At 75.0% G+C, this 55,508-nt stretch carries 55 protein-coding genes (1 of these 55 running past the window's edge); 19 read left to right on the top strand and 36 right to left on the bottom strand.

Annotated features, from left to right (window positions below; translation table 11 throughout):
* From IEY99_RS15900 to IEY99_RS15890, 3 genes are all read left to right on the top strand, one after another.
* Window positions 1-296, top strand: partial view of a hypothetical protein gene (locus IEY99_RS15900; protein ID WP_189203926.1) — the final stretch only. Its footprint begins 790 nt before the window's first position; the window shows 296 of its 1,086 coding nt (coding positions 791-1,086); the start codon falls outside the window, past its left edge; it ends in the stop codon at window positions 294-296.
* A 171-nt stretch (window positions 297-467) separates the two neighbouring features.
* Window positions 468-1,040, top strand: a complete 573-nt coding sequence (locus tag IEY99_RS15895) for a GAF domain-containing protein (protein ID WP_189203924.1) — start codon at window positions 468-470, stop codon at window positions 1,038-1,040.
* A 149-nt stretch (window positions 1,041-1,189) separates the two neighbouring features.
* Entirely contained in the window at window positions 1,190-2,002 is an 813-nt protein-coding gene (locus IEY99_RS15890) for a hypothetical protein (RefSeq protein WP_189203922.1), read from the top strand.
* 3 nt (window positions 2,003-2,005) lie between these two features.
* Here IEY99_RS15890 and IEY99_RS15885 read toward each other — a convergent pair whose 3' ends face one another.
* Complete coding sequence (locus IEY99_RS15885; RefSeq protein WP_189203919.1) at window positions 2,006-3,055, bottom strand: aldo/keto reductase; 1,050 nt, start codon at window positions 3,053-3,055, stop codon at window positions 2,006-2,008.
* Window positions 3,056-3,170: 115 nt separating this feature from the next.
* Window positions 3,171-3,608 (bottom strand): CBS domain-containing protein, encoded by a 438-nt coding sequence (locus tag IEY99_RS15880; protein ID WP_189203918.1) that lies wholly within the window; start codon window positions 3,606-3,608, stop codon window positions 3,171-3,173.
* 173 nt (window positions 3,609-3,781) lie between these two features.
* Here IEY99_RS15880 and IEY99_RS15875 point away from each other — a divergent pair, with 173 nt between their 5' ends.
* Window positions 3,782-4,978: a hypothetical protein gene (locus IEY99_RS15875; protein ID WP_189203916.1), complete on the top strand. Its 1,197-nt coding sequence runs from the start codon at window positions 3,782-3,784 to the stop codon at window positions 4,976-4,978.
* 89 nt (window positions 4,979-5,067) lie between these two features.
* Window positions 5,068-6,315 (top strand): saccharopine dehydrogenase family protein, encoded by a 1,248-nt coding sequence (locus tag IEY99_RS15870; RefSeq protein WP_189203914.1) that lies wholly within the window; start codon window positions 5,068-5,070, stop codon window positions 6,313-6,315.
* A gap of 29 nt (window positions 6,316-6,344) precedes the next feature.
* Here the strand turns inward: IEY99_RS15870 and IEY99_RS34910 are convergent, their stop codons facing one another.
* Both IEY99_RS34910 and IEY99_RS15860 read right to left on the bottom strand, forming a co-directional pair.
* Window positions 6,345-7,337 (bottom strand): tetratricopeptide repeat protein, encoded by a 993-nt coding sequence (locus tag IEY99_RS34910; RefSeq protein WP_189203912.1) that lies wholly within the window; start codon window positions 7,335-7,337, stop codon window positions 6,345-6,347.
* 598 nt (window positions 7,338-7,935) lie between these two features.
* Window positions 7,936-8,136, bottom strand: a complete 201-nt coding sequence (locus IEY99_RS15860) for a DUF397 domain-containing protein (protein WP_189203911.1) — start codon at window positions 8,134-8,136, stop codon at window positions 7,936-7,938.
* A 369-nt stretch (window positions 8,137-8,505) separates the two neighbouring features.
* On the opposite strand from IEY99_RS15860, the gene IEY99_RS15855 reads away from it, so the two are divergent.
* On the top strand, window positions 8,506-8,754 hold the full coding sequence (locus IEY99_RS15855) for a hypothetical protein (protein WP_189203909.1): 249 nt from the start codon (window positions 8,506-8,508) through the stop codon (window positions 8,752-8,754).
* Here the strand turns inward: IEY99_RS15855 and IEY99_RS15850 are convergent.
* From IEY99_RS15850 to IEY99_RS15815, 8 genes are all read right to left on the bottom strand, one after another.
* Entirely contained in the window at window positions 8,726-9,091 is a 366-nt protein-coding gene (locus IEY99_RS15850; protein ID WP_189203907.1) for a hypothetical protein, read from the bottom strand. The genes IEY99_RS15855 and IEY99_RS15850 overlap by 29 nt on opposite strands.
* Window positions 9,084-9,224: a hypothetical protein gene (locus IEY99_RS15845; protein ID WP_189203906.1), complete on the bottom strand. Its 141-nt coding sequence runs from the start codon at window positions 9,222-9,224 to the stop codon at window positions 9,084-9,086. Before IEY99_RS15845 ends, IEY99_RS15850 begins: the two co-directional genes overlap by 8 nt.
* A gap of 60 nt (window positions 9,225-9,284) precedes the next feature.
* Entirely contained in the window at window positions 9,285-10,190 is a 906-nt protein-coding gene (locus IEY99_RS15840) for a helix-turn-helix domain-containing protein (protein ID WP_189203904.1), read from the bottom strand.
* Window positions 10,191-10,700: 510 nt separating this feature from the next.
* Complete coding sequence (locus tag IEY99_RS15835) at window positions 10,701-11,324, bottom strand: HAD family acid phosphatase (RefSeq protein ID WP_189203902.1); 624 nt, start codon at window positions 11,322-11,324, stop codon at window positions 10,701-10,703.
* A 64-nt stretch (window positions 11,325-11,388) separates the two neighbouring features.
* Window positions 11,389-12,003: a TetR/AcrR family transcriptional regulator gene (locus tag IEY99_RS15830; protein ID WP_308427049.1), complete on the bottom strand. Its 615-nt coding sequence runs from the start codon at window positions 12,001-12,003 to the stop codon at window positions 11,389-11,391.
* A 45-nt stretch (window positions 12,004-12,048) separates the two neighbouring features.
* The gene (locus IEY99_RS15825) at window positions 12,049-13,629 is read right to left on the bottom strand and encodes an MFS transporter (RefSeq protein WP_189203900.1); all 1,581 of its coding nucleotides are present in this window, start codon (window positions 13,627-13,629) and stop codon (window positions 12,049-12,051) included.
* A gap of 110 nt (window positions 13,630-13,739) precedes the next feature.
* On the bottom strand, window positions 13,740-14,075 hold the full coding sequence (locus IEY99_RS15820; RefSeq protein ID WP_189203898.1) for an STAS domain-containing protein: 336 nt from the start codon (window positions 14,073-14,075) through the stop codon (window positions 13,740-13,742).
* 96 nt (window positions 14,076-14,171) lie between these two features.
* The gene (locus IEY99_RS15815) at window positions 14,172-15,311 is read right to left on the bottom strand and encodes a branched-chain amino acid ABC transporter substrate-binding protein (RefSeq protein WP_189203896.1); all 1,140 of its coding nucleotides are present in this window, start codon (window positions 15,309-15,311) and stop codon (window positions 14,172-14,174) included.
* Between the two features lie 115 nt (window positions 15,312-15,426).
* Here IEY99_RS15815 and IEY99_RS15810 point away from each other — a divergent pair, with 115 nt between their 5' ends.
* A complete protein-coding gene (locus IEY99_RS15810) occupies window positions 15,427-17,439 on the top strand; it encodes a putative bifunctional diguanylate cyclase/phosphodiesterase (RefSeq protein WP_189203894.1) in 2,013 nt (670 codons plus the stop codon).
* A 7-nt stretch (window positions 17,440-17,446) separates the two neighbouring features.
* Here IEY99_RS15810 and IEY99_RS15805 read toward each other — a convergent pair whose 3' ends face one another.
* A complete protein-coding gene (locus IEY99_RS15805) occupies window positions 17,447-19,102 on the bottom strand; it encodes an ArnT family glycosyltransferase (RefSeq protein WP_229798756.1) in 1,656 nt (551 codons plus the stop codon).
* Between the two features lie 35 nt (window positions 19,103-19,137).
* Here IEY99_RS15805 and IEY99_RS15800 point away from each other — a divergent pair, with 35 nt between their 5' ends.
* A complete protein-coding gene (locus IEY99_RS15800) occupies window positions 19,138-19,407 on the top strand; it encodes a DUF2277 domain-containing protein (RefSeq protein WP_189203892.1) in 270 nt (89 codons plus the stop codon).
* 3 nt (window positions 19,408-19,410) lie between these two features.
* On the opposite strand, the gene IEY99_RS15795 is transcribed toward IEY99_RS15800, so the two are convergent.
* Complete coding sequence (locus IEY99_RS15795; protein WP_189203890.1) at window positions 19,411-20,121, bottom strand: hypothetical protein; 711 nt, start codon at window positions 20,119-20,121, stop codon at window positions 19,411-19,413.
* Window positions 20,122-20,204: 83 nt separating this feature from the next.
* On the opposite strand from IEY99_RS15795, the gene IEY99_RS15790 reads away from it, so the two are divergent.
* Window positions 20,205-20,567: an ArsR/SmtB family transcription factor gene (locus IEY99_RS15790; RefSeq protein ID WP_189203888.1), complete on the top strand. Its 363-nt coding sequence runs from the start codon at window positions 20,205-20,207 to the stop codon at window positions 20,565-20,567.
* On the top strand, window positions 20,564-21,196 hold the full coding sequence (locus tag IEY99_RS15785; protein ID WP_189203886.1) for an SRPBCC family protein: 633 nt from the start codon (window positions 20,564-20,566) through the stop codon (window positions 21,194-21,196). The genes IEY99_RS15790 and IEY99_RS15785 overlap by 4 nt, the downstream gene beginning before the upstream one ends.
* Window positions 21,197-21,199: 3 nt before the next feature.
* On the opposite strand, the gene IEY99_RS15780 is transcribed toward IEY99_RS15785, so the two are convergent.
* From IEY99_RS15780 to IEY99_RS15755, 6 genes are all read right to left on the bottom strand, one after another.
* Entirely contained in the window at window positions 21,200-21,760 is a 561-nt protein-coding gene (locus IEY99_RS15780; protein ID WP_189203884.1) for a sigma-70 family RNA polymerase sigma factor, read from the bottom strand.
* Window positions 21,757-22,491 carry a YcnI family protein gene (locus tag IEY99_RS15775; RefSeq protein ID WP_189203882.1) on the bottom strand — a complete coding sequence of 245 codons (735 nt, stop codon included), beginning with the start codon at window positions 22,489-22,491 and terminating at the stop codon, window positions 21,757-21,759. Before IEY99_RS15775 ends, IEY99_RS15780 begins: the two co-directional genes overlap by 4 nt.
* A gap of 88 nt (window positions 22,492-22,579) precedes the next feature.
* A complete protein-coding gene (locus IEY99_RS15770) occupies window positions 22,580-23,941 on the bottom strand; it encodes a sensor histidine kinase (RefSeq protein ID WP_189204788.1) in 1,362 nt (453 codons plus the stop codon).
* 104 nt (window positions 23,942-24,045) lie between these two features.
* A complete protein-coding gene (locus tag IEY99_RS15765; RefSeq protein WP_189203880.1) occupies window positions 24,046-24,720 on the bottom strand; it encodes a response regulator transcription factor in 675 nt (224 codons plus the stop codon).
* Between the two features lie 71 nt (window positions 24,721-24,791).
* Complete coding sequence (locus IEY99_RS15760; RefSeq protein ID WP_189203879.1) at window positions 24,792-25,097, bottom strand: hypothetical protein; 306 nt, start codon at window positions 25,095-25,097, stop codon at window positions 24,792-24,794.
* A gap of 111 nt (window positions 25,098-25,208) precedes the next feature.
* A complete protein-coding gene (locus tag IEY99_RS15755) occupies window positions 25,209-26,807 on the bottom strand; it encodes a methyl-accepting chemotaxis protein (RefSeq protein WP_189203877.1) in 1,599 nt (532 codons plus the stop codon).
* A gap of 117 nt (window positions 26,808-26,924) precedes the next feature.
* Here IEY99_RS15755 and IEY99_RS15750 point away from each other — a divergent pair, with 117 nt between their 5' ends.
* Window positions 26,925-28,088 (top strand): LolA family protein, encoded by a 1,164-nt coding sequence (locus IEY99_RS15750; RefSeq protein ID WP_189203875.1) that lies wholly within the window; start codon window positions 26,925-26,927, stop codon window positions 28,086-28,088.
* 147 nt (window positions 28,089-28,235) lie between these two features.
* Window positions 28,236-28,628 (top strand): SCO5389 family protein, encoded by a 393-nt coding sequence (locus IEY99_RS15745; protein ID WP_189203873.1) that lies wholly within the window; start codon window positions 28,236-28,238, stop codon window positions 28,626-28,628.
* 69 nt (window positions 28,629-28,697) lie between these two features.
* Here IEY99_RS15745 and IEY99_RS15740 read toward each other — a convergent pair whose 3' ends face one another.
* A complete protein-coding gene (locus IEY99_RS15740; protein ID WP_189203871.1) occupies window positions 28,698-30,062 on the bottom strand; it encodes a YibE/F family protein in 1,365 nt (454 codons plus the stop codon).
* A gap of 179 nt (window positions 30,063-30,241) precedes the next feature.
* Between IEY99_RS15740 and IEY99_RS15735 the strand changes: the two genes are divergently transcribed.
* Window positions 30,242-31,687 carry a sensor domain-containing diguanylate cyclase gene (locus IEY99_RS15735; RefSeq protein WP_189203869.1) on the top strand — a complete coding sequence of 482 codons (1,446 nt, stop codon included), beginning with the start codon at window positions 30,242-30,244 and terminating at the stop codon, window positions 31,685-31,687.
* A 13-nt stretch (window positions 31,688-31,700) separates the two neighbouring features.
* On the opposite strand, the gene IEY99_RS15730 is transcribed toward IEY99_RS15735, so the two are convergent.
* Genes IEY99_RS15730 through IEY99_RS15720 form a run of 3 tightly spaced genes read right to left on the bottom strand, consistent with a single transcriptional unit; the run spans window position 31,701 to window position 33,934 of the window.
* Complete coding sequence (locus tag IEY99_RS15730; protein ID WP_189203867.1) at window positions 31,701-32,603, bottom strand: aminoglycoside phosphotransferase family protein; 903 nt, start codon at window positions 32,601-32,603, stop codon at window positions 31,701-31,703.
* A gap of 42 nt (window positions 32,604-32,645) precedes the next feature.
* Window positions 32,646-33,569, bottom strand: a complete 924-nt coding sequence (locus tag IEY99_RS15725; RefSeq protein WP_189203865.1) for a M56 family metallopeptidase — start codon at window positions 33,567-33,569, stop codon at window positions 32,646-32,648.
* Entirely contained in the window at window positions 33,566-33,934 is a 369-nt protein-coding gene (locus IEY99_RS15720; RefSeq protein ID WP_189203863.1) for a BlaI/MecI/CopY family transcriptional regulator, read from the bottom strand. Before IEY99_RS15720 ends, IEY99_RS15725 begins: the two co-directional genes overlap by 4 nt.
* 75 nt (window positions 33,935-34,009) lie before the next feature.
* Between IEY99_RS15720 and IEY99_RS15715 the strand changes: the two genes are divergently transcribed.
* The 4 genes from IEY99_RS15715 to IEY99_RS15700 all read left to right on the top strand — a co-directional run bounded on the left by IEY99_RS15715 (window position 34,010) and on the right by IEY99_RS15700 (window position 40,279).
* Window positions 34,010-35,389, top strand: a complete 1,380-nt coding sequence (locus tag IEY99_RS15715; RefSeq protein ID WP_189203861.1) for a cytochrome ubiquinol oxidase subunit I — start codon at window positions 34,010-34,012, stop codon at window positions 35,387-35,389.
* A gap of 14 nt (window positions 35,390-35,403) precedes the next feature.
* Window positions 35,404-36,384, top strand: coding sequence for a cytochrome d ubiquinol oxidase subunit II (cydB, locus tag IEY99_RS15710; protein WP_189203858.1), 981 nt, complete (start codon window positions 35,404-35,406; stop codon window positions 36,382-36,384).
* A complete protein-coding gene (cydC, locus tag IEY99_RS15705; RefSeq protein WP_189203856.1) occupies window positions 36,381-39,722 on the top strand; it encodes a thiol reductant ABC exporter subunit CydC in 3,342 nt (1,113 codons plus the stop codon). The genes cydB and cydC overlap by 4 nt, the downstream gene beginning before the upstream one ends.
* A gap of 170 nt (window positions 39,723-39,892) precedes the next feature.
* Window positions 39,893-40,279, top strand: coding sequence for a hypothetical protein (locus tag IEY99_RS15700; protein ID WP_189203854.1), 387 nt, complete (start codon window positions 39,893-39,895; stop codon window positions 40,277-40,279).
* A gap of 196 nt (window positions 40,280-40,475) precedes the next feature.
* Here the strand turns inward: IEY99_RS15700 and IEY99_RS15695 are convergent, their stop codons facing one another.
* On the bottom strand, window positions 40,476-41,363 hold the full coding sequence (locus IEY99_RS15695) for a LysR family transcriptional regulator (RefSeq protein ID WP_189203852.1): 888 nt from the start codon (window positions 41,361-41,363) through the stop codon (window positions 40,476-40,478).
* Between the two features lie 82 nt (window positions 41,364-41,445).
* Here IEY99_RS15695 and IEY99_RS15690 point away from each other — a divergent pair, with 82 nt between their 5' ends.
* Both IEY99_RS15690 and IEY99_RS15685 read left to right on the top strand, forming a co-directional pair.
* Window positions 41,446-42,369, top strand: a complete 924-nt coding sequence (locus tag IEY99_RS15690) for a DMT family transporter (protein WP_189203850.1) — start codon at window positions 41,446-41,448, stop codon at window positions 42,367-42,369.
* A 37-nt stretch (window positions 42,370-42,406) separates the two neighbouring features.
* Entirely contained in the window at window positions 42,407-43,846 is a 1,440-nt protein-coding gene (locus IEY99_RS15685; RefSeq protein WP_189203848.1) for a LamG domain-containing protein, read from the top strand.
* A gap of 61 nt (window positions 43,847-43,907) precedes the next feature.
* On the opposite strand, the gene IEY99_RS15680 is transcribed toward IEY99_RS15685, so the two are convergent.
* From IEY99_RS15680 to IEY99_RS15630, 11 genes are read right to left on the bottom strand one after another with little or no spacing between them, the layout of a single operon-like run.
* Window positions 43,908-44,465, bottom strand: a complete 558-nt coding sequence (locus IEY99_RS15680) for a hypothetical protein (protein ID WP_189203846.1) — start codon at window positions 44,463-44,465, stop codon at window positions 43,908-43,910.
* A gap of 40 nt (window positions 44,466-44,505) precedes the next feature.
* Window positions 44,506-45,474 carry a DNA topoisomerase IB gene (locus tag IEY99_RS15675; protein ID WP_189203844.1) on the bottom strand — a complete coding sequence of 323 codons (969 nt, stop codon included), beginning with the start codon at window positions 45,472-45,474 and terminating at the stop codon, window positions 44,506-44,508.
* Window positions 45,458-46,387: a glycosyltransferase family 9 protein gene (locus IEY99_RS15670; RefSeq protein ID WP_189203842.1), complete on the bottom strand. Its 930-nt coding sequence runs from the start codon at window positions 46,385-46,387 to the stop codon at window positions 45,458-45,460. The genes IEY99_RS15675 and IEY99_RS15670 overlap by 17 nt, the downstream gene beginning before the upstream one ends.
* Window positions 46,384-47,064, bottom strand: a complete 681-nt coding sequence (locus tag IEY99_RS15665) for an SDR family oxidoreductase (protein ID WP_189203840.1) — start codon at window positions 47,062-47,064, stop codon at window positions 46,384-46,386. The genes IEY99_RS15670 and IEY99_RS15665 overlap by 4 nt, the downstream gene beginning before the upstream one ends.
* A gap of 2 nt (window positions 47,065-47,066) precedes the next feature.
* Window positions 47,067-48,464 (bottom strand): PfkB family carbohydrate kinase, encoded by a 1,398-nt coding sequence (locus IEY99_RS15660; RefSeq protein WP_189203838.1) that lies wholly within the window; start codon window positions 48,462-48,464, stop codon window positions 47,067-47,069.
* Window positions 48,461-49,075, bottom strand: coding sequence for a D-sedoheptulose-7-phosphate isomerase (locus IEY99_RS15655; RefSeq protein ID WP_189203836.1), 615 nt, complete (start codon window positions 49,073-49,075; stop codon window positions 48,461-48,463). The genes IEY99_RS15660 and IEY99_RS15655 overlap by 4 nt, the downstream gene beginning before the upstream one ends.
* A complete protein-coding gene (locus IEY99_RS15650; RefSeq protein ID WP_189203834.1) occupies window positions 49,075-50,301 on the bottom strand; it encodes a glycosyltransferase in 1,227 nt (408 codons plus the stop codon). Before IEY99_RS15650 ends, IEY99_RS15655 begins: the two co-directional genes overlap by 1 nt.
* Window positions 50,286-51,221: a glycosyltransferase gene (locus IEY99_RS15645; RefSeq protein ID WP_189203832.1), complete on the bottom strand. Its 936-nt coding sequence runs from the start codon at window positions 51,219-51,221 to the stop codon at window positions 50,286-50,288. Before IEY99_RS15645 ends, IEY99_RS15650 begins: the two co-directional genes overlap by 16 nt.
* Complete coding sequence (locus tag IEY99_RS15640; protein ID WP_189203830.1) at window positions 51,218-52,795, bottom strand: HAD-IIIA family hydrolase; 1,578 nt, start codon at window positions 52,793-52,795, stop codon at window positions 51,218-51,220. Before IEY99_RS15640 ends, IEY99_RS15645 begins: the two co-directional genes overlap by 4 nt.
* A complete protein-coding gene (locus IEY99_RS15635; protein WP_229798753.1) occupies window positions 52,792-53,805 on the bottom strand; it encodes a glycosyltransferase family 2 protein in 1,014 nt (337 codons plus the stop codon). The genes IEY99_RS15640 and IEY99_RS15635 overlap by 4 nt, the downstream gene beginning before the upstream one ends.
* The gene (locus IEY99_RS15630; protein WP_189203828.1) at window positions 53,802-55,445 is read right to left on the bottom strand and encodes a carbamoyltransferase family protein; all 1,644 of its coding nucleotides are present in this window, start codon (window positions 55,443-55,445) and stop codon (window positions 53,802-53,804) included. Before IEY99_RS15630 ends, IEY99_RS15635 begins: the two co-directional genes overlap by 4 nt.
* Window positions 55,446-55,508: the final 63 nt, after the last annotated feature.

The raw sequence follows: 55,508 nt of genomic DNA, 5'->3' as shown, positions 1-55,508 counted from the left end.
GCATCGACGCCATGCGCCCGGACGGCGGCGACCGGCGGCGCATCGCCGACGGCACGGCGGCCGCGGCGATTCCCGACGTGGCCCTCCTGGACCGCTTCGAGATCCTGTCGGAGGCGAACCCGAACTCGGCCCTCACCGGCACCGAGGGGCTGACCGTGCACGACCTGCGCGACCGGCGCACGGTCGAGGTCGGGGCGGCCGTCAGTGCCGCGTACGCCCGCAACGGGGTGCTGTGGTGGTCCACCGGCGACCAGGACTCCCTGGTCTGGCACACCCTGGACCTGCGCACCGTCTGACCCTGGCCGATCGTCCATTCTCCGCACGCCGGTCGGCCGGCCGCGGCGAGCCGTCCCCGCAAATACTTGCCGTACGGCAATCATTCGGGTGAACGGCGTAGAACGATGCTCCGGCAGCCCGGCAGGATGCAGCGTAGGGCCGGATCACTGCTTCGTGAAGGGATGCGCCACATGAGCCCGGATGAGAAGAGCGGGTGCACCGACGCACTGTCCCGGGTGCACCTGCTGCTGGGCGCCGCGGCCGCGGCACCGTCCGATGCGGACGTGCTGGAGCTCGGACTGAGCCAGGCCATCGCGGCGACCGGCGCCGGCAGCGCGGTGCTCGGCACCCTGCGGGACCGGACCACGCTCGACATGGCGATGGTCGCCGAGGGCGGCGGGCGGATCAGCCGCTGCGGCGCCCTGCGGGTGGGCCCGCGCTATCCGCTGACCGACGCGATCGCCCGCGAGCAGCCGGTCTGGCTGTCGTCGGCGGCCGAGATCGCCGCCGGGTACCCGACCGCCGGCGGCCTGTGGGGACGCGCGTTCGCCGCCGTGCCGGTGCTGGTCCGCGGCGTGCCGGCGGGGGCGATCGGCGTCATCCACGACGCCGGCGAGCACGTCTTCACCGCCGGGGAACGCCTGTGCCTGCAGGCCGTCGCGGACATCTGCGCCCTGGTGATGGCGTATCGGCAGGCGATCGGGATCGTCCGCCCGATGCCGCCGCTGGGCCATCGCTACGCCGCCCAGGACGCCGGTCGCTGACGGCGTCGCGGGCCGGGCCGGGACCCCCGGCGACGGCTCCGGCGACGGCTCCGGCGACGGGCCGCGGCGGCGGGTCTGGCCCGGCGCGGCGGGGAGGCGGAGAATGCTGCTGTGGCCCGCCGCGGGACGGGCCGGCGGGAGGAGTGGCCATGAGCCACCACGCGGCGGCGACCGCCGCCCGGCGCACCGATCTGCTGCATCGCATGCTTCTCCTCCGGCGGCTGGAGCAGAGCCGTTCGATCCGGCCGGGCGACGAGGCCGTCGCGGTCGGCCTGGTGTGCACCCTCGGCCCGCAGGACGCCCTGGTCACGCTCGGCGACGGCGACCGTCCAGGCGGGGACACGCGACCGGGCGGGGACACGCAACCCGGCGGGGACACGTGGTCCGGCGGGGACACGCGACCGGGCGAAGGCACGTGGCCCGGCGCGGACGACGGCCTCTGGCGTGCCGTCGGTGCCGCGGCCCGGCTCTTCGGCGGCGACGTCATCGCGGCGCAGAGCCCCGCCGAGGCGGTCGAGGTCGCACGGGCCCGGGCCCGCGGCGGCCGGCGGCGCATCGTCGCGGTGTGCGTCCCCGGGACCGGCCGCGTCGCCGGGCGCCTCGCCGGGCTTCTCGCCGGGCTGTGCGCCGGCCCGCTCCCCGCGGCGGCGACCGGACTGCCGGTGCTGTTCTGCCGCGGCGACCGGCTCGGGGCACCCGGCGGCTCGCCGATCGTGCCGGTCCTGTCCGCCGACGCCGGCGACGTCGAGGCGGTCGCCGGCGCGGTGACGGCCGAGATCGCCGGGCTGCGGGCCGCCGCCGGTCCGGGGCTGCTCGGGCTGCGCCCACCCGGCCCGGACCACGATCCCGTGGCGCTGCTCGCCGCGCGGATGCGTACCGATCACCAGCTCGACGACAACGCCCTGCGGGCGATCGACCGCGACGCCGCGGCCCGGGTCGAGGCGCTGCTCGGCGCTCTCTGACCGTCAGAGGTGCGGGCCGAGCAGGGTGAGGTCGGCCGGAGAGAGCCGGTCGCGGGCCGTCTTCGCCTGATGCCAGTACGGGTACAGCAGCGGCGGCGCGCTCACCTCGTCCAGGCGGGACCGTTCCTCGGCCCCGAGCGTCAGGTCCGCGGCGGCCAGGTTGTCGGCGAGCTGCTCGCCGGTCCGCGCCCCGATGACCAGCGAGGTCACCGCGGGCCTGCCCAGCAGGTAGGCCAGTGCCACCTGCGCCGCCGAGACGCCGTGCTCGCGGCCGATGGAGACGAGCACCTCGACGGTGTCGTAGAGCCGCTCCCGGTCGTACACCGGGGGCTCGTCCCAGTCGGTGAGCTGCCGGAAACCGGGCGGCGGCCGCTCGCCCCGCCGGTACTTGCCGGACAGCAGGCCACCGGCGAGCGGACTCCAGACCAGCACGCCCAGGCCCTGGTCGACGGCGGCCGGGATGAGTTCGTACTCGGCGTCGCGGGCCTGCAGCGAGTAGTAGATCTGCTGGCTCACGAAGCGCGGGGCACCGGTGCGGTCCGCGGTGCCGAGCGCCTTCATCAGCTGCCAGCCGGCGTAGTTCGAGGCGCCGACGTAGCGCACCTTGCCCTGGCGCACCAGCAGGTCGAGCGCCTCGAGCGTCTCCTCGACCGGGGTCCGGCCGTCCCACTCGTGCACCTGGTAGAGGTCGATGTGATCGGTCCGCAGCCGGCGCAGGCTCGCCTCACACCCGGCGACCACGTGATGCCGCGACAGGCCGGCGTCGTTGGGACCCGGCCCCATCGGCATGCGCACCTTCGTGGCGACGAGCACGTCGTCGCGGCGGCCCTGCAGCACCTCGCCGACGATCTCCTCCGACAGCCCCGCGGAGTAGACGTCGGCGGTGTCGACCAGGTTGACCCCGGCGTCGAGACACCGGTCGACCTGCCGCCGCGCCTCGGCGACATCGGTGGACCCGACGGCGGCGAAACCGCCCCTGCCGCCGAAGGTCATGGTGCCCATGGTCAGGACGGAGACTCTGAGGCCGGACCGGCCGAGCTGGCGATATTCCATAGACCTCAACCTATGCACCGCGGCCGGCCGGCGCACGTTCTCGCGCGCGGCGACGATGCCGCCGCGCCGGCGGCGGGGTGCCCGGCTCGCCGGGAGGGGCGGCCGGGCCGGGCCGTCAGACGCGCTCGCCGGTGATGTAGCCGCTGAGGGCGGTGGTCTGGACCTCCAGCTCGGTGATGCGCTTCTTCACCACGTCGCCGATGCTGACGATGCCCGCCAGCCGCCCGCCGGCCACGACCGGCACGTGCCGGAACCGGTGCTCGGTCATGAGCCGCTCGACGTCGGCGACGTCCGCCTCGGGCTCCACCGTGCGGACCTGGGTCGTGTGGATGGCCGACACCGGCTCCGAGAGCACGACGGCACCGCGTCTGGCGAGGCTCCGGACGATGTCACGCTCACTGACGATGCCCTCGACGGCCACGCCGTCGGCGGACACGACCGCGGCGCCGATCCGGTGTTCGGCGAGGGTGGCGAGCAGGTCCTGGACGGTGAGGTCGGGCGTCACAGTGACGACTCGGTCGCCCTTGTCACGCAGAATGTCGCTGATGCGCATCTATCCTCCCGGGTCTGCGGAAGTTCCGTCCCTACCCACCCTAGAGCGCGGGACCGCTCCGGCCGAGGTCTTCGCTGGTGAAGATCGGAAAAGACCGATCCCGGACGACCGGTGACGGCACCGCGCTCCGGCGCTAAGTTGCTTGCGGTGAGTCGCACCCTCCAGGAGGCCGGATGAGCCGGGACAGCGGGTCGAGGACCGTCACGACGAGATTCGTCTGGCTGCCGCACGGGTCCGCCGCCGGCTGGCTGCTGCTGCACCGTACGGTGACCGACCCCGCCACCGGCCTCGGCACGGACGAGTTCTGGCGCTCCGAGCGGATCTCCCCCGAGGCGGTCGCTTCCGGCGCGTTCCAGGACTCCGCGCCCGAATGGCACCGGATCGTCACGGGCGGGCCCGTACCGTTCCTGCTCTGGCCGTTCTTCCTGGCCGCCGTCACCGACCGGGAGCTGCCCGCGGTGCGGGAGCAGCTCCTGCGCTCGCCGATCCGCCCGATCGCCGACATCGGCGCCGAGGTGGACGGATCGGCCGGCTCCCCCGCGGTGGCCGCACCCCGTGTCGTCCTGGCGGGTGACCCGTTCGGTCCGGCGCCCGGCGACCTCGACCTCGGCGACGGCTGGGACGTGGCACGCCTCGACCGCGAGGGACGGCGCGAGGCCCTGCTGACGGCGGTGCGGGGCCGCATCCGGCACGCCGGCGTCCCGGCGCCCCGCAAGGGTGACCGGCAGGTGTGGATCAACCGTTTCCTGGCCCGCCCCGGTCCGCCACCGCGATCCGCCCTCGCCGAGGTGCTCGCCCGCGAGCCGGTCCGGCGCGCCGTCGCCGGCCTTCTCGCCGCCCCGCAGGACGAGGCCGGCCGTCGCACCGTGGCGGCGGAGCTGCGCGAACACGGCTGGAGCATGGTCGCGCAGCCGCTGCGGCTACGCGGGGACGAACCCGCCCTGGGCTTCCTCGGCCGGCTCGTTCTCTTCTGCGGCGAGGAGGGCGCCGCGCATCATGTCGCCACGCTGCCGGCGTGCGCGGAGACGCTCCGCCGCCACGCCGGTCTGACGGCGGCCCTGGCCCGGCACCTCTGCCCGCTCGACCCGGCGCCCGGCGACGCCGGCCCGGCCCGCGACCGCCTCCGCGAGGCGCTGCGGGCCCTCCCGCCGGAATGGGCCGAGTCGTACCCGGGCGCACCGGGCCTGGCACCGCCGGCCTGGGACGAGGTCACCACGCTCACCCACGACGAGGCCGCGCCCGCCGGTGGCGGCCTGCCCCGCCGGCCGGTCGAGATCAGCCACGTCGAACTGGTCGACAGCAACGGCCGCCACAGCTGGCGCATCGACCTGTCGGTGCCCACCGGCCCGCGCACCGACGCCGACCGCTGACCGCTCTGCCAGGCGACCGACGCCGGCCTGGACGGCCGACCGGCGCTCGGCGGCGCGCATCCGGCCGCCATGACGGAGAATCGACGGCCATGAGGGAACATGACATCGTCGTCTACGGGGCCACCGGGTTCGTGGGCGTGCTCGTCGCCGAGTACCTGGCCGCCCACGCCCCCGCCGGCACCCGCATCGCCCTGGCGGGCCGGTCCGAGCCGCGGCTGGAGGCCGTGCGGCGCCGGCTGCGCGTCGAGTGGCCGCTCGTCGTCGCCGACGCCGCCGACAGCGAGGCGTTGGCCCGGCTCGCCGCGTCCACCCGCGTGGTGGTCACGACGGTCGGGCCCTACGCGAAGTACGGCCGCTCCCTCGCCCACGCCTGCGCCGCCGCCGGCACCGACTACACCGACCTGACCGGCGAGGTCCTCTTCGTCCGGCGCAGCATCGACGAGAACCACGACCTGGCCCGCTCCACCGGCGCCCGGATCGTCCACTCCTGCGGCTTCGACTCCATCCCGTCCGACCTGGGGGTGCACGTCCTGCACCAGCGGGTCACCGCCGACGGCGCCGGGGAGCTGACCGACACGACCCTCGTCGTCACCAGCATGCGCGGGGGCGTCAGCGGCGGCACCATCGACTCGTTGCGCCACCAGATCGACGTCGTGCGCAAGGACCGCGACCTGCGGCGGATCGCCACCAGCCCGTACTCGCTGAGCCCCGACCGGGCCGCCGAGCCCGACCTCGGCCGGCAGGGCGACCTCGTCTCGCTGCGCGGCGCGGACGTCGATCCCACGCTGCGGGGCAGTCTCGCGCCGTTCTTCATGGGGCCCTACAACACCCGCATCGTCCGGCGCAGCAACGCGTTGCGGCAGTTCGCGTACGGCCGGAGCTTCCGTTACCGCGAGACGATGAGCACCGGCACCTCGCCGCTGTCCCCGCTGCTCGCGGCCGGTGCGAAGGTCGGTATCGGCGCCCTGGTCGTCGGCCTGGCCCTGCCACCGACCCGGTTCGTGCTCGACCGGGTGCTGCCGAAGCCCGGCGAGGGGCCGGACGAGCGGTCCCGCCGCGCGGGCCACTTCACCATCGACATCTACACCCGGACCACGACCGGCGCCCGCTATGCGGCCCGCTTCCGCGCCCAGGGCGATCCCGGGTACGCCGCCACGGCGCTGATGCTCGGCGAGTCGGCGCTGGCCCTCGCCTGCGACCGGAACGCGCTGCCCGCGTCCGGTGGCGGCGTCCTGACCCCGGCGACCGGCATCGGCGACGCCCTCACCGCACGGTTGCGCGCCGCCGGTGTCGAGATCACCACCCGGATCCTGCCGGACCCCTCCGGCAAGAACTAGGCACCACCAGGCAGGGCGCCGGACGTCGGTCAGCCGGGCGGCTGGGGACGGCTGCCCGGGTGGCCCGGCGGGCCGGCGCCGTGACCGCCGGCGTCTTCGGCCGGGAAGTCGTCCATGGACACCAGGGACGCCTCGATGCGCTCGATCGCCCGGCGGTCGTCGAGCTGGTGCAGGACCACGAGCAGCTTGCCGGCCGTGGTGTCGTACCGCGCCAGTGCCTGGGTCCGTTCGCCGCTGGCGCTCTCGGTGAGGGCACGGCGGCGATGGTCGAGGCACGTGGTGAGCAGGCGGCGGGCGGCGTCGTGTTCGCCCAGTTCGCAGTGGGCGGTGGCGAGCGACTCCATGGACGACAGGGTGGACGGGTGACTCTCGCCCAGAGTGTCGCGGCGAGCCTGGTACGTCGCCTGCAGGACGCGGCGCGCCGTGGCGAAGTCCTCGAGCTCGGCGAGGACGACGCCCAGGTTGTGCGCGGCGTTGAGGGTCTCCGCGTTCCGCTCGCCGAGCAGGTCCCGGCGGGTGGCCAGGACGTGCTCGTACAGCGCCCGGGCGATCGGCAGGACGGCCTCCTCGGTCAGCTTGCCGGCGATGTCCGCCATGACGCGCAAGGTCTCGAGGTGATGTTCGCGCGCCGCTCGACCGCCGTCGGACCGGTCGTCATGGGCCGCCCGGGGCTCCGGCACGCGGTGGCGGTCGCCGGTGGCCCGCGCCGGCTCGGCCGCGTCGACGCGGTCCCAGGCCGCGCGGACCTGGCCCATGAGGTCGTCGGGGACGCCGCAGTACCGGGCGAGCGGCAGGAGCACGGCGGGGCCGGGGATCGGCTTGCGTCCCGCCAGGAGGTTGTTGACGCTGCTGCGTGACAGCCCCTTGGTACCCTGCGCCCGGTCGGCGACCTGCCGCTGGGTACGCCCGCGGCGTTGCCTGACCCAGTCGAGCACCTCCGCCAGGGCGACGACGGTGTCCGCGTCCCGCAGCCTGCCCGGCAGTTCGTCGCTCAGCCTGCGCAGAAGCTCATCGTCCCTCATGACCGGACAACGCTTCCGAGCCGTGTCCCGCAGCGACCACGGGTGCGTCTCGTCCCGTCCCGCGCCGACCCGTGGACGGGACGAGGACGACCCGTGGCCGTCCCGGGCCGGCTCTGCGCCGTCCGGGGACGCCCGGACGCCCGCCGTGGCCGTCTCGGGTGTCCAGCCCCGGGCCCACCGGCCGGGACGGCCGCACATTTCTTGTCATCCGCGGTACGAGCTGCGGCAACGGCAAGACGTGAAAAGAGGGATCCTCCGGTGGTCCAGCTGCTCATCCTCTCCCCCGCGCCTCTCGACACCCGCCATCCGCCATTCGTGGAAGATGCCCGTTCCCCGGCCGGGAAATGCCGGTCCGCCCGCGGGAGCCTCCGCGGATTCACCGGCGCCCAGGGCACACGGCGCCATGGCCGCCGCCAGCACCACGGCGGCCACACTGCCCAGCTCACGGCCACAGTGCACAGCTGGCGGCCGGCGAGGCCGCCGTCCGGCGGTGAGCCAGGCCACCGCGCAAGTCACCCGATCGGGGATGCGGTCTCTCGACCGATCCCGGGTATGCGTCCGTATCACCGGCCGGGTGGCCACCGACGACCTGCCCCGGTCACGGCCCGGAGGTGTCGGCCTTGATCGCCGAAAGGAACCGGAACCACTGGAGTGGATCGAACTCCAAGATCGGACCCGACGGATTCTTACCGTCTCGCATCAACACTGTGAATTCGGAGGTGGACACTTCTACACAGTTACCCGTACCGCAGCGGGAACTTTTCCGCCACCCGGCCTGCGTCGACGGCTTATCGCCCAACGTGCCTCCCTATTGGCGGCCGGCCGTTCCTGCGCACGCGCCGGTCGGTGATCTGTGTTCTCGGCGGAGATCGGCGGTCCGACGTACCAGAAAATCGGATCGGCCGACGGTCGAGTATCCGGCAGGCAAGAGTGTAGATTCCTTTCGATGGCACGGCTAGTCTGATGAGGACGGTCCAAGAACAAGAAATGAACGTCCCCGATCGGGGTACGCCGTAGGGGCGCAAAATGGCGTGGTGGCCTGATGTCTCTTATACGATCCAGGTCGTCAGGAGGACCGACCGCCGCGCGCGGTCGCGGTGCGATGAGGTGGCTGGTGCGTACTAGCTCTACCCACGGGTGGACGCCCGTCCCACGGAAGGAGCCAGGTATGCAGCAGAGGCCGAAGGACGACCCGGCGTCACCCGTGCGGCTCGCCGTCTACGGCACCTGCGCCGGGACCGCCGCCCTGGGCCTGGGCCAGGGTCTGGGATCGGCGCTGTTCAGCGCGGCCACGGCCAGGATGATCGCGCTCGCCGTCATCGCCGCGCTGGTGAGCGTCGCCGCGGGAATGGTGTGTGATCCCATCCTGTCGCGGTGGCAACGGATCGCTAACTCCCGTCAGCGTCGCGACGATTGACGTCCTCGCGGCGTACGCGCCGCAGCGCCCAGACGAAGAGCGTCACCATCGAGGTCGCCATGACGGCGAGGATCTGCGGTGAGCCGGTCAGCGCCGCCACCAGCAGAATGAACGGATAGATCAACGCCAGGGCGTGCACCAGCATGCGGGCGTTGGTCAGCACCCCGTGCAGCAGGCCGACGAACCCGCCGGACGGCCGGACGGGCGCCGGCCCGCCGGCGAACCCGCCGGACCCGGCCGGTCCGGTCGGCCCACCGGACGGCCGGCCGGGGGCGCTCTGGCCGCCGAGCCGCGGGGCGGGCTTGCGGAAGCCGAGCTCCCGGTCCGTCTCAGCCACCGTCGGCCACCGGTTCGCGGTTGCGCACCGGCGGACGCGAGCCGGAGCCGGCGTGCACCGAGCCGACGGGGGACGGCGGGGGCGCGGCGGGGCGCCGCAGGCAGGAACCCGTGCCGATGCTCGTCCAGGTCATCCGCGTTTCCTCCCGTCGTTCCACCTTCGCCGCCCGCGCCCAGGGGCGCCGGCCGGCCGGTCAGCCGATGGCGGCCGCCACGTCGTCGAGCAGGGCGTCCAGCTCCTCGCCCTGCAGCGCGCACTCCTGCAGGCTCTCGAAGTTCGCGGCGAAGCGCCGTACCTGCCGCTGGTCGTGCTTGGTCAGGAACTCCCCTGCCGCGTTCTCCAGGTACAGCAGCGGGAAGTCGTCCGGGTCGGGGAAGTCCAGGATGACGAAGGGCCCGCTCATCCCCACGTGACTGCCCGCGCCGAACGGCACCACCCTGAGGTCCACGCGGGGGTGCCGGCTCATCTTCTTCAGGTGCTCGATCTGGCCGCGCATGATGCCGGCGTCGCCGCGCTCCGCGCCGACCACCCGGCGCACGGCCGCCTCGTCGAGCACGAAGGACGCCTTCGTGATGCCGCCGTCGTTGAAGGTCTGCTGCCGCAGGGCACGCAGCTCGACCATGCGGCGGACACGGTCCAGGGCCGCGTCGCGCTCGTCGTCGGCGAGCGAGGAGATCTGCAACAGGGTCTGCAGAACGGCGTCCGCGTACCCGGGGGTCTGCAGCAGACCGGGAATGTACGAATTCTCGAACTCCCGCAGGGTGTCCGCCGTGATTTCGGCCTCGAGGTAGTCCCGGAAATCCTTCGAGTGGATGTCGCTGATTTCCGGGAGACTGCGTTGCCGGGCCAGTTCGGCCATTTCCGTCAGTTCCTCCACCAACTCGTTCTCGCGAATGTCGTAGATCTTGAGTAAGGCGAGAAGATCCGTGTACGAGATACTGTTCTCGCCGCTTTCTATCCGGTGCACCTTCGACTGCGACCACCGCAGCTTTCCGGCGACCTGCGCCTGGGTGTAGCCGATTTTCTGCCGGATTCCGGACAGCTTGCGGACGAGGCGTTTGCGCTCCAGGGCGGATCTGCGCCGCTCTCCTATACCCATGTCATTATCCCGCTACTCTCTGTAAGGACGCTGGTCCGCGGGTCATCGCCGTGCATCCAGCCTAGCTCAGCGGCGCCCGGGTATCGCAGTCTGCATATCGCACACCGCATGTCGCAGAAAGTTCTGACCAGTGGGTTTAGCCCGGCGGCCGCGGGGTATCGACCCGCGCTCACGCCGGCGCAGTCACCGCGCCAGGCTGACCAGGCGTACGCGCCCCATAGGCGCACCGGGCAGCCGAACCGACGCCACCCGGGCGGCAAAGTGAGCTTTGTTCACGGCTATTCGGTCGCTGTCCGTGACAGCGCTGAGGAATGGGGGCTCCGGCGGCGCGAGCGACTCGGCGGAGAAACCGAGTCGATACTCTCAGGAAGCTCTCAGTTACTCAGCCCGTAAAGGGCAATGGCGTGGCCGGGGGGCGCGTATTCGCGGCGAGGCGACCAGCGCATGACAAAGGCGGCCGCATCGCCGTCGGTGAGGACGGTGCCGCGGCCGCCGGACGGACCGTACGCCCTAGATGAGCTGGCCGTCGTAGTCCGGGAGCTTGAAGACGCGGTCGGCGTGGCCGCCGGAGAGGTCGCTCGCGCTGTTGCCGATGTTGGCGACGATGCGGTAGCCCTGCGCCTCGATCGCCTTGCGGGCGCCGGTCTTCAGCTCGGCGTCCGGCTGGGTGTCGAACCACGGCCGCAGGTAGACGCGCTCCACCGGATAGCCCACCAGGTCCAGGTTGATCTCGGTCTGCCAGCCGAGGATCTCCGGGCGCGCGGTGACGAAGAAGACGGCCGCGCCGTCCGCCGCGGCCCGGCGGGCGATCTCCAGGATGGGGCCGGTCGCCGGCGAGGTCAGCCCGGGACGGTAGGTGGTCTGCAGGGCGGTGTTGTCGATGTCGAGCACGATCGCGGGCCGGAACGAGCCGGTCGGCAGCACGTCGCCGAGATAGGCGGAGGCCTGGTCCGCGACGGCGGTGACGTCCGCGATCCAGGTCGAGTACGGCGGAAGCGCCCGGACCGAGGCACCGGGCAGGGCCGCGGCGGGGGCGGGGGCGGCGACCGCGGCGGAGGCGGGTGCGGCGAGGACGAGAGCGGCGGTCACGGCGGATGCGGCGGCGCCGAGGCCCGCACGGGCACGAAGGTTCATGGCGCTCAACATAGACGGACATCCATGCACGCCGCCGGAACGCCGGATGGCGCTCAGGTGACGGTCAGGCGGCGGCGCCGCGCAGGACCGCGTCGACGAGCGCCTCCGCGTAGCCCTCGACCGGGATCGCGGGGTTCCAGTGCAGCATGTTCTGCGCGATGGTCGGGCCGACGAGCATCAGCAGCGTGAGCTCCACGTCGAGGTCGGGGCGCAGCTCGCCGCTCTCGACACCGCGGCGCAGCACCTCGCGCATGACGGCGCGGCGGGGCTCGATGACGGCCTGGAAGACCGCGTGCATCTCCGGGCTCTTCACCATCTCGGGCACCAGGCAGGCGGTCACCCGGCCGTAGTGCTCCATGCGGGTGTTGCGGGCCGAGGCCACGAGCATGATCAGATCCTCGCGGACGGACGCGCCGGCCGGCGCCGGCAGCGGGCCCTTCATCCGGGCCACCGCGTCGATCAGCAGCGCCTCCTTGTTGGGCCAGCGGCGGTAGATCGTCGCCTTGCCCACGCCCGCCCGCGCCGCGACCGCCTCGATCGAGATCGCCGCGGAGCTCTGCCCCTCGGCCAGCAGCGCGGTCACCGCGTCGAGGATGGCCTCGGCGGCCCGGGCGTCGCGAGGCCGGCCGGGCGCCTTGCGGCCCCGGCCGGCCTCCTCGTCCGCGCTGAGCGTCGTCATACGCTCCATTGTCACCGAGCCCTCATCGCATGGACACGGCGCCCGTCACGCCTCGACCAGTTCCCGGCCCTGCTGCTCCACCAGCCCCTCGGCCGTCCCGGGGGCGGGCGCGCCGGCCGGCCGGCGGCCAGGCAGCCAGATCGCCGCCACGAGGGCGCCGAGCAGCGCGAACACCGTGGTGCCGACCGAGGCGTAGTGCATGGCGGTGAGGAAGGCGTCGTTGGCCTGCGCGACCAGCGCCGGGCCGGCGGGACCGGCCTGGGCCGCCACCCCGTACGCACCGGCGATGGACTCGTTCGCGGCGTCGCGGGCTCCGGCGGGCAGGGCGGCCGTGGCGTCGCGCATCCCGTCGCGGTACGCCGCGGACAGCACGGCGCCGAGCACGGCCACGCCCAGCGCGCCGCCGACCTGGCGGACGGTGTTGCTCACGGCCGATCCCACGCCGGCCTGCTCCCGCGGCAGCGCGGCCATGATCGCCTCGGTCGCCGGCGGCATCACGTTGGCCATGCCGACGCCCATGACGAAGAACAACGCGCCGACCACCCAGATCGGCGTGCCGGCGCCGACGAACAGCCAGCCGGCGAGCCCGAGCGCGACGAGCAGCAGGCCGGCCGTGCTGACCGCCTTGGGCCCGAAGCGGGCGACCATCGCGGCGCTGCGCGGCGCGAACGCCATCTGGCCGACGGCGAACGGCACGAACAGCACGCCGGAGGCCAGCGGGCCGAGGCCGCGGACCAGCTGGAGGTAGAAGGCGCTGAAGAACATCGAGCCCATCGCCGCGAAGAAGACCAGGCCGATCATGCCGGTCGAGGCGGAGAAGCGGCGGTTGGCGAAGAGCCGCACGTCCAGCGAGGGGTGCGGGATGCGGCGCTCGTACCCGACGAACAGGGCCAGGACCAGCACCCCGGCGGTCAGCGTGGCCCACGCGCGCGGCTCGCCGAAGCCGGCCTCGCCGCCCTCGATCACGCCGTAGGTCAGCAGGCTCAGGCCCAGGATCGACAGCAGCACGCCGAGCACGTCGATGCGGCCGGGCCGGGGGTCGCGGGACTCGGGGACGAGGACGCGGACCAGGACCACCCCGGCGACGACCACGGGAACGTTGATCAGGAAGACCGAGCCCCACCAGAAGTGCTCGAGCAGCAGGCCGCCGACGATCGGCCCGATCGCGACGCCGAGCCCGACCGCGCCGGCCCAGACGCCGATGGCCCGGCCCCGCTCCCGCGGGTCGAAGACGTTGGCGATGATCGACAGGGTGGCCGGCATGACCGCGGCGGCGCCCAGGCCCATCAGTGCCCGGGCCCAGATGAGCTGGTCGGGCGTGTCCGCGTACGCGGAGAGCAGCGACGCCAGACCGAAGAGCGCGAGCCCCACGATCAGCGTGATCCGCCGGCCGAGCCGGTCGGCCAGGATGCCGGCGGTGAAGAGCAGGCCCGCGAAGACCAGGGTGTACGAGTTGATCGCCCATTCCAGCTGACCCTGGCTGGCGCCGAGACCGGCGTGCGGGTCGGCGATGGTGCGCAGGGCGACGTTGAGGACGGTGTTGTCGAGTACGACGACGAGAAGGCTGATCACCAGCACGCCGAGAATGGCCCAGCGCCGCGGATGCCCGGTCTGCGGTTCGTCCATGGTGGGGGTCCCCCGAGCTACTTACGATACGGAACAGTTCCGTATCACAGCAGGAGCGTAGGCGCGCCGGCAGCAATACGGAACGGGCTCGTATCGTATTGTGGCGGCGATCACCGCCCCCGCGGCGCCCCGCGCAGCCAGTCACCGACCCCGGTGACCTCGAGGACCAGGCGCACGATGCCGCGCGCGCCCCGGGTCTTCAGCCGGACCCCGCCGTCGGCCGCGAGCAGCGCGGCCGTGACCAGCGCCGCGACGCCCGCGGCGTCGAGGAAGGTGACCGCCGCGAGATCCAGCACCACGTGCCGCACGCCGGGCTCCCGCCCGGCCCGCTCGACCGCACCCACCAGCTCGTCCGACGCGTCGTGGTCCACCTCGCCGTGCAGCGCCAGGCAGGCCACCCCGGCGTCGGCAGGGTGCGCCACGATCGCGAACGGCGGCACAGGCATCGAGGTGCACTGTAGAGGCTGGATCCTTGCCATAGAGCAACGGTTACGCATCGACGCGCCCGACTCGCCCGAAAGGGGTGACCGGGCCGGCCCGTGTCAGGTGCCCGACGGCTGGGGAACGAGCGTGAAGCCCTTTCCGTCGGCGCGCAACAGCAGGAAGCGCGGCTCGGCACGCGAACCGTCGGGGTTGAAGCTCACCTTGCCCGACATCCCCATCATGTCCGTCTCGGCGATCGCCTTGCGCACCGCGGCGCGGTCCGTGGTGCCGGCCCGCCGGATCGCGTCCAGCGCGACGTTGACGGCGTCGTACGCCGCGACCGACGACGGGTTCGGCTCCGCGCCGACGGCCGTGCGGTAGCGCTGCGCCCAGTCCTTCAGTTCCGGCAGGTCCGCCCAGAGCATCGCGGTGCCGTAGAGGTCGCGCGTCTGCGCCGCGTCGAGCCCGTCGAGCAGGGGGCCGTTGGTGGCGCCGTCGCCGACGAAGATCCTTCCCTCGAAGCCGCCGGCCCGCAGGTCCGCGACGAGCTGGTTCGCCTCGGCGTAGTACCCGGTGTAGTAGACGACGTCCGCGCCACCGCGGATCACCGCGTCGGCGATCCGGGCGTAGCTCGGGGCGCCCTGGCTGAGTTCCAGCTGGGCGCCGACGGCCAGGCCCTTGCGGCGGGCCGAGTCGGCCGTCGAGCCGGCGAGGGTGACCGGGAAGCTCGTGCCGTCGTGCACCACCGCCAGGCGGGTGCCGCCGAGGCGCTTCATCCAGTCCACCGCGAACTCGGCCTCGGCCGCGACGGTGCCGGAGATCAGGAAGACGCTGTCGTACTTCGGTGCCAGCAGATCGGTCGAGTTCGACTGGGCGACCACCATGGGCACGCCCGCGGACCGGAAGATCTTCAGCGTGGGCACGGTCGCGCTGGAGCAGTACCCGCCCACGGAGACCGTGACGTCCCGGGCGACCACCTCGCGGGCGGCGGTGACGGCGGTGCCCGGGTCGCAGGCGTCGTCGCCGACGACCAGCTCGATGCGCCGGCCGAGCACGCCGCCCTTCGCGTTCGCCTCGTCGACCGCCATCCGCGCGGCGTTCACCATGGCCTCGCCGGACGGGCTGCTGCGCCCGCTCACCGGCACCAGGGTGCCCAGGCGGATCACCTCCTGTGCCGGGGCGCTCGCGGTGCCCGACTCCCCGGAGCTCGCGCAACCGGAGGTCACCGCTATCAGAAGTGCCGCGACGGCACTGGTCACCAGACGCACAATCTTCTCTTCGGTCGGGGCCCCGGACAGCTGAGGGCGCATTTCGTCTTCACCACGGCGGTCGGATGCCGATCAGTCCGGCGTGGTCAGGCCTCTCCGTGGTGCGTTGCGCACCCGCGTAACCGGCTTTGTACGCCGTGGCGCGGCGACCATCGCTGCCCTGGCGGCGGTGCTGCTCGCGCTGGCGGCGTACGTGCTGCAGGGCACCCTGCACACCACGCGGGCGACCGAGGAGCAGCAGCACGCGCTGGTCGTCGCCGCGCTCTTCACCGAGGCCCGCATCGACGTCGCCATGCAGGAGGTGAACCTGCGGCACTACCAGGTGGAGCCGTCGGTCGCCGTCAAGCAGCGCTTCGACAGCGTGGCGCAGGCCGCGGACCGGACCCTGGCCGAGGTGGTCGCGATCGGCGGCGGGCAGGCCAGTGCGGACGCCCGGCGCCTGCGGGAGCAGCAGATCGCCTACCGCGAGCTCGCCGAGCGCCTGATGGTGCTGGTCGCCGACAGCGACCCCGGGCACGCCCGGTTCGACCGCCTCGAGGTCACACCCGCGTTCTACGCGTTGCAGGACGACGTCAACCACGTGGCACGCGCCTACCACGACGCGGCGCAGCAGCAGGTGAGCGCGCTGCGCCGGACGCAGGGACGGCTGCTGGCCGGCACCGCGGCCGGGTTCGCCGCCGGCCTGGCCCTGGTCGGCATGATCATGCGGCTGGTGCTGGGCTACCAGCGCCGGCTCGTCGAGCAGGCCGAGGAGAGCACCCACCGGGCGCTGCACGACCCGCTCACCGGCCTGCCCAACCGGACCCTGTTCGGCCGGCGCCTCGACGAGGCGCTGGGCGAGGCCGACCGCACCGGCGAGCACCAGGTGGCGCTGATGGTCGTCGACCTCGACGGCTTCAAGGCCGTCAACGACACCCTCGGCCACCACGCCGGCGACCAGGTGCTGCTCGAGGCCGGGCGGCGGCTGAGCGAGGCCGCCGGCGACGCGGCCGTGGTGGCGCGCCTGGGCGGCGACGAGTTCGCGGTGCTGCTGCCCCGGGTGGCGGACGCCGGCGCGGCGACCGCGCTGGCCGAGCGGATGGTCGCGGCGCTGCGGCGCAACTTCGTGCTCGAGGAGGGCCCGGCGGCGATCAGCGGCAGCCTCGGCATCGCGCTGAGCGGGGCGGAAGGCCTCGCCGAGGAGCTGTTCCGTCACGCCGACGCGGCCATGTACCGGGCGAAGGCCGGCGGCGGCGGCGTCGCGGTCTACGACGCCCGCTCGGACACCGGCACCCAGGACCGCATGCAGCTCCTGGCGGAGCTGCGCGGCCTGCTGGACGACGGGGACCCCCAGGGCCGGCTGCGGCTGTACTACCAGCCGCAGGTACGGCTCAGCGACGGCGCCGTCACGTCGGTCGAGGCGCTGGTGCGCTGGGACCACCCCGAGCGGGGCCTGCTGCCCCCGGCGGCGTTCCTGGGCATCGCCGAGACCAGCGGCCTGGAGGTGCGCCTGACGTGCCACCTGCTCGCCCTGGCGGTCCGCCAGGCCGCCGCGTGGCGGCTCGCCGGGAACCCGTACTGCGTGGCGGTCAACGTGTCGCCGGGCTGTCTCGTCGACGCGGGCTTCGTGCCGGCGGTGCTGGCCGCGGTGTCGGCGGCCGGGCTGCCGCCGGAGCTGCTGCGGCTGGAGCTCACCGAGACCAGCATCATGGCCGACCCGGCCAGCACGGCACGGGCCCTGTGCGAGATCCGCGACCACGGCGTCAGCGTGTCCGTCGACGACTTCGGCACGGGCTTCAGCTCGCTCGCCCAGCTGCGCCACGTGCCGGCCGACGAGCTGAAGATCGACCGGATGTTCATCAAGGAGCTGGGGCAGGACCCCGCCGTCGGCGCGCCGGACGCGGTGATGGTCCGCAGCGCCGTCGACCTCGGGCACAACCTGGGCCTGTCGGTGGTCGCCGAGGGCGTGGAGGACGTCGACGCCCTGATCCGCCTGCGCGACATGACCTGCGACTATGCGCAGGGGTTCGCGCTGAGCCGCCCGGTGCCGGCGGACGAGCTGCCGGCCGCGTGCCTGCGCGCCGAGCGCACGGCCCGCGCCGCGATCGCGACCGGCGCGCGGGCCGCCAGCCCCTCCTGAGCGGGGCTCAGGGGCGCCGGAAGATGCTGATCGAGTGCCCGACCTCGTCGATCGGCTCGCCGCTGGTGCGCAGCAGCGCCGCGAGCCGCCCGGTGGCCTTGGCGATGGAGCTGTCCGAGACCACGAGCAGGCCGTGCACGTCCCCGGGCGGCACCTGCAGCGGGTTGCGCGCGCTGATCCCGTAGGCCTCGGGCACACCGGCGCCCTTGTAGACCAGCCACACCGGTTCGCCCGGGTACCTCTCCCGCAGCCGGTCGGCGAGCCGGCCGAGGTCCTGCCCCCAGTCGACGTTCGAGTCGTGCAGCCGCAGATGCGTGCGCGCCGGACCGCCGAAGGCCTCGTTCGAGTACGGCAGATAGTAGGGAAACGTCCGCAGCGAGCTGACCGCCACGAGGACGGCGAGCACCGCGGCGGCGTGGCGCGCCCACCGCCACCGGACGGCCACGACGGCCGCGGCGGCGACGGCCAGGAAGAGCGGCATGAAGATCGCGTACCGGGTGCCGAAGTCGCGGGCCCCGGTCATCGCCACGGCCAGCAGCAGCGCCGGCGGGACGAGCAGGTACGGCACGGCCGGGCGCAGCCGCGGCACGGCGAGCATCGCCACCGTCCCGGCCGCCCAGAGCACCAGCATGCCGAGCGGCGTCTTCACCAGCAGCGCGGCCGGCAGGTAGTACCAGAGCGAGCCCTGATAGTGCCGGCCGAAGAGGAAGCCGCTGAAGGTCGAGTCCTCGAAGGCGAACTGGATGCGCATGCCGTCGCGGTACGCCTCCGGCAGCGGCAGCAGGCCGGTGAGCAGCCCGCGCAGCCCGTCGCCGGGCAGCCCGGCCGGCGTGCTCCAGCGCAGGCCGGGGTCGACGGCGAGGTAGGCCAGCCACACGACCGCGATCGCGGCGACGCCTGCCCCGGCGGCCAGGGCCAGACCCCGCAGCCGCTCCCGCGCCGCCACCCGCCGGCGCCAGGCGGGCGTCGCGAGCAGGGCGAGCAGCAGCACGACCGGCACGGCGGGCAGCGCGCTCATCCGGGTGGCGAGCGCCGCGCCCAGGGCCGCGCCCGCCAGGCCCAGCAGGAGCGGGGTGCGCGGGCTCGTGCGGGCGCGCCAGGTCAGCCAGACCGCCGTGAGCAGGAAGCCGGCCGCGGGCACGTCGAGGGTCGCCAGCGAGCCGTGGGTGATGACGTCGGGCGAGAAGGCGTACAGGGCCAGGGCCAGCACGCCCCCGGCGGTGCCGGTGAGGTCGCGGGCGAAGGCGAGCACGACCAGGCCGAACAGCAGGGTCAGCAGGATGATCGGGAGCCGGGCCAGGAACATGAGCCGGTACGGGTCGTTGCCGGCCTCGTACAGCACGTGACGGCCCAGGGCGGTCTGGTTCCCGCGGAACGCCGGGTCCAACCGGGGCGACGCGAACGCCAGGCCGGCCGCCATGAGCAGCTTGCCCAGCGGCGGGTGCTCGGGGTTGTAGCGCAGGCTGTGCTGCTCGAGGTAGGTGACGGCGGTGCCGACGTACACCGGCTCGTCGATGGTCGGCGTCTGCTGCACCGCGGTCGTGACCATGGCGACCGCCATCTGGGCGAGCAGCAGCACCGTCAGCAGCGGCACCAGCCATCGCCGGCGCCGCCGGACGGGGGCCGGCGATGGGCTGGTGCGCTCGTCGAGGTCCGCGGTCACCGCTGAAACCTACCCGGCGCGGATACGCTCGGCCCATGTGCCGAAACATCCGCCAGCTGCACAACTTCGAGCCGCCGGCCACCGCCGACGAGGTGCACGCGGCCGCCCTGCAGTACGTCCGCAAGGTCGCCGGGTCGACGAAGCCCTCGCAGCGCAACCAGGCCGCGTTCGACAAGGCGGTGGCCGCCGTGGCCGCCGCGACCGCCGCGCTGCTGGACGAGCTCGTCACCGCGGCGCCGCCGCGGGACCGGGAGGTGGAGGCCGCCAAGGCCCGGGAGCGCGCCCGGCAGCGGTACGCGTCCTGAGCCTCACCCGGTCCGCAGCGTCGCGTCGTGCAGGGTGAGGTACCACGGCGAGTCGGTGAAACCGGGCCCGGTCTGCTCGCCGATGTAGGCGTCGACGTGCTTGTCGCCGCCGAGTCCCGGGGTGAACTCGTCGGTCACCGTCCACCGGGCGGCGCGCAGGGCGGCGCAGACCTCGGCGGCGGCGCGGGAGCCGTCGTCCTGGCGGCCGCACCCGACGATCCGGAAGCGGGTGCCGCGGGCCAGCACCTGAGGGTCCGCGGCGGCGGAGACGAACGGCCGCAGCGCCCGGCCGGCGGCGTCGCGCGGCCGGCTGTCCAGCCAGTACCCGGTGTCGTGCGACCAGTTCAGATAGTCGCCCGAGGCGGTGCGCCCGGTGCCCTCCTGCTGCACGGCCGCGACGAAGTCGGACTTGTACTCCCCCAGGTCCTCGTCGCCGTGCGCGCAGTCGATCCGCGGGCAGCCGGTGACCGTCTCCGGCGCGCCGGAGTGGTAGTCCTCCACCGCGGTGTAGTAGACCGTCACCTCCCATCCCCCGGTGGCCGGCGGCTCGGTGGCCGGGGAGGTGGTGGCCGGCTGCGACGGGCTCGGGCCCCAGCCGGTGCCGGCCGAGGCGGTCGCCGGTGGCACCGGCGGCGGCACCGGCTCCGTGCGCGACGCGTCCCCGTCGCAGCCGGCCAGCAGCAGGACGGCCGCGAGAACCCGCGCGGATCGCATGGGCCGATCTTCCCAAGGGCGGCGGCACGGACCGGCCCGATTCAGCTGTGGCTTATATAAGCCTTCCCTGATAATCTCGCCGGGTGCATGCGTTCGACGTGCTCGGCGACCCGGTGCGCCGCCGCCTGCTGGAGCTGCTCGCCGACGGCGAGCGGTCCGCCGGGGCGCTCACCGAGGTCATCCGGGCGGAGTTCGGCGTCTCCCAGCCGGCGGTCTCCCAGCACCTGCGCGTGCTGCGCGACAACGGTTTCGCGCGGGTGCGCGCCGACGGCGCGCGGCGGCTCTACGCGGTGGACGACACCGCCCTGCGCGAGGCCGACGCGTGGCTGACGCAGTTCCGCCGGTTCTGGACGCCACACCTGGACGCGCTGGCCACCGAGGTGGCCCGCGGCAAACGACAGCGGCGGCTCGCCGCGCGCGACGACGACCCGGGAGCGACTTCATGATTCAGGTCACGCAGCAGATCAACGACGTGCGCCGCACCGTCGGCGACCGGCACCTCGAGGCCGGGGAGGCGAAGGTCGTCACGATCAGCCAGGCCTACGACACCGGCATCGAGGACCTGTGGGAGGCGGTGACCAGCGCCGAGCGCATCCCGCGCTGGTTCCTGCCGATCACCGGCGAGCTGCGCGAGGGCGGGCGCTACCAGCTCGAGGGCCACGCGGGCGGCACGATCAGCCGCTGCGAGCGCCCGACCGGATTCGCCGCCACCTGGGAGTACAACAACGAGGTCAGCTGGATCGAGGTGCGGCTGACGCCGGAGGGCGACGGGCGCACGCGCCTGCAGCTGGAGCACGTCGCGCACGTCACCGCCGAGCTCTGGGAGCGCTACGGGCCCGGCGCCACCGGCCTCGGCTGGGAGCTCTGCCTGTGGGGCCTGGCCAACCACCTCACCGACCCGACCACGGCCCTCGACCCCAAGGACGGACCGGCATGGATGGCCTCGCCGGAGGGCAGGGAGTTCATGCGGCTCAGCGCCGACGCCTGGGCCCGGGCCGCGGTGGCCGGCGGCGACGACCCGGAAGCTGCCCGGGCCGCCGCCGAGCGGACGTACGCCGCCTACACCGGCGCCTGAGCGTCAGCCCGCGCCCGCCGCCCGCCGCTCCGCGCCGGCCAGCCGGTCCGCCAGATCCTCGCGGGCGCGGGCGACCCGGGACCGGATCGTCCCGACCGGGCAGGCGCAGACCTCGGCCGCCTCGGCGTACGACAGGCCGAGGACCTGGGTCGCCACGAACGCCTCGCGCCGCTCCGGCGCCAGGCCGGACAGCAGGTCGCGCAGGGCCAGGTGCTCCTCGAAACGCGGCCGGTCGGCGGCCGTCGCCCCGTCGGCGGCGGCCTGCCAGTCCTCGACCGGGGCGAGCCGCGGGCGCACCACCGCCGCGCGGACCTGGTCCACCGCCACCCGCCGGGCGATCGTGTAGAGCCAGGTCCGGGCGCTGGAGCGGGCGGCGAAGCCGGGCAGGCTGCGCAGCGCCCGCAGGTAGGTCTCCTGGACCAGGTCGTCGAGCTCACCGGGGGCGGCGAGGTGGTGCAGGAAGCGCCGCACCTGACGCTGGGTGGCCCGGACGAACGCCGCCGCCGCGTCCGCGTCGCCGCGGCCGGCGGCCAGCGCCCACCGGGTCACCTCCTCGTCGGTCACTCCGCCGGGGTGCCGGACGGCTGGGCGCCGGAGGCCGCACCGGAGCGCCGGTACGCGAGCAGGCCCAGCACCAGCGCCGCGAGACCCAGCGCAATGCCGATGACGCCGGCCCAGGTGCCGTTGCCGTCGCCCTTGGTGTCGGCGGCGGCGCTCGTCACGGTGGGACCGGTGGCGGCGGCGGGCGCGTCGGTCGCGGCGGCCGGGGCCAGCTTCAGCACCGGCGCGGGCTTCTCCGGCTCCGTGCCGTCGGTGGTGGGCTCGTCGATCCAGCGCACGATGGTCTTGTCGGAGTAGGTCTGCAGCGCCTTGAAGACGATCTTGTCGACCTTGGGCAGCGGGCCGATCGACACGTCGAACTCCTGGAACTGGCCCGGCTTGATCGCCGCGTCGCCGGTGGCGGTCCAGGTGATCTTGGAAACGGCCTCGGTGATCGGCGAGCCGTGCGCCTCGATGGGCTGGGCCAGCTTGGCCTTCTCGGCCACCATCGTCCACCCGGCGACGGGCTTGAGCGACACCGACGCGAACGGCGTCGCGGTCGGCAGGTTGACCTCCACCTTGGTGGTCGAGGCCGTGTCCGACTCGTTCGGCACCCGGAAGGTGACCTTGGCGTACCCGCCCTGGACGGCGGAGTTCGCGTTCACGCTCACGTGCGCCGCGGCGGGGCTCGCCAGGGTGAGGGAGAACGCGGCGACGGCGGCGCCGATCGCGGCCGAACGCTTCAGCAGGGACATCTCAGGCCTTCCGACTCAGGGTGCTCCCGGCCGGGGTGCCGGGCACGGTCATTGGTCGGCCGGGATCCCGGGAAAGTTCCCGCGGTTTTCACCGTACGCCGGCAGCGGTGCCCGCCGGCGGCGAAACCGGCGCCTCCCGCGGCAGGCGCACCTCGGCGTGCAGCCCCGGCGGCGGCGTGGCGCCGCGCAGGGTGACCGTGCCGCCGTGGCGGCGCACCAGCTCGCGCACGATCGCCAGGCCCAGGCCGGAGCCGCCCGCGTCGCGGGCCCGGGCGTCGTCGAGCCGGGTGAACCGGTCGAAGACCCGCTCCCGGTCCGCCGCCGGGATGCCCGGGCCGTCGTCGACCACGGCGATCCGCCGGTACGCCCCGTCCGCGGCCGCCTCCAGGCGCACCGACGAGCGCGCGTGCCGTACGGCGTTGTCCAGCAGGTTGGCCACCACCCGGCCGAGCGCGTCCCGCTCGCCGGTCACCCACAGCGGCCCGGCCGGCGGCTCGTACGCCACCTCGGGATAGCGCGCGGCCACCCCGCCGAGCAGCTCGCCGAGCTCGACCTCCTCGGTGGGCGGCCGCACGGCCCGGGTCGTCGCGTCGTCCGCGCGGGCCAGCAGCAGCAGGTCGTCGACCAGGCGGCTGAGCCGGTGCACGTCGGTCAGCAGGTCGCCGGCGAGCTCCGGCCAGTCCGTGCTGTCCGGCAGGCGCTGGGCCACCTCGAGCTCGGTGCGCATGTTGGTCAGCGGGCTGCGCAGCTCGTGCGCGGCGTCCGCGACGAAGGTGCGCTGCCGGGCCCGCGCGGCGTCGAGGCGGTGCAGCATGTCGTTCAGGGTGACGGCCAGCCGGTGGATCTCGTCGCCCGAGTCCGGCACGGGCAGCCGGCCCGGCCGGGCCCCGCCGGTGATCTCCTCCGCGCCGGCCCGCAGCGCCTCCACCGGCCGCAGCGCCGCGCCCACGACCCGCCAGGCCACCAGCGCCAGCAGCGCGACCAGCGGCGGGAACGTCACCAGCAGCATGATTTGCAGCAGGCGCACGCTCTGCGTCAGCTCGTCGGTGGGCCGGGCGACGAGCACCGTGACCCGGCCGTCCGGCGGCCCCGCCGCCAGGGCGACCACGCGGACCCTGCCGTCCAGGCCGATCCGGGAGCCGGGGATGAACATGCCCTCGCCGTCCGCCAGCGTCCTCAGCTCGCGCGGATACAGGATGGGCACCAGCCGGTCGGCGCCCGCGGAGCCGAAGAGCACCTGGCCCGCGGGGTTGACGACCTGCACGCGTACGGCCGGCGCGGCCGGCAGCGGGTCGGCGAGCGCGCCGGTGTCCACCAGGACGGCCACCGACCGGGCGGTCTCGAGCGCCTCGGTGTGGGCGGTACGCATCAGCACGTAGCGCATGGTGGCGACGAGCACGACGCCGCCGGCGGCCAGCCCGGCGAAGAGCACCACGACCGAGACGAGCAGCAGCCGCGCCCGCAGACTGAGCCGCCGCGGGCTCAGCCGGCGCGGCAGGCGCAGACCGAACCGCCACGGGCTCGGCCGGCGCGGCGGGCGCGGCGGGGACACGGCTAGGCCTCGGCGGCGCCGGTCGCGGCGAGCCGGTAGCCGGCGCCGCGGACCGTCTCCAGCCGGTCCCGCCCGATCTTGCGGCGCAGGTAGCCGACGTAGACCTCGACGGCGTTGGCGGCCGTCTCCAGCGCCGCGTCCCACACGTGGTCCAGCAGCTCGGTCTTGGACACGACCTCGCCGGGACGGCGCAGGAGGTATTCCAGCAGGGCGAACTCCCGGGCGGTCAGCACCACCTCGGCCCCCGCGACGGTGACCTTGCGCAGCGCCGGGTCGAGCTCGACGTCGCCGTGGCGCAGCACCGTGGGCCGCTCCGGCGTGCCCCGGCGCAGCAGGGCGCGCAGCCGGGCGAGCAGCACGACGTACGAGAAGGGCTTGGTCAGGTAGTCGTCGGCGCCGCAGTCGAGCCCGTCGGCCTGGTCGTACTCGCCGTCCTTGGCGGAGAGCATGAGCACCGGCAGCCACCTGCTCTCGGCCCGCAGCTGCCGCACCACCCGGTATCCGGAGAGCCGGGGCAGCATGACGTCGAGGATCATCGCGTCGTACTCGCCGTGCCGGGCCATCTCCAGGCCCTCCGCGCCGTCGGCGGCGACGTCCACGGCGAAACCCTCGGCCTGCAACCCGCGCCGCAGCGCGCTCGCGAGCCGCGCCTCGTCCTCCACCACCAGCAACCGCACTCCCCTACCTTGGCATGCGCGCCCCAGGGGAAGAATCCGTTCTCAGCGGGGTCACAGCCGCCGCGGGGCGCTCAGGCCGTCACCGAGGCGGCGATGAGGTCCTCGACCGCGCCGAGGGCGGTGTAGGCGGTGATCCGGATCTGCAGGGCGTTGCCGCACATCCCGACGCCCCCGCCGCGAACCACCATCGCCTGCGCCATCGCCGACAGCGCCGCGGTGCCCGTCTCCTCGCCGGCCAGGCCGGTCTGCGCGAGCAGCTCCTGCCACACCGCGTCGGGATTGTCCACGCTGGCGCGCAGGCTCTCCCGGGCGTCGCTGAGGGTGGGGCGACGCAGGCCGTACACCAGACGGTCCTCGAGTTCGGCAGTGATCGGCACTGTGGTCTCCTTCGCGACGCTCCCCGTTGCTTGCAGGGGAGAGTTCGGCGCGGAGTCTCAGCACAGGCTCAAGGCCGGCTCTTGTCCCGGTACGGCCTGGGCTTGCCGGGCTCAGTGACGGAAGCCTTCGACCACCCTGGTGAGGTCGGACGCCAGCCGGGTCAGGTCGCCGGCGGCCTGATGGGTCGCCTTGGCGCCGTCGGCGGTCGCGCCGGCGACCTCGGCGACCCCGGCCACGGTGTGGGCCACCTCGCCGCTGCCGTGGGCCGCCTCGGCGACCGAGCGGCTCATCTCGCTGGTGGTGGCGGTCTGCTCCTCCACCGCGGAGGCGATGGTGGTGGTGTAGTCGCCGATCTGGGCGATGACCGAGGTGATCTCGCCGATCGCCTGCGCCGCGGAGCCGCTGGACGCCTGGATGTTGGTGATCCGGTGGGTGATCTCCTCGGTGGCCCGCGCGGTCTGCTGGGCGAGCTCCTTGACCTCGCCGGCCACGACCGCGAAGCCCTTGCCGAGCTCGCCGGCGCGGGCCGCCTCGATGGTGGCGTTCAGCGCGAGCAGGTTGGTCTGCTCGGCGATGCTGGTGATCAGCCGGACCACGTCGCCGATCTCCGCGCTGGCGGTACCGAGCCCGGCCACCTCGCTGTTGGTGCGTTCCGCGACGCTCAGGCCCTGCTGGGAGATCTCCGCGGCCCGGGCCGCGTTGACGGCGATCTCGGCGATCGAGGCCCGCATCTGCTCGGCGCCGGCGGCGATCGCCTGCACGCCGGCGTTCACCTCCTCGGTCGAGGCGCTGGCCGTGCTCGCCCGGGCGGCGACGTCACCGGCGCCCGACTGCAGCTGCGTGCTCACGGTGGAAAGCTCCTCCGACGCCGCGGACAGCGTCGCGACCGACCCGCCGATCGTCATGACGGTCTCGCGGAGCCCGGTCACCGCGGTGTCGAGCGCGGCACCCATCTGTCCCGGCTCGTCGCGCGAGGTCAGCCCGCTGGTCACGGTCAGGTCGCCCGCGGCCAGCCGCTCGCAGACCTCCTTGACCTTGCGCAACGGCGGCAGAATCTGCCGGGACAGGACCAGCCCCGCGCCCAGCGCCACGATCGCACCCACCACCATCACGCAGATCGAGGCGATGCGGTTGCTCCGGTACGTGGACTCGGCGTCCTTGGCCGACCTCGCCGCGTCGGCGGACTCGGCGGCGGTCAGCTCGTCGACGTATCCGTTGATCTTGGCGAACAGCGGGATGACCTCCTTGTCGCGGGTCTCCTGCCAGGCCGCCAGGTCGTTGCGCTCCCCGGCCGGGATCTGCTTCTCCCGGGCGAGAGTGGCCCAGGCGTCCCACTGACTCCGCAGATCCGCGATCCTGGCCGCCTCGCTCGCCCGATGCCCGCCCTGGTACGCGGCGAAGGCCGCGTCGACGGCCGCCAGATCCTCGGCGAACGCCGCGGCGTAGGTGTTCATGTGTTCCTCGTCCTGGGAGAGCGCGTGGTTGGCCAGGTCCAGCCGGGCCTGCCCCATGCCGTGCTGGAGGTCGCCCAGCGCGGCGACGTTGGCCACGTTGGTGCGGTAGATCGCCTGCGCGGCCTCGCTGGACTGGCCCAGCGCGATCAGCCCCACGACGCCGACCACCAGCGAGACGGCCGTCCCGACCAGGACCGCCGCGAAGATCTTGACGTTGACGCTGAGGTCGGCGATCGAAACCCGTTTCCCACCCACGAACTCCTGTTCGGCACCCCGGCCACGGCACTGAGCGGGCGTCCCCTAAGGGACGTTCTCAGCGCCGTCACAGCACGCGCCCGGCAGGATGGGCGGCACACAACGGGAGGGGACATCGTGAGTGTCTTGAGGTCGAGGCCGGCGCTGCGCTGGCTGGTTCCGGCGGCCGCGGCGGCCGTCGTCATCGGTGGCGGCGCGGCGGCGGGCACGATGGTGGCGACCGCCGACCCCACGCTGCCCGAGCGCAGCGCGGCCCAGCTTCTCGTCGACGTGCAGAACGCGAAGGTCGACGGGCTGTCGGGCACCATCGTGCAGACCGCGGACCTGGGACTGCCCGCGCTGCCCGGCATCACCGGGGGCGCCGGCAGCAACGCGGACCTGATGAAGCTGGTCGCGGGCAGCAACACCGCCCGGGTCTGGTACGCCGGGCAGGACAAGGTCCGCCTGGCGGTGCTCGGCACCCTGGGCGAGACCGACGTCATCCGCAACGGCTCCGACGTCTGGGTGTGGCGCAGCGCCGGCGGCTCCGCCACGCACTACAAGATCCCGGCGGAGGCCGGCGGGCACGAGAAGCGGACGCCGCCGCTGGGCGTGCCGTCGACCCCGCAGGAGGCCGCGGACGCCGCGCTCGCCGCCATCGACCCCAGCACGGAGGTCAGCACCACCGGCGCGGCGAAGGTCGCCGGGCGCGACGCGTACGAGCTGGTGCTCAAGCCGCGGGACACCGCGTCGCTGGTCGGCCAGGTCCGGCTGGCGATCGACGCCGAGCACCACATCCCGCTGGGCGTGGACGTCTACGCCCGCAACGCCAACGACCCGGCGGTCCGGATCGCGTTCCAGCAGGTCAGCTTCGCCACCCCGGACGCCGAGCAGTTCACCTTCAACCCGCCGCCCGGCACGAAGGTCGACACCGCCGACGAGTCCGAGCTGCGCAAGCAGGCGGAGAAGGCGGGCAAGGAAGCCGAGAAGGCCGCCCGCGAGCACGCCGGCAAGCCGGAAGCCCCGGAGGGCACGAAGGTCGTCGGCAAGGGCTGGGCGTCGGTCCTGGTCGCCAAGCTGCCCACCGGCGACGGGAAGGCCGGCGAGGGCGCGCCGCAGCTCGGCGAGGGCGCAGCGCAGCTCGAGGCCGTCGCCGGAGTCCTGCCGAAGGTCAGCGGCGCGTGGGGCAGCGGCCGGCTGCTGCAGAGCGCCCTGTTCAGCGCCCTGCTCACCGACGACGGCCGGGTCCTCGTCGGCGCGGTCGCCCCGGAGAAGCTGTACGAGGCGGCGGCGCAGAAGTAACGGGCCTCGCCGGTGTCGCAGCCGGGTCGCGGTACGAGCCCGCGACCCGGCTGTCGCCGTTCGGGGCACGGCGGCGTGTCAGGTTTACAATGAAAACCGTTTCCAACAAGATGGGTGCATCGCCCCCACTTGGAGGAAGGAATCCGCATGTCCCTGAACGTCTCCCCCGACCTGCTCGCCGTCGCCGAGCGCGGTGAGGTCTCCGACGCCGAGTTCGTCGACTGCGTCCGCACGTCCCTGCCGTACGCCTGGGAAGTGGTGAGCTCGGTGATGGCCGGCCTGGCCCGCGACGGCGGCGACTTCGCCGACCACGAGGTGCCGCCGCCGTCCGAGGACGAGCGCGGCCAGCTCCTGCGGGCGCTGGCCAGCGACGCGATCCGCGGCGGCCTGGAGCGGCACTTCGGCGCCAAGCTCGCCTTCCAGAACTGCCACCGGGTCGCGGCGTTCCGCTTCGGCGCGGTGGGCGGCGACCGCTACCAGGCCTTCGTGTCGCCGCGCGGGCAGCTGCTCAACCAGTCCCCCGAGCTGCGCAACTGCTGAGCGCCCGAGCGCGGGCGTCCCGCCCCGCGCGTCCGGTCCCCCGCCGGGTCCGGACGCGCGGGGCGGGCGTCAGCCGCGATGCCGGGCCCCGCGGCTCGTCCGGCCCGGCCGAGCGGTCCGGTCCGGGTGGGCGGCCCGGTCCGGGTGCGCGGCCCGGTCCGGGTGCGCGGCCCGGTCCGGGTGAACGGACCCGTCCGGGTGAGCGGCCCCTCCGGGCCGGGCGGCGCGGTCCCGCCGCGGGCCCGGCTCGGCCACCAGTGCCGCCAGCCCCGTCGTGATCGGCACCGACGCCACCAGGCCGATCGTGCCCACCGCGCTGCGCAGGATCTCCTGCGCCAGGAACTCACTGGTCAGCAGGTCGCCGACCGGTTCGCTGCCCGCCGCGATCAGCAGCAGCAGCGGCAGCGACGCCCCCGCGTAGGCGAGCACGATCGTGTTCACCGCCGACGCCACGTGCGCCCGGCCCACCCGGATCGCCGCCTGGAACAGCTCCCAGCGGCCGGTCGCCCCGGGGGTCATCTCGGCGACGGTCACCGCCTGGGTGACCGTCACGTCGTCCAGGACGCCGAGCGCGCCGATGACGATGCCGGCCAGCAGCAGGCCCCGCAGGTCGAGTCCGGCACGGGTCACCGACAGGTACGCGCTGTCGTCGCTGCCCGTACCGGTCAGGTGCATCGCCGAGGTGAACACCGCGCCCAGCACTCCGGTGAGCACCAGGCTCGCCAGGGTTCCCGCCACCGCGACCGAGGTGTGGACGTTGACGCCGTGGGTCAGGTACAGGGCGGCGAACATGATGGCGGAGGCGCCGACGACCGCGACGAGCAGCGGCGGGGAGCCGTCGAGCACGGCCGGGACCACGAAGAGCAGCAGCACCCCGAAGCTCACGGCCAGCCCGGCCAGCGACGACAGCCCGCGGCGGCGCCCGAACGCCAGGATCGCCGCGACCGCGAGCCCCACCAGCCAGACCATCGGCGTGGCACGCTGCCGGTCGACCACCGAGTACGCGCGCCCGCCCGGCACCGCGTCCGGGAAGTGCAGCAGCACCACGTCGTCGCCCGCGTGCAGCGCCGTCGCGCCGGGCCCCTGCGGCAGATCGACCTCCTGCCGGGAGCCGGCGCCCGGCCCCTCGGTGACCTCGACGGTCGCCGAGCCGCACCGCCGCGGCACGGACCCGGGCGGGCAGACCTGCTCCGCGACGGCGGCGACCGTGCCCAGGGCCCGCTGCCCGCCGCCGGCGTCGCCGGAAGCGTCGCGGACGTCGCCCGGCCAGAGCAGCACGAGCGCCAGCAGGGTCACCAGCGCCGCCGGCACGAGGACCGCGGTGAGGATGCGCCGCGTGCGCCGGGACGCGGCGGGCGGCGCCCCGTGGCCGTGGCCGTGGCCGTGGCCGTGGCCGTGGCCGTGGCCGTGGCTGTGGCCGTGGCTGTGGCTCACCGGCGGGAGGCCGGGAGCGGCGGCACGCGGCGGTGGACCGGGGCGTCGTTCATGACAGGCGATTATGCCGGGCGCGTACGTTTTCCCGGCCGGACCCTTGGATGTCCGCCGGCCCGGTCGATGGTGGGTCTACCGCGCGCGGACGCGCCGGGCCTGCGACCGAGGCGAGGACGACGAACGTGAGCAACCCGATCGTGGCGAGAGCGGCAGGGTTCGTCCGCTACGGGGCCACGCACCTGCTGGTGCTGACCGCCGTGCTCGTGCTGCGCCGATTGGGGCTCGCGGGCGACGCGCCGCTGTGGGCGGTCGCGCTGCCGCTGGCCCTCGGCGCGGTGTGGAGCCAGCCCCAGGTGCAGCACCGGCTGTCCGGCGGCGATCCGCGCCGCCGGCTGTGGCTGCGCGTCCCCGTGCAGATCCTGACCGGCACCGCGGTGATGTACCTGGTCGGCTGGGGCGCCCTGCTGGCCGTCGCCCACCTGCACATCCTCTCGGTGCACCTGCGGCGCTCCGGCTCGCGGGCCTGGAAGCCCGCCGCGGTCTCCGGCGTCCTGGCGATCGCCGTCGGACAGCTCCTGGTCGCGCTCGGCGCGGTGCCCAGCTACCTCGGCGGCTACCAGTCGCACGGCCTGGCCCTGCTGGTCGCGCTCGGCACCGCGACGACCGCCCGGACGCTCGGCGAGCTGGTCGCCCAGCGCGAGCGGGTGGAGGCGGCGGCGAAGCTGAGCGAGGAACGGTTCCGGGCCTTGGTGCGCGACGGCTCCGAGGTCATCACCTTGAGCGACGCCGCCGGCGACGTGTCCTGGGTCAGCCCGGCGGCCCGCCCGGTCATGGGTTACCAGCCGGAGGAGCTGCGGGGCAAGGTGCTGCGGGGACTGTTCCACCCCGAGGACGAGGCCGCCTCGCGCGAGCTGTTCACCCGGCTGCTGACCTCCGACAGCACCGTCGAGCACTCCGCGGAGCTGCGGGTGCGGCACGCCAACGGCTCCTGGCAGTGGCACGAGATCATCGCCCGCAACATGCTGGCCCATCCCGCGGTGCACGCCATCGTCAGCCACCACCGCGACATCACCGCGCGCCGGGTGAGCAGCGACGGGATGGCGTACGCGGCCTCGCACGACGGACTGACCGGCCTGGCGAACGGCCCGACCCTCGAACGCGACCTGGAACGGGCCCTCGCCCAGGGCACCCGCTACCAGTACCCGGTGGCGCTGCTGCGCTGCGGCCTCGACGGCTTCCGGGCGGTCAACGACACCTACGGCCACGACGTCGGCGACCGCCTGCTGCAGACGGTCGGGCACGTCATCAAGCGCACCACCCGCGAGACCGACACCGCGGCGCGGATCGTCGGCGACGAGTACGGCGTGCTGCTCACCCGGATCCGCGACGCCGCCGAGGCCCTGCACGTGGCCCGGCGCATCGTCGACGGCATCGCGGCGCACGCGTCGGTCGCGGGACTGCGGCTCGACGTGGGCGTCAGCGTGGGCATCGCGCTGGCGTACCCGGGCGGTACGGACGCGAAGACGCTGATGCGGCACGCGGACACGGCGATGTACCGGTCGAAGCGGCGCGGACGCAACAACGTGACCGTCTACGTGCAGGAAGAGGTCACCGCGCCCTGGATGTGAGGTGGACCGCGCCTCAGTCCAGCAGCGGCCGCAGGGCGAGTGCGACCTGCAGGGCCCGGCCCGGGGACGTCCCGCCGCCCTCGGCGTCCCAGACCTCGGAGAGCACCGCCTGGGCGAAGCCCCACGCGACGACCCGGCCGGTCGCGATGCCCAGAGCGTCGGCGAACTGCTCGACGCGGGGCATCAGCAACGACAGCGTCGGCTCGTCGCCGTCGAGCGGGTTGTAGAGCACCGGCCCGATCTCCGCGGCGGGGTCGCCGACGACGCCGTGCGGGTCGATGGCCAGCCACGGCTCCCGGCCCGCGGCGAGGACGTTCTCGTGGTGCAGGTCGCCGTGCAGGACCACCCGGGAGCCGGCCGAGGCGCAGAGGTCGCCGTACCGGTGCATCGCCTGGATGACCAGGTCCCGGGGCAGGGGCGCGTCGCCGGGGAAGCGATCCAGGTGGGCCGCGAAGTCCGCGGTGCGCGCGGCGAGGTCCTTCAGCGCCAGGCCCGGGGGCGCCGGACGGTGCAGCCGGCGCATCAGGTCGGCGAGGACGGCGGTGGCCCGGTCGTCGTGGTGGCGGACCAGGCCGCGCAGCGTGGTGCCGGGCTCCAGGCGCTCGATCAGCAGGGCGCCGCGGGCGTCGTCGCGCGCGAGCAGCCGGGCGGCGCCGCGGCCGGCGAAGAAGTCCAGGGCGGTGGCCTCAGCGGCGAGGTGGGCGGCCCCGGGCAAGCCCAGCTTGAGGACCGCCGCCGAGCCGTCGGCGCGGCGCACCGGGGCGACCCAGTGGTAGCTCAGCGGGTACGGCGGGCCGACCGTCAGGTCCCATTGCCGCGCGACCGCGGCGATCACGCCGGGCAGGTCCGCGAGCCAGGTACGCCCGGCGTCGCCCCAGTTCCCGGTGACGTTGCGGACGAATGCGGGAGGATGCACACCGTCCATGATCGCGCCGTCGGGCAAGAGCGCCGGTGGCGGCTACCGGAAGGGCCAGGCGGTCAGGGCTCGGCCCAGCCAGGGCAGCACCAGGATGACGGTGGGGACCACCAGCAGGCTGACCGCCATCGTCACGGCGAGCAGTGCCCAGCCTCGCGACCGGACGTCCGCGCCGGCGAGCCGGTGCGCCCGGCGGCGCCGCTCCTGCTCCGCGTCGCCCCGCGCCTCGGCGGGCGCGTCGGGACTCACCGCGTCGCCGAGCACGGCGAGGGCCGTGCGCAGCGGCTCCGCGCCGCACCGGCGCCGGGCGGCGTCGTCGGCCACCATCTCCAGCAGCAGGTGGACGGCGTCCAGCGGCGCCCGGCTGCGCAGCGGGCGCGGCACGGCGCGGTAGAACGCGGTGAAGGACTCCATCACCAGGTCGTGGCGGTGCCGCAGGTGGGCCTGCTCGTGCGCGATCACGGCGGCGACCTGCGCACGGTCGAGGATCCGCAGCGCACCGCCGCTGACCACCACCCGGGGGCTGCGGCCGGGCAGGCAGTAGGCGAACGGCAGCGCGCCGTCGAGCACCCGCAGGCCGGGCGGCACCTCGGCGGGCAGCTCGCCGTGGCGCTCCGCGTCGTCCAGCAGGTCGACGAGCATGCGGTGCCGCGCGCGGCGGGTGCGCGACCGGTGGGTCACGCCGGCGAGGGAGACCAGCAGCCGGACGACGATGAGGGCCGCGACGCCCAGCGCCGCGGCCAGGGCGGTCGCGCTGCCCGGCGGGCCCGAGCCCAGGGCGTGGACCAGCTCCTGCGGGGCGGCGAGCACGACGCCCAGGGCGCAGAGGATGCCGGTCAGGGTGATGCTCTGCCACAGCGCGACCGCCGCGGCCGGCGCACGGTCCGGCCAGCGCGCCGCGGCCAGGACACCCGGCACCACGAGGGACAGGGTCAGGCCCAGGGCGCCGAGCAGCAGCGCGGTCACGATCCGGCGGCCGTTCCCTTCCGGGCCGCCTCGATCGCGGCGGTCAGCGCGGACGGGTCGATCCGGCCGACGAAGTGGGCCAGCGCCGCGTCGCGGACGCCGTCGGGGGCCGTGCTGAGCGCGTCGAGCATCAGCGCCGCGGTCATCTCCTCGCGCGACTGCGCGGGCGCGTAGCGATAGGCGCGGTCGGCCTTCTGCTGCAGGACCACGCCCTTCTTGGCGAGCCGGTCCAGCACGGTCATCACCGTCGTGTACGCCAGGTCGCGCGAGCGGCTGAGCCGGTCGTGGACCTGCCGCACGGTCAGCGGCTGCCCGGCCTCCCACAACTGCTGCATGACCTCGCGTTCGAGGTCCCCCAAAGCCATGGGAACCACTCTACTGCACACGGTCGTACTACACGGCGTAGTATCTACTACAAGTTGTCGTAGAGGGGATGACCCGTGGACGTGCTCGACCTGACCCGGCTGCAGTTCGCGGTCGTGACGATCTACCACTACTTCTTCGTGCCGCTGTCGATCAGCCTCGCCGCCACCGCGGCGGGACTGCAGCTCACGTGGCTGCGTACGGGAAAGGAGCGGTATCGCGATCTCACCCAGTTCGTCGGCAGGCTGCTGATCGTGACCTTCGCCGTCGGCGTGGTCACCGGGCTGGTGCAGGAGTTCCAGTTCGGCATGGGCTGGAGCGCCTTCGCCCGCTTCTACGGCGACGTCTTCGGGCCCACCCTCGCCATCGAGGGCATGCTCGCGTTCTTCCTCGAGGCCACGTTCCTCGCGCTGTGGTACTTCGGCTGGGACCGGCTGCCCCGTGCGGTGCACGCCGCCACCATCGTGACCGTCGCGGTCGGCACCGTGCTCTCCGCGTTCATCATCCTGGCCGCGAACTCGTTCATGCAGAACCCAGTGGCGTACTCGCTCGACCCGCGCACCGGCCGCGCCCGCCTCGACGACTTCGGCGCGCTGCTGCTCAACGAGGTCAACCTCGCCGCCTTCCCGCACACCCTCGCGGGCGCCGCGATGGCGGGCGGATCCCTGCTGCTGGGCATCGGGGTGTGGCGCCAGCGGCACGGCGGCGAACCCGCGCACCGCACGCTCGCCCGCCTCGGCGCGTGGCTCACCGCGGCCGGCGGGGCGCTGACCGCCCTCACCGGCGACCACCTCGGCAAGGTCATCACCGAGGTGCAGCCGATGAAGATGGCCGCCGCCGAGGCGCTCTACGCCACCACCACCGGCGCGCCGTTCTCGCTCTTCGCCGTCGGCTCCCCCGGCGGCGGCGAGCCCTTCCTCAGCATCGAGATCCCCCGCCTGCTGTCGATCCTCGCCGCGGGCTCCCCCGGCGCGACCGTGCAGGGCATCGACGACCTGCAGGCGCAGTACGCCGCCCAGTACGGTCCCGGCAGCTACGTGCCCATGATCCCGGTGGCGTTCTGGTCCTTCCGGCTCATGATCGGCATCGGCATGCTCGCGGCGGCGCTGGCCGCCTTCCATCTGTGGAGCACCCGCAAGGGACGGCCCGGCCACCGGCTGCTGCTACGCGTGCTGCCCCTGGTGCCGATCCTGCCCGCCGCCGCGAACACCTTCGGCTGGATCTTCACCGAGACCGCCCGCCAGCCGTGGCTCGCGTTCGGTATCTCCCGGGTCGCCGACGGCATCTCCCCCGGGCTCACCCGCGCCGAGGTCGCCGGCTCGCTCGTCGGCTTCGCGGTCGTCTACGGCGTGCTCGCCGTCGTCTGGCTGCGCCTGGTCCGCCACCTGTCGCGGCAACCGCTCGCCCCGCAGGCCGCTCCCGTCGAGGCCGCGCAGCCGCCGGCCCCCGTCTACTGAGGAGGAGAACGGCAATGGTCACCGCCTGGTTCTCGCTCGTCGTCCTCTGCTGGGTGCTGTTCTTCGTACTGGAGGGGTTCGACTTCGGGGTGGGCATGCTCGGCCCGCTGCTCGGCCGCGACGACCACGAGCGCGGCGCCGCCGTCCGCACGATCGGGCCGTTCTGGGACGGCAACGAGGTCTGGCTCGTCGCCGCCGTCGGCGTGACGTTCGCGGCCTTCCCCGCCTGGTACGCCGCCCTGCTCTCGGCCCTCTACCTGCCGATGGCCGTGCTGTTGCTCCTGCTCGCCGCGCGCGGCGTCGCCCTGGAGTTCCGCGGCAAGGGCGACGGCCCGCGCTGGCGGCGCCGCTGCGACACCGCCCTGGCGCTCAGCTCGGCGGGCATCGTGGCGCTGTGGGGCGCGGTGCTCGGCGCCCTCACCCACGGCCTCGCGCTCGGCGCCGACGGGGAGGTGACCGGCCGCGGCCCGGCGCGCAGCCTCGCGCCCCTGGCCACCTGGCCCGCCCTGGCCGGGGCGGCCCTGGCGCTGTTCGCCGCCCTGCTCCTCGGCGCGACGTTCCTCGCGCTGCGCACCACCGGCCCGGTGCACGCCCGGGCCCGCACCGCCGGCGTCCGCCTCGGCGCGGCCGGCACGCTGGTGCTCGGCGCCGCCGGGGCGCTCGGCGGCTCCCGGCCCGTGCTCGCCGCCGCCGTGCTGTGCCTGGGCGTCACGCTCGTCGCCCGGCACGGCCGCGAGCTCGTCGCCTTCGGCGCCACCGCCGCCGGGGTCGCGGGCGCGGTCGTCGCCGTCTTCACCGGCCACGGCGACGTGGTGCTGCGCAGCACCCTCGACCCGGCGTGGTCGCTGACCATGACCGGCGCCGCCGCCACCCCGCAGGCGCTGCGGCTGCTCAGCGTCGCCGGCGCGGTCGTGCTCCCGGGGGTTCTGGCCTACCAGGCGTTCTCGTACTGGGTGTTCCGCCGCCGGGTGGCCAGCGAGCGGGTGCCGTCGTGAGGCGGGGCCCGGTCGATCCCCGGCTGCTGCGGCACGCGCGCGCCGGGCGTACGGGCATCGCGGTCCTGACCCTGCTCGGCGCCGGGCAGGCCGCCGCGACCGTCGCGGTGGCCGTCGCCCTGGCCCGGATCGTCACCGGCCGCGACGCCCTCTGGCTGCTCGCCGGGGCCTTCCTGGCGCGCGCCGCCCTCACCTGGGCGGAGCAGGTCGTCGCCCAGCGCACCGCCGCCCGGGTCACCGACGACCTGCGCCGCGCGACGCTGCGCGCGGCCCTGCGCCGGGGCCCCGCCCGGGTCGCCGCCTCCGGCAGTGGCCGGCTCGCGGCCACGCTGACCGGCGGGATCGACGCCCTGCGCCCGTGGTTCACCGGCTACCTGCCCGCGCTGGTGCTCGGCGCCGCGCTGCCACCCCTGGTGATCGTCGCGATGGCCGTCGTGGACCCGGCCTCGGCGGTCATCACCCTCGTGACGCTGCCGCTGGTGCCCGTGCTGGGAGCCCTGATCGGCTGGGCGACCCAGCAGCGCGCGCGGCAGGCGTGGGCCGCCGACGCGCGCCTGGCGGGCCACTTCCTCGACGCCGTGCGCGGGCTCGCGACCCTGCGGGTCTTCGGGCGCGCCGAGCGGCAGACGGCGGTGGTGCGCGAGCTCACCGACCGGCACCGGTCCGCCACCGTACGGGTCCTGCGCGTGGCGTTCCTGTCCTCGACCGCGCTGGACCTGCTGGGCACGCTGTCCGTCGGACTCATCGCGGTGGAGGCCGGGCTGCGGGTGGCCGCCGGCAACCTGGACCTCGGCGCCGCGCTGCTGGTGATCCTGCTGGCGCCGGAGGCGTACCGGCCGCTGCGGGAGGTCGCGGCCCGGTTCCACGCCAGCGCGGACGCGACCGCGGTGATCGCGGACGTGGACGAGATGCTCGGCAGCGGTGACGACGAGGCCGCCTACCTGCCTGAGCGGGGAGGTACGGGCGACCGGCCCGGGGTGTTCGCCTCCCGGCTGCGGGTGCGCTATCCGGGCATGACCTCGGACGCGCTCACCCTCGACGCGCTGGGCGTGCGCGACCACGAGATCGTCGCACTGCGGGGGCCGTCCGGGGCGGGCAAGACGACGTTGCTGCGGGTGCTGGCCGGGCTGCACCCGGCCACCGGCGGCCGGGTCGAGCTGACCGGGCCGGGGCTGCTCTACCTGCCCCAGCGCCCGGCGCTGCCGCACGTGCGCACGGTCGCGGACGTGTTCCCCGGCGCCGGCCCGGCGGAGATCCGCGCGGCGCTGCGCACGGTCGGGCTCGACGAGGAGATCGGGCCCGCGACGGTGCTCGGCGAGCAGGGGTCGGGGGTGTCGGCCGGGCAGCGCCAGCGGCTGGCCCTGGCGGCCCTGCTGCGCGCGGCGGCGCGGCGGCCGGTGGTGCTCCTGCTGGACGAGCCGACGGCGCACCTCGACGCCGACGCCGAGCGGGCGGTGATCGCGCACCTGCGGGACGCGGCCCGCCGGGGATGCGCGGTCCTGCTCGTCGCCCACCGGCCGGCGCCCCTGGCCGACGCCGACCGCATCGTCGACGTGACCCCGCCGCCCGGCTCGGCCGCCGCCGAGGACTCCGGACCGGCATCCGCCGCGACCACCGCATCCGCATCCGCGGTGCCGGCCGGGCATCCGGCAGGGGCGGGGTCACACCGCGCAGGCCGTCCTAGGAAGATGCTGGTGCGGCCGGGGACGGCGGTGGCCCTCGGGGCGGCGGCGGGGCTGGCCGGGCTCGTCCTCACCGGCGCCGCCGCCTGGCTGCTGGTCCGGGCCGCGTCGCTGCCGCCGGTGCTGACCCTGTCGGCCGCCGTGGTGCTGGTGCGCGGCTCCGCCGTCGCCCGCCCACTGCTGCGCTACCTGGAACGGCTGGTGGCGCACGACGTGGCGTTCGCCCGGCTCGGCCGGTGGCGCTCGCGGGTCTACGCGGACCTCGTCCCCCGCGTGCCCGGCCCGCGGACCCGGCGGCGCGGCGACCTGCTCACCCGGATCGGCGCCGACGTCGACGCGCGGGTCGACGGGCTGCTCCGCGGCCGGATACCCGCCTGGAGCGCGGCGCTCACGCTGGCGGTCGCCACGGCCGCCGCCGTCGCGGTGGTGCCCGCCCTGGCGCTGCCGCTCGGCGCGGGCCTGGTGATCTCGGCCGTGGCGGCGCCCGCCCTGGCCGCGTGGCACGCCGCCCGGGCGGAGGCGGCCACCGCACGGGCACGCGCCGAGCTGCGGGACGCCGTCGTGGAGACGGTGGAGGGGATCGAGGAGCTGGCCCTGCGCGGCGGTGCGGCGCTGGACGTGCCGGAGCGGCGCAGCCGGGCGCTGGCCCGGCGGGAGGCGGGCTCGGCCCGGGCGGCCGGTGCCGCCGCGGCCTTGAGCCTGGCCGGCTGGGGGCTCGCCGTCGCCGGAACGGCGGTGGTCCTGCGGCACACCGGCGGAATCTCGCCGGAATGGGCGGCCGTGCTGCTGCTCGCCGTCGTGGCCCTCGGCGAGCCCGTGGCCACCCTGCCGGAGGCGGCGGTCGCGCGGCGCCGCGCCGCCGGGGCGCGCGACCGGCTGGCCGAGCTCCGGACCTCGCCCCCACCGGCCATGCGGACCTCACCGGAGAGGGAACCCGGCCGGGACTCCCGGCACGGCACCGCCGGCGCCCGGCCGGACCGCTCCGGGTCCGCCGCGGTGACCGTGCGCGGGCTGGTGGCGGGCTGGGATCCCGGGCGCCGGCCGGCGCTGCGCGGCGTCGACCTGGAGCTGGCGCCGGGCGCGCGGGTGGCCGTGCTCGGCGCGTCCGGCGGCGGCAAGTCGACCCTGGCCGCGGTCCTGGCCGGGCTGCTCGACCCGCGGGCGGGCACGGTACGCCGGCCCGCGCCCGCGGTGCTCGTCGGCGACGAGGCCGACCACGTGTTCGCGACGACCGTACGGGAGAACCTGCGCCTGGCGAACCCCGCCGCGAGCGACCCGGAGCTGAGCGCGGCGCTGACCCGCGCCGGTCTCGGTCCGTGGCTCGCCGGGCTGCCCGGCGGGCTGGACGCCTGGCTGGGCACCGGGGGCGGCACGATCTCCGGCGGGCAGCGGCGCCGGCTCGCCACCGCCCGCGCCCTGCTCGCCGCGCCGCGGTTGCTGCTGCTGGACGAGCCGACCGAGGGCCTCGACGAGGCGGGCGCCGCGGCCCTGATGGCCGACCTGCTCGACGCCGCCGGGGACTGCACGGTCCTGCTGTTCACGCACCGCACCGAGGGGCTCGACCGGATGGACGCCGTCTACCGGCTCCGCGACGGGCGCCTCCGGCGTCTTCACCGTCCGCGGGAGCTGAGCGGCGCCCAGGCCGTCCGCGCCTAGCACTGCAACGGCACTCGGCTGCCGCCGGCTCATCGTGGTTGCACCCCACCGGTCCCTTCCGGCACGTTCGTCGTTCCGGACCTGATCACGGCCGGGTTGATCTACCGTGACGTCGACATGCGCGCTGTCGTCACCTCGATTCCGCTCCACCGATGACGGAGGTACGCAAGATGAACCGACGCCTGGCTCCATCCCTGATGATGCTCACCTGCGGTCTTGTCACCATGGCCCTCGCGAGCCCGGCGGCCGCAGCGCCGTCCGTCCTTCCCGCGCTGCCCGCTGTCTCGTGCAGCGGTGGCGTCACGACGACCGCAACGACGACCGGCGCCACGACCACGGGGTCGGCCACCTGCACAGGCGCGACCACCCTGAAGCTCAGCACCACGCTCGACGCGGCGGGTGTGACCTCGACCGTCACCAGCCTCCTTCCCGCGCTTCCGGGCCTGCCGGTGCCCATCAACACCACGGTGCCGGCAGTGGGCCTGACGAGCGCCTGCTCCGTCCTGGTGAACACGGCTACCGGCGCAACGGTCGCGAGCTCCTGCGACGCCGCCTGATGACCCCGGTGGGCGGGTGCGACGTCCCGCCCACCTCCGCCGGGGGCGATGCGTGGCCGGACAGCTTCCTTGGTCCTGGGATCGGGTGGGACGGTGCCCGATCGCAGCCGCCGCCGTCTGCGGCAGTGTGGACAAGGTCACGGCCTCATCGATCTGATCATGGAATCGCTGGCGGCCGGCGAGTGCCGCTGCGGTACTAGGAACGTGCGCACTCCCGGAGCACCTCGAGCAGGCGACGGGCCGGCGGCGCGGACTCGACGGCGGTCTGGACCAGCGCGAAGATCGACCGGACCGGCGTCGGGGCGGTCACCGGCACCACCGCGACACCGGCGGGCAGCCTGGTGGCGCCGAGCCGGGGCAGCACGGTGATGCCGATGCCCGCGTCGACGAACGCGATCGCCGTCGGGTAGTCGTGCGCCTCGACGCGGAACGACGGGCAGAAGCCGGCGCTCTGGCAGGTCTGGAGCAGGTTGTCGCGGCACCAGCCGCGGGCGAAGTCGTTGTCGATCCAGCTCTCGGCGGCGAGCGCGGCCAGCTCGACCCCGGGCTCACCGGCGAGCGGGTGGGCGGCCGGTACGACGGCCACGTACGGGTCGTCCAGCAGGTGGTGGGCGCGCGCTTCCCGGGTACCCCGGAAGTCCGGCCCGGCGACCGCGATCTGGACGTCGGGCCGCTTGCCCGGCCCGGTCGGGAAGTCGTCGCGCAGCTCGAGGGCGAGCCGCAGGTCGGGGAAGTCGCTCAGCAGCGCCCGCGTCGCGGCCGGCATCCAGGCCGCGCCCACCGAGGCGAAATAGGCGATCGACAACGAGCCGGTGCGGCCCGCCCGCAGGTCCGACACCAGGGCCTCGACGTCGCCGAGCTGGGCCAGCACGCCGTCGATGCGCCCGGCCAGGGCCAGGCCGGTGGCGGTCGGCTCGACGCCGCGCCCGTTGCGCGCGAGCAGGGTCAGGCCGGTCTCCCGCTGCAACGCCGTGACGTGCTGGCTGACGGCCGACGGGGTGTAGCCGAGGTTGGCGGCCGCGGCGTTGACCGAGCCACTGGCCACGACGGCCCGGAACACGCGCAGGCGATGGACGTCCAGCATGCCGTCGACCGTACAGTGCCGCTAAATGGTAGGGAAGAATTACTTGCTGGTGCTGAAGTCATGGGTGGCGCAGGGTGGAGCCATGACCGCCACGACCACCGGGCAGCACCGCTCGACCGCTGCGCTGCCCCTGCTCGCCGCCGGGACCACCATGGTCCTCTGGGCGTCCGCCTTCATCGCCATCCGCTCGGTCGGCGCGCACTACAGCCCCGGGTCGCTCGCCCTCGGCCGGCTCGCCACCGGGTCGCTCGCCCTCACCGCGGTCGCGCTGCTCCGGCCGCGCAGCATCCCGCGCGGCCGTCCGCTGCTGCTGGTCCTGGCGTACGGGGCGCTGTGGTTCGGCGTCTACGCGATCCTGATCAACGCCGCCGAGCACCACCTGGACGCCGGTACGACCGCGCTGCTGGTCAACGTGGGCCCCATCCTGATCGCGGTGCTGGCCGGCGTCTACCTCGGGGAGGGCTTCCCGCGCGGCCTGGTGACCGGCCTCGCCATCGCCTTCGGCGGCGTCACCACCATCGCCGTGGCCACCTCCACCGGCCGCCACGACCTGACCGGGGTGCTGCTCGCCCTCGGCGCGGCCGCCCTCTACGCGGTCGGGGTGATCCTGCAGAAGCAGGCGCTCACCACCGTGGACCCGTTCACCGCGACCTGGCTGGGCTGCCTGGCCGGGGCGGCGGTGTGCCTGCCGTGGACCGGCACGCTGCTCCACGAGCTGGCGGTGGCCCCCGGGGCCGCCACCCTGGGCGTCGTCTATCTCGGCCTGTTCCCGACCGCGGTGGCGTTCGCGACCTGGGCGTACGCCCTGCACCGGATGACCGCCGGGCAGCTCGGCTCCTCCTCGTACCTGGTCCCGGCGATCGCCGTGCTGATGTCCTGGGCGCTGCTGGGCGAGGTGCCGACCGGGCTGGCGCTGGCCGGCGGCGCGCTCTGCCTGCTCGGCGTGGCCGTGACCCGCTCCCCCGGCCTCCCGGGCCGGCGGGGCGGCGCTCGGACGCCGCGCTAGACTCCGCCGACTTTCGAGATCGACGACGGGGGAATCGATGCGGGTCTCCAGGCGAACCCTGTTCGGTGCGGCCGCGGCGGCCGGTGCCGGAACGCTGGCCGCGACGGTGCCGGCGCCCAGGGCGGCGCGGGCCGGGGAGCTGGACGCGCCCTTCGTGCCGGGGACGGCACCGCACCTGTTGCAGGCCGAGCAGCTGGTGCAGTACCAGCGCCTGATCGCCGCCGGATATCTGACGGACGGCCTGGCCGGTCACTGGCCGCTGGGCGGCGACGGATCCGACCGGTCCGGCCTGGGCCGGACCCTCGCCGTCGGTCCCGGGGCGAGCTGGACGACGCTGCGCGCCGGCGGCGAGCTGAGCCTCGACGGCTCGTCCGGGGCGACCGCACCCGCCGTGCTCGACACCGCCGGATCGTTCACCGTCTCGGCCTGGGTGCGCCTGGCGTCCCTGTCGGCCACGTACACGGCCGTCAGCCAGGACTCGCCGACCGCCACCCGGTTCCTGCTGCAGTACGACCCGGCGCTCGGCTGGGCCTTCAAGGTGCGCAGCGCCGACGAGCGCGAGAAGGCCTCCGCCGTGGCCACCACCCCCGCGGCGGCGGGCACCTGGGTGCACCTGGCCGGGGTCAGCCACGAGGGGACCCTGTCGCTCTACGTCGACGGGGTGCTCGAGGGCAGCACCCGGACGGCCCTCGCCTGGCGCGCGGACCGCACCTTCCACATCGGCCAGGCCACCTGGGAGGGCACCACGGTGAACCGGTGGAAGGGTGCCATCGCCGACGTCCGCGCCTATCAGCGGGCGCTCACCGCCGACGAGATCGCGCTCGTCGCCGGGCGCACCGCCCGGTCCGCCAACCACTACGAGACGGCGGCGCCGGCCGACGTGCGGTGGGGCAGCCCGGCCGACCTCACCTCGTGGCGGTCCCGCGCCCGGTGCGCCTCGTTCATCACCGCCGTTCTCCGGCACACCTACCCCTGGGCCACCGACGAGTACTTCCGCACCCACTTCGGTGACCACTCGCCCGAGGCCGCGGACTACCGCAAGGGCTTCGAGACCCAGCCGGGGCCGCGGATGCGCCGCATCACCCGGGTCGCCGACCTGCAGCCCGGAGACCTGATCGCCGTCGACTACGCCGGCACCGATCCGGCCAACACCGGGCACATCGTCATGGTCCGCCGGCTCAAGGGCGTCCACACCGGATCCCTGACCTTCCCGGGCGAGACCCAGCACGCGGTCGAGATCATCGACTGCACCTCCGACCCGCACGGCGTCTACGGCCTGGCCACGTACGCGCCCTACCCGGACACCCGCATGATCGACGACGCCACGGTCCTCACCGGGACCGGCATCGGGCACATGATGTTCTACGCCTCGGACGCCACCGGCGCGTTCAGCCGCTACCGCTGGAGCGTCAACACCGGCGCGGCGAAGACCTACACTACCGCGGCTCGCCCGATCTCCGCGGCCCGGATCCTCTGAGCCCGATCCGCGCCGGACGGTCGCTCGATCCCGGCCGCCCACCGGCCTGACCCGGCGGCGCTCAGCGTCCCCGGGCCAGGTCGGCGTAGCGGACGATCTGCACACCCAGGCCGAGCACCACCAGCAGCTCCAGCACCGACACGACCGCGAGATCGCCGCGGCCCGGTCCGTCCACCCAGAACACCACCAGGGCGCTCACCGCGGGCAGGCAGAACGTGCCGAGGTCCACGACGAGCTGGGACGCCTTGCGGAGCCGGCGCTCCGGGTCGGAGCGGTGCGCGGTCTCCCAGCCCAGGACCGCGGGCGCCTCCTCCTCCGTCGCGCCCGCCAGCGCGGCCAGCCGGGGCGCCAGCGTCAGGCGCAGGTAGCGGCCCAGCGCGGAGACCTTCTCGTCGTTGACGAGGTACGTCCAGCCGAGGACCACGCACACCGGCGGCAGGAGCAGGAGCAGGCCGGCGTGGCCCCGCGGGGCCAGGGTCGCCGCGACGACGCCGGCCATCGAGGCCAGCGTCGCGTAGATCAGGTTGTCGCGGAAGCCGATGCGGGTCTTCTGTTCTTCCTTGAGCCGCTCGTACTCCACGAGCAGCAGCTTGCCGGTGGTCACCGATGAGTCACTCACCGCACCATCCTCTCCGATCGAGGGGAGCACGGCCGGTGGCTCAGTCGGTGAGCAGGTCGATCACCGCTTCCTCGGTGGGCTCCTCCACCGTACGGCCCCGCTCGTACGCCTCGATCACCTTCGGGTCCACGTAGGAGCTGCGCGCCACCGCCGGGGTGTTGCCGAGCAGGCCGGCGACCTCCTTCATCGCGTGCGACACGGCCTTGGCGCGGGCGGTCGGCGACTTCTTCGGGCCCGCCTCGGCGAGCTCCCCGGCGGCCTTGACCGTGCCGTGCCAGGTGCGGAAGACCTTGGCGGTCATCTCCTCGCCGCTGATCTCGCGCAGGTAGTCGTTGACGTCGTCGGCGCGGATCTCGCGCCAGCGCCGCGCCGCGGGATCCCAGTACGCGAACAGCCGCTCCTCGCCCCGGCGCCGCCGCCGCAGGTCGCGCAGGACCTGGCAGACCTCGCCGTCGCCGACCTGGTGGGTGTGCTCCTTGCCGGACTTGCCGGTGAACTCGAGCACCACGCAGCCGCCGCGGGCGCGGACGTGCTCGGGGCGCAGGGTGGACAGGCCGAACGACGGGTCCTCCTCGCGCTGGGCGTACTGGTCGCTGCCCACCCGGAACATGCCCATGTCGAGCAGGCGGGTGATCGCGGCCAGCACCCGGGCCCGGGTGAGGCCGCGGCCCCCGAGGTCGGCGCAGAGCCGGGAGCGGATCTCCGGCAGCCGCTCGGCGACCGCCCGGGCGTGGTCGAACTTCTCCTCGTCGCGGGCGGTGCGCCAGCGCGGGTGGTAGACGTACTGCTTGCGCCCGGCGGCGTCGATGCCGGTGGCCTGGATGTGGCCCCGCGGGTCGGTGCTGATCCAGACGTCGGTCCAGGCCGGCGGGATGACGAGCGCCCTGATCCGGTCCCGCGCCGCGTCGTCCTTCAGCGGCTTGCCGTCGGTGTCCAGGTAGCGGAAGCCCTTGCCGCTGCGCCGGCGCGAGAAGCCGGGCCGGGTGAGGTCGCTACGCCGTAACCGCATGGCGTTCCACCTCGCGGGCCGCCTGGAGGACCTCCTCCACCGTGACGGCCAACAGGGCCGGGTGGACGTCCGGGCCGCTCAGGTCGCCGCGCTCCGCCCGGGTGCCGTGCCAGATCGCCCGATGGTACGGCCTCGGCGGCGGCCCCCAGCGCCGCGGCGGCATCGGGCCGAAGAGCACCACCGACGGCGTCCGGTACGCGGTGGCCAGGTGCGCGATGCCGGTGTCGCCGCTGACCAGCAGCCGGGCGTGCGCCACCAGGCCGGCGAGCTCGTCGAGGCCGGTGCGCACGACGGCGTCCGGACCCAGCCCGGCGCGCGTGGCCACCCGCCGGGCGATCTCCCGCTCGGCGTCCGCGCCGGTGACCAGCACCCGGTGCCCGGCCGCCGCCAGGGACCGGGCCACGGCCGCGAACCGTTCGGGTGGCCAGCGGCGCGACGGCGACTTGGCGCCCGGGTGCACGATGGTGACGCCGCGCGGCACGTCCACGGCGGGCGCCGCCAGGGTCAGGTCCGCCGGATCGGCGGCCGCACCGTAGTGGCCCAGCAGCCGGCACCAGCGATGCACCTCGTGCTCCTCGTCGGTCCAGGCCGGACCGTCGCGATGTCCCGCCTCCGGGCAGGCGAACGCCCAGAGCTTCGCCGGGTCCACCGCCTGCAGCAGACGGTGCGACTCGGGGCCGCGTCCGTGCAGGTTGACCGCCACCTCCACCGGGGGCAGCGCGGGAAGCGGCGCGCCGAGCCCGTCGGTGGGCACGACCCGGTCGACGCCGCCGATCAGCGCGACCAGCGGCGTCAGCCAGGTGGGTGCGGCGAGCGCGAGGGTCCGGGCCGGGAAGGCGGCCCGGACCGCGCGCAACGCCGGCACGCCCGCGGCGAGGTCGCCCACGCCGAGGGCGCGCAGCACGAGGATCACGGGTACGAGGTCTCCTGCTCGGCGGCGATCACCAGCTCGCGCACGGCGCACCCGGCCGGCTGGCTGAGCGCGAACATGACGGCGTTCGCCACGTTGGCCGGGTCGTTGAGGATCGCGTCCGGTCCGGGCTTGTACTGCGGGTCGCGGTCGTCGAAGAACTTCGTGCGCATGCCGCCCGGGATGAGCAGGGTGACGTTGACCTGCCCGGCCAGCTCGGCCGCGAGCGCCCGGGTGAAGCCGACGACGCCGAACTTGGCGGCGCAGTACGCGGTCGCGTCGCTGACCGCCTTGACGCCCAGCGTGGACGCGATGGTGACGACGCCGCCGTGGGTCTCCTTCAGCGCCGGGATCGCCGCCCGGATGACCGCGGCGGTGGAGAGCAGATCGATGGTGACGATGCGGTCCCAGATCTCACCCGGGACGTCGGCGAGCGCCCCCGGCACGTCCATGCCGGCCGCGGTGACCACGCCGTCGATGCTGCCGCCGGCCCGCGCGATCAGCTCCCGGGTGGCCGCCTCGGCGGCACGCGTGTCGGCGAGGTCGCACTCGGCCCACTCGACGCCCTCCTTGGGGGGCTGCCGGTCGATGACGAACGGGCGGCCGCCGGCCTTGACGACGGCGTCGACGACGGCGGCGCCGAGGCCGCTCGAGCCGCCGGTGACGATGACTGCGTCCATGATTACCTCCTGGTGGCGGCCTGGGCCGCGGCGATGGTTCCGGTGGTGGAACGGCCGTCGAGATAGGGCACGATCACGGTCTGGCCGCCCCAGCGGTGCATGAGCGCGGCCTCGGGCAGGTCGGGCCCGCCGTCGGCGTAGTCGCCGCCCTTGACCCACACGTCCGGGCGCAGCCAGGTGAGCACCGCCTCGGGCGTCGGCTCGTCGAAGATCACGACGGCGTCCACGCAGTCGAGGGCGGCAAGCAGCCGCGCCCGGTCGGCCTGGGCGGTCAGCGGCCGGTCCGGCCCCTTCAGCGCGGAGACGCTGCGGTCGGAGTTGAGGCAGACGATCAGGCAGTCGCCGAGCTTGCGCGCCGCCTTCAGGGTCGCCAGATGTCCGATGTGGAGCAGGTCGAAGCAGCCGCCGGTGGCCACGACCGTGCCGCCGCGCGCCCGCGTCTCCGCGACGAGCCGGCCCGCCTCCTCCGCGCCGATCCGCTCCGGGCGCCCGGGCTCGCGCTGGGGTGCCAGTGCCGCGGCGACCCCACCCGCGGCGACGTACGCGGTGGCGGCGGCGACGGCCTCCTGGACGGCCTCGGAGACCAGGGCGCCCCGGGCGAGGGCGAGGGCGGCGGTGGCGGCGAACCGGTCCCCCGCACCGCAGGTGTCCCCGTCGGCCTCGTCGGGCGCCGGCACCACCAGCGGCGTCGGCCCCTGGTGGCAGAGCACCGCGCCCGCCCTGCCCACGGTGACGGCCACCGCCCCGGCGCGCCAGCGCTGCCGCAGCTGGTGCCCGGCGCGCTGGACCACGGCGAGCATCGAGCCGCCGCCCGCGTCGCCGGTGAGCTGGCGCACCTCGGCCTCGTTCGGGGTCACCAGGCGCACGTTGGGCACCGGCGCGGGACCGTTCGGATGCGGGTCCCACACGATCGGCGCCCGGGTCTCCTCCAGCGCCCGGCGCAGGTCCGGCGCCCGGGTGACGCCGCGGCCGTAGTCGCTGACCAGCACGGCCGTGGCGCGGCGGAGCACCTGCAGGGCGGCCTCGCTCGCCGCGCCGGGCGGCTCGGGCTCGCCGCCGCGGTCGAGGCGCACGAGGACCTGGCCGCCGGCGCGCAGGCGGATCTTCTCGGGGGTGGCGCCCGGCAGGGGGAGCGCGTACACCTCGACGCCCGCAGCGGTCAGCAGCTCGCTGAGCCGGGCCGCGGCCGGGTCGTCGGCCAGGGCGGTGACCAGCGCGACGTCGTGGTCCTGGCCGGCGGCGAGCAGGGCGGCCAGCCCGGCGCCGCCGGGCCGGTCGGTCACCTCGCGCTCGTCGAGCACGGGGGCCGGGGCGTCGGGGGCCACCCGGCGTACGGCGCCGTCGACGTCGCGGTCGAGCAGGGTGTCGCCGAGCACGACCAGCAGGGGGCGGCCGCTCATGACACCAGCACCGCCTCGCGCCGGGCGGCCACGGCTTTTCCCAGTACCGCCGGCAGCGCCCGGTCGAGGTACTCGCACATCACGTGGACCGAGATCAGGTGCAGCTCCTGCACCACCTGCGAGTCCTCGGACGGGCAGCACAGCGCCTCGTCGCACGCCTCGGCGAGCGGGCTCGGGCCGGCGCCGACCAGCGCCCACGTGCGCACGCCCAGCTCGCGGGCGGCGTGCGCGGCCCGCACCAGGTTGGGGCTGCGGCCGCTGGTCGACATCAGCATGAGCACGTCGCCGGGGCGGCCGTGGGCGCGCACCTGGCGGGCGAACACCTCCTCGTAGCCGTAGTCGTTGCTGATCGCGGTGACCGCCGAGGAGTCCGGGGTCAGCGCGATGGCCGACAGCGGCATCCGCTCGTCGCGCAGCCGCCCGACCAGCTCGGCGGCCAGGTGCTGGGCCTCGGCGGCGCTGCCGCCGTTGCCGGCGACCAGCAGCCGTCCGCCGGTGCCGAGATGGCGGGCGAGCTGGGCGCCCCAGCGGGCGAGACGCCCGGACGCCGCGGCCCGGTACGGCCCCAGCGCCGCCGCCATGCCGCGCACATGGGTGTCCAACGGATCCATCACACAACCGCCTCTCGGGGGGACTCCGTGCTGGTCAGGGTCCGGCCGGCGACGGACGCGTAGACCGCCGCGAGCCGGGTGGCGACGCGCCGCCACGAGTAGGAGTGCGCGGCGCGGTCGGCCGCGGCCGCCGCGTACGAGATCCGGCGCACCTCGTCGCCGAGCAGCCGGCGCAGGGCCAGGCCGAGCTCGCGGGGGTCCCGAGGCGCGACGAGGTCGCCGGTGACGCCGTCGACGACGGTGTCCGTCAGGCCGCCGACGGCGGTGCCGACCACCGGGATGCCGCAGGCCATCGCCTCGAGCGGGGTGAGCCCGAACGGCTCGTACCAGGGCGCGGCGGCGAGCACGTCCGCCGAGCGGTACCAGCGCGGCATGTCCCCGGCGGCCACCGCCCCGGCCAGCCGGACCCGGTCGGCGACGCGGCACTGCGCGGCCAGGGCGCGCAGGCGGCCGGCGTAGGGGTCGTCGTCGAGGCGGCCGCCGGGCGGGCCGCCGACGACCACCAGCTCCGCGCCGGGGACCGACGGCAGGGCCCGGATGAGGTCCTCGTACCCCTTGCGGGCGACCAGGCGCCCCACGGTCAGGATCCGCGGCCGGCCGGGGTCGCGGGGCTCGGCCGGCCCCTCGGGGCAGAACAGCGTGGTGTCGACGCCGGAGGGCACGAGCGCCATCTGGCTGCGCGGCACGCCCATCAGCAGCAGCTCGCGGATCTCGTCCTGGCACTGCACGACGACGCGGTCGACCACCCGGCCGAGCTGGCGCTCGTAGGAGATCCGGTGCGCCGGGCTGGTGTCGGCGGCGCCCTGGTGGCGGCGCTTCACCGAGCCGAGCGCGTGGTAGGTGAGCACGACCGGGACGTCGCAGGCCCGGGCGGCGGTCACCGCGGCCAGCCCGCTCATCCAGAAGTGCGCGTGCACGACGTCGGGCGCCCAGGTGCCGCGCCAGTCGGCGGCCGTCCACTCGGCGAAGTCGCCCATGTACGGCAGCAGGTCGTCCTTGGGCAGCGTCATCGCCGGCCCGGCCGGCACGTGCACCACCTCGAAGCCGTGGACCTCGACGACGGGAGGCGGTACGGGATCGTCGCGGCGGGTGTAGACGCGGACCTCGTGGCCCTGCTCGGCCAGCGCGGCGGCCAGGGCGGCCACGTGGGCGTTCTGACCGCCCGCGTCGACGCCGCCGAGGGCGGACAGCGGGCTGGCGTGCTCCGAGATCATCGCGATGCGCATGTTTCCTCTTCCAGCAGTCGGTCCCAGTCCGCGAGGAAGCGGTCGAGACCGTAGCGGGCCAGGGCGACCTGGCGGGCGCGCTCGCCCAGCCGGCGGGCCGCCTCGGGCTCGTCGATCAGCCATTGCGCCGCCTCGACGAGGGTGTCGACGCGGGTGGAGAGCACGCCGGCGTCGCCCGGCACGGCGGCCACGGCCTCGGTGGTGGCCAGCGCCAGGACCGGCATCCCGATCTGCATGGCCTCGATCAGGCTCAGTCCCAGCGAGGTCCACCGGCACAGGTGCAGGTACGCCCGCCGCTGCGCGATCGCCTCGTGCATCCGGGCCTGCGGCGGATCGTCGTACGCGGTGACGTTCTCCAGGCGCAGCCCGGCGACGCCCATGCCGTACACGTCGAGCGGGGCGACCGCCGCGAACCGCGGCATGAGGTCGGTGCCGGTGACCCGGTGGCGCCGGACCGGCTCGTTGGTGACGACCGCGAACCGCGGGAGCTCGCCGGTCCAGCGCACCGCGGGCTCGACGATGCCGTGCTCGATCACCGTCGTGCGGGTCGACCCGGTGTCCCAGAACAGCTCGTTGAAGTGGGTGACGTGGGCGACGACGAGGTCGTCGCGGTCGGCCATCGGGTGCCGCGTGTGCGGGACGTCGCCCTTGGGGGTGTTGTGCTCGACGTAGATCTTCGGCGCGCGCAGGTGAGCGACCCGCTCGAGCTCGTCGGGGCGCTGCAGCACGACCACGTCGACGTCGTCCGGCCGCAGGGCGCCCACGTCGACCTCCTCGACGGTCTCCGGCCAGTCGAAGGTGCGAGCCCGGCCGCGCCCCCACTCGTCGCGCCCGGCGTTGACCGGCACGAGGTAGCGGTGTTTGCCCTGGACGAACGCCGTCGTCCAGGAGCCGTGCACGTGCCAGAGCAGAATGTTCACGCGGCGACCTCTTCCGTTCGGTTCTGGGGGGTCCGCACGCCGAGCAGCCGCAGGGCGGCGACCACGTCGGCGGGCCGGACGGTCGACAGGCAGGGGTGTCCCGGGACGGGGCAGCGGGTGGCGCGGGTGTCCCGGCAGGCGGCGGCGGGGTCGCCGAGGCGCACGTGCGGCACCCGGTAGGGACCCCACTGCCCGAAGGGGACGGTCGGGGCGTAGAGGCTCACCACCGGGGTGCCGACCGCGGCGGCGAGGTGGGCCGGCCCGGTGTTGGCCACGACCGCGCCGGCCGCACCGGCGAGCAGGCCCGCGAGGCCCGCCATGCTCGTCGGTCCGGCGTCGGTGCCGGCCGTGCCGGCCACGAAGGCGGCCAGCTCCCGCTCCCCCGGCCCGCCGGTCACCAGCACCCGGTGTCCCTCGGCGGCGAGGGCGGCGACGACCGCCCGCATCGTCTCCGGCGGGCACGAGCGGGCCTGGACCGAGGCGCCGGGGTGCACCACGACGTAGTCGCCGTCGTCGCGCACCGGCCCGAGCACGACCCGCAGGCCGCCGTCGTCGGTGTCCGGCAGGGCGAACCCCGCGGCGGCGGCGACCGAGCGGGCCCGTTCCGCCTCCGGCAGGCCCGCGGGTACGCGGTGCCGCACGTCCAGCAGCGACCCGGGGTAGTCCTCGCTGATCGCGGTGATCCGATCGACCCCGGCCGCGCGCAGCAGCAGGGCCAGCGGCAGCGCCGACTGGTGGAAGGAGGTGAAGACGACGGCCTCCTCGGCGCCGGTCGCGGCGAGCCGGTCGGTCAGGTCCCGGACGAAGGCGGCGTCGACCTGCTGCGGCTGCGGGTCGATCCAGGGCAGCCGGGCCTCGACGATCTCGTCGACGCCGGGCAGCAGCTCGGCGGCGGCCCGCCCGCGCGGGCCGCAGAGCAGCACGACGCGCTCGGCGCCGGCGGCGACCGCGCGGACGCCCGGACCGGTCAGCAGCACGTCACCGGCGGAGTCGGCACGCACGACCAGCACGGTGCCCGCCCGGGGGCGGGACCCGACCGGCGTCACCAGCGCCTGCCGCTGCAGGATCAGGTCGGCGGCGCGCTCCAGGTCGGCGGCGACCGCGGGGGCGGCGGCGACCTCGCCGGCCAGCGTCACCGGGGTGGGCACCATGATGCCGGCGGCCCCGGCCGCGCCGGCGGCCACCATGTCCCGGCCGATGTCGCCGACCACCACGCAGCGCGGGGCCACGGTGCCGAGGGCGGCCGCGGCGTCCTCGATCATCCCGGGCGCGGGCTTGCGGCAGCGGCAGGCCGCCGCGTCGTCGTGCGGGCAGATCTGCCACACGTCGAAGGGCCCGAGGAGCTCCTCGACGCGGGCGTGGACGGCGGCGAGCTGCGCGGCGGTGAACCGGCCCCGGGCCAGCCCGGACTGGTTGGTGACCACGCCGAGGCGCAGCCCGGCGGCGCGCAGCCGGTCGAGGGCGGCCCGCGCGCCGGGCATCGGCCGCACCAGCGCGGGATCGCCGTTGTAGGGGACGTCCACGACCAGCGTGCCGTCCCGGTCGAACAGGACCGCGTCGTACAGCGCGCTCACCGAGCCGGCCCCCACGGGCGGGCGCCGCGCCAGCGCGCCCAGCCCCGCAGCCAGTGGACGGTGGCGACCGGCGGGATCGCCACGCTGGTCAGCGCCATGGTGGTGACCTCGTGCGCGTCGCGCGGCCCGGGCGCGATGCGGGCGGCGGCGAACTCCGCGGTCCCGGCGGCCCAGACCGCGGCCGCGGCGGCCGCGGCGGCGGACCAGCCCCGGCGCCGGGTGAGCAGGGCGGGGACGGTGAGGGTCGCGGCGAGGGCGGCCGCGGCGGTGACCGCCATGTGCTTGCGGCGGCGGCCCGGCGGGACCTCGAGCCGGGCGCGCCAGCCGCGGCCGTAGAGGCGGCGCAGGAGCGCGTCGTCGGCGTTGCCGCGCTGCGTGCGTACGCTGACCCAGCGGTCCTCCGGACGCACCGGATGGGTGACCGTGCGCACTCCCTGGACCAGCCGGTAGCCCGCCTGACGCACCCGGTGGGCGAGCTCCGCGTCCTCCCGGAACGCCCGGGGCAGCCGCTCGTCGAAGCCGCCCGTGGCCGCCAGCGCGCGCCGCCGGTACGCCATGTCCGCGGTGATCCAGGCGCCGTCGGCGAGCGCGGCGGTGACCCGTTCCCAGTCGGTGGGGCGGCGCCCGGCGGGCGGCGGCACCCGCAGGACCCCCTGTACTCCGCCGACGTCCGGGCCCGCGCCGGTCAGGTCGTCGTGCAGGCGGACCAGCCAGTCCGGGTCCGGCACCACGTCGTCGTCCAGGAACGCCACCCAGTCGTGGCTGGCGGCCTGCCAGCCCACATTGCGCGCGGCGGCCGGGCCCGCGGCCCGGCCGGTGAGGACCTTGACGTCGATGCCGGGCGGCACCGGCAGCTCCTGCGCCGGGTGGCGCCGGTCGTCGACCAGCAGGAACTCCACGGGCACGGGGGCCGGCTCCGCCGTGGCGAGCGCCGACAGCAGGACGGCCAGGCTGGGCCGGCCGAGGGTGGGCACCACCACCGAGACTCCGGTCATCGACCGTCCGCTCATCGGCCGTCCCCGAACGCCTTCGCGCGGTGCACCGCGAAGGGGCCGAGCGCGAGCAGGTCGACCGGCGCGGAGCCGAACAGCTCCATCGCCTCGCGGGGGGTGTCCACCATCGGGCGCCCGGCGGTGTTCAGCGAGGTGTTCACCACCACCGGCAGCCCGGTGAGGCGCTCGAACTCGGCCAGCATCTGCGCCACGAGCGGCTCGGTGTCGGCGTGGACGGTCTGCACCCGCGCGGTGCCGTCGACGTGGGTGACCGCCGGGATGCGGTCCTTCCACTCCGGTCTGACCCGGTGCACGAAGAGCATGTACGGGCTCGGGTAGACCCCGTCGAAGATGTCGGCGAAGCGCTCGGCGCGCACCATCGGCGCGATCGGGCGGAACTGCTCGCGGCCCTTGACGTCGTTCATCCGGGTCTGGGTGTCGGCGTCGCCCGGATGCGCGAGCAGCGAGCGGTGCCCGAGGGCGCGCGGGCCGTACTCGCTGCGGCCCTGGTACCAGGCCACGATGCCGTTGGCGGCGAGCACCCGCGCGGCCTCGGCGGCGATGGACTCCGGCCGGGTGTACGGCAGCGCCGCCCGCCGGAGCTCGGCCTCCAGCTCCTCGTCGCTCCAGCCGCGGCCGAGGTCGGCGCCGGTGAACGCGGCGACCGGGCCGGCGTCGCGGGCCACCGCCAGGGCGGCGCCGAGCGCGGTGCCGGAGTCGCCGGCGGCCGGCTGCACCCAGACCCGGTCGAACGGGCCCTCGGCGGCGATGCGGGCGTTGGCCACGCAGTTCAGCGCGGTGCCGCCGGCCATGGTGAGGGTCTTGAGGCCGCCGGACGCCTGGTACGTCCAGCGGGCGAGGTCGAGCAGCACCTCCTCCAGGCGCACCTGGACGCTCGACGCGAGGTCGGCGTGCGCCTCGGTCATCTCGCCGTCGGCCGGGCGGGCCTTGGTCAGCGCGGACCAGTCGATGCGCTCGACCGTGAAGCCGCCGTCGTCGTTCGCGTGCACCCACTCGCGGAACAGATCCAGATATCTCGGCCGGCCGTAGGAAGCGAGCGCCATCACCTTGTACTCGTCGGAGGAGTGCATGAAGCCGAGATGGCGGGTCAGGTCCTCGTAGAGCAGGCCCAGCGAGTGCGGCAGCTCCTGGCTGGCCAGCGTGGTGAGCCGCCCGTCGCGGTAGGCGCCGGCGAGGTGGCTGGCGACCTCGCCGCGGCCGTCGAGGACCAGCACCGCGCTGTCGTCGGCGATGGACAGTCCCGCCGAGGCGGCGTGCGCGACGTGGTGCGGCACGAAGCGGACCAGCTCCGGGTCGAGCCCGGGCAGCGCGCCGGCGAGGAACTGCGGCGCCCGGCGGGCGTAGTCGACGCGCAGGTGGTCCCACGGGTCGCTGAGCCCCAGGCTCGCGGCGTCGCGGGTCAGCCCGGGGTCGAACGAGTAGGCGACGGCGTCGAGGTCGCCCGGTTCGAGCCCCGCCTCCTCGAGGCACCAGGCGGCGGAGAGCTCCGGAAGCTCCCAGGCCGAGAACGGAACGGGGCGCTTGCCGTGCTTGCGACGGCTGAAGCGCTCCTCCTCCGCGGCGGCGACGACCCGACCGTCCACGATCAGGGCGGCGGCCGGATCATGGAAGATCGCATTGATTCCCAGGACTCGCATGGGCCGCGGTGTACCCCGCTGGCCCCAACTTACTCACATGATCAACGACTTCTTCCAAACTTC

Source organism: Couchioplanes azureus, assembly GCF_014648355.1.
Classification (GTDB): Bacteria; Actinomycetota; Actinomycetes; order Mycobacteriales; family Micromonosporaceae; genus Actinoplanes; species Actinoplanes azureus.
This window is presented reverse-complemented; position numbering and strand designations above follow the sequence as displayed.

What these genes read in the sequence shown, in the direction of transcription:
- IEY99_RS15895 (WP_189203924.1), top strand. Translation starts at nt 468, where the DNA reads ATGAGCCCGGATGAGAAGAGCGGGTGCACCGACGCACTGTCCCGGGTG.
- IEY99_RS15890 (WP_189203922.1), top strand. Translation starts at nt 1,190, where the DNA reads ATGAGCCACCACGCGGCGGCGACCGCCGCCCGGCGCACCGATCTGCTG.
- IEY99_RS15885 (WP_189203919.1), bottom strand. Translation starts at nt 3,055, where the DNA reads ATGGAATATCGCCAGCTCGGCCGGTCCGGCCTCAGAGTCTCCGTCCTG.
- IEY99_RS15880 (WP_189203918.1), bottom strand. Translation starts at nt 3,608, where the DNA reads ATGCGCATCAGCGACATTCTGCGTGACAAGGGCGACCGAGTCGTCACT.
- IEY99_RS15875 (WP_189203916.1), top strand. Translation starts at nt 3,782, where the DNA reads ATGAGCCGGGACAGCGGGTCGAGGACCGTCACGACGAGATTCGTCTGG.
- IEY99_RS15870 (WP_189203914.1), top strand. Translation starts at nt 5,068, where the DNA reads ATGAGGGAACATGACATCGTCGTCTACGGGGCCACCGGGTTCGTGGGC.
- IEY99_RS34910 (WP_189203912.1), bottom strand. Translation starts at nt 7,337, where the DNA reads ATGAGGGACGATGAGCTTCTGCGCAGGCTGAGCGACGAACTGCCGGGC.
- IEY99_RS15855 (WP_189203909.1), top strand. Translation starts at nt 8,506, where the DNA reads ATGCAGCAGAGGCCGAAGGACGACCCGGCGTCACCCGTGCGGCTCGCC.
- IEY99_RS15845 (WP_189203906.1), bottom strand. Translation starts at nt 9,224, where the DNA reads ATGACCTGGACGAGCATCGGCACGGGTTCCTGCCTGCGGCGCCCCGCC.
- IEY99_RS15840 (WP_189203904.1), bottom strand. Translation starts at nt 10,190, where the DNA reads ATGGGTATAGGAGAGCGGCGCAGATCCGCCCTGGAGCGCAAACGCCTC.
- IEY99_RS15835 (WP_189203902.1), bottom strand. Translation starts at nt 11,324, where the DNA reads ATGAACCTTCGTGCCCGTGCGGGCCTCGGCGCCGCCGCATCCGCCGTG.
- IEY99_RS15830 (WP_308427049.1), bottom strand. Translation starts at nt 12,003, where the DNA reads ATGACGACGCTCAGCGCGGACGAGGAGGCCGGCCGGGGCCGCAAGGCG.
- IEY99_RS15825 (WP_189203900.1), bottom strand. Translation starts at nt 13,629, where the DNA reads ATGGACGAACCGCAGACCGGGCATCCGCGGCGCTGGGCCATTCTCGGC.
- IEY99_RS15820 (WP_189203898.1), bottom strand. Translation starts at nt 14,075, where the DNA reads ATGCCTGTGCCGCCGTTCGCGATCGTGGCGCACCCTGCCGACGCCGGG.
- IEY99_RS15800 (WP_189203892.1), top strand. Translation starts at nt 19,138, where the DNA reads ATGTGCCGAAACATCCGCCAGCTGCACAACTTCGAGCCGCCGGCCACC.
- IEY99_RS15795 (WP_189203890.1), bottom strand. Translation starts at nt 20,121, where the DNA reads ATGCGATCCGCGCGGGTTCTCGCGGCCGTCCTGCTGCTGGCCGGCTGC.
- IEY99_RS15785 (WP_189203886.1), top strand. Translation starts at nt 20,564, where the DNA reads ATGATTCAGGTCACGCAGCAGATCAACGACGTGCGCCGCACCGTCGGC.
- IEY99_RS15775 (WP_189203882.1), bottom strand. Translation starts at nt 22,491, where the DNA reads ATGTCCCTGCTGAAGCGTTCGGCCGCGATCGGCGCCGCCGTCGCCGCG.
- IEY99_RS15745 (WP_189203873.1), top strand. Translation starts at nt 28,236, where the DNA reads ATGTCCCTGAACGTCTCCCCCGACCTGCTCGCCGTCGCCGAGCGCGGT.
- IEY99_RS15720 (WP_189203863.1), bottom strand. Translation starts at nt 33,934, where the DNA reads ATGGCTTTGGGGGACCTCGAACGCGAGGTCATGCAGCAGTTGTGGGAG.
- cydB (WP_189203858.1), top strand. Translation starts at nt 35,404, where the DNA reads ATGGTCACCGCCTGGTTCTCGCTCGTCGTCCTCTGCTGGGTGCTGTTC.
- IEY99_RS15700 (WP_189203854.1), top strand. Translation starts at nt 39,893, where the DNA reads ATGAACCGACGCCTGGCTCCATCCCTGATGATGCTCACCTGCGGTCTT.
- IEY99_RS15695 (WP_189203852.1), bottom strand. Translation starts at nt 41,363, where the DNA reads ATGCTGGACGTCCATCGCCTGCGCGTGTTCCGGGCCGTCGTGGCCAGT.
- IEY99_RS15690 (WP_189203850.1), top strand. Translation starts at nt 41,446, where the DNA reads ATGACCGCCACGACCACCGGGCAGCACCGCTCGACCGCTGCGCTGCCC.
- IEY99_RS15685 (WP_189203848.1), top strand. Translation starts at nt 42,407, where the DNA reads ATGCGGGTCTCCAGGCGAACCCTGTTCGGTGCGGCCGCGGCGGCCGGT.
- IEY99_RS15675 (WP_189203844.1), bottom strand. Translation starts at nt 45,474, where the DNA reads ATGCGGTTACGGCGTAGCGACCTCACCCGGCCCGGCTTCTCGCGCCGG.
- IEY99_RS15665 (WP_189203840.1), bottom strand. Translation starts at nt 47,064, where the DNA reads ATGGACGCAGTCATCGTCACCGGCGGCTCGAGCGGCCTCGGCGCCGCC.
- IEY99_RS15660 (WP_189203838.1), bottom strand. Translation starts at nt 48,464, where the DNA reads ATGAGCGGCCGCCCCCTGCTGGTCGTGCTCGGCGACACCCTGCTCGAC.
- IEY99_RS15655 (WP_189203836.1), bottom strand. Translation starts at nt 49,075, where the DNA reads ATGGATCCGTTGGACACCCATGTGCGCGGCATGGCGGCGGCGCTGGGG.
- IEY99_RS15650 (WP_189203834.1), bottom strand. Translation starts at nt 50,301, where the DNA reads ATGCGCATCGCGATGATCTCGGAGCACGCCAGCCCGCTGTCCGCCCTC.
- IEY99_RS15635 (WP_229798753.1), bottom strand. Translation starts at nt 53,805, where the DNA reads ATGAGCGGACGGTCGATGACCGGAGTCTCGGTGGTGGTGCCCACCCTC.
- IEY99_RS15630 (WP_189203828.1), bottom strand. Translation starts at nt 55,445, where the DNA reads ATGCGAGTCCTGGGAATCAATGCGATCTTCCATGATCCGGCCGCCGCC.